38 protein-coding genes are annotated in these 43,321 nt (G+C 75.4%); 24 read left to right on the top strand and 14 right to left on the bottom strand.

All coding sequences use genetic code 11. The features are described from left to right. Positions 1-75 precede the first annotated feature (75 nt). From WCD58_RS32665 to groL, 8 genes are all read left to right on the top strand, one after another. A complete protein-coding gene (locus WCD58_RS32665; RefSeq protein WP_337707323.1) occupies positions 76-1,539 on the top strand; it encodes an NAD(P)H-hydrate dehydratase in 1,464 nt (487 codons plus the stop codon). Beyond that, entirely contained in the window at positions 1,536-2,696 is a 1,161-nt protein-coding gene (gene alr, locus WCD58_RS32660) for an alanine racemase (protein WP_337707322.1), read from the top strand. The genes WCD58_RS32665 and alr overlap by 4 nt, the downstream gene beginning before the upstream one ends. Continuing rightward, on the top strand, positions 2,689-3,879 hold the full coding sequence (locus WCD58_RS32655) for an alpha/beta fold hydrolase (RefSeq protein ID WP_337707321.1): 1,191 nt from the start codon (positions 2,689-2,691) through the stop codon (positions 3,877-3,879). Before alr ends, WCD58_RS32655 begins: the two co-directional genes overlap by 8 nt. Positions 3,880-3,883: 4 nt before the next feature. After that, entirely contained in the window at positions 3,884-4,390 is a 507-nt protein-coding gene (gene tsaE / locus WCD58_RS32650; protein WP_337707326.1) for a tRNA (adenosine(37)-N6)-threonylcarbamoyltransferase complex ATPase subunit type 1 TsaE, read from the top strand. Between the two features lie 11 nt (positions 4,391-4,401). Further along, a complete protein-coding gene (gene tsaB / locus WCD58_RS32645; protein WP_337707320.1) occupies positions 4,402-5,070 on the top strand; it encodes a tRNA (adenosine(37)-N6)-threonylcarbamoyltransferase complex dimerization subunit type 1 TsaB in 669 nt (222 codons plus the stop codon). Continuing rightward, positions 5,070-5,561, top strand: a complete 492-nt coding sequence (gene rimI, locus WCD58_RS32640) for a ribosomal protein S18-alanine N-acetyltransferase (RefSeq protein ID WP_337707325.1) — start codon at positions 5,070-5,072, stop codon at positions 5,559-5,561. The genes tsaB and rimI overlap by 1 nt, the downstream gene beginning before the upstream one ends. 143 nt (positions 5,562-5,704) lie before the next feature. Beyond that, positions 5,705-6,001, top strand: coding sequence for a co-chaperone GroES (gene groES / locus WCD58_RS32635; RefSeq protein ID WP_507237354.1), 297 nt, complete (start codon positions 5,705-5,707; stop codon positions 5,999-6,001). Between the two features lie 98 nt (positions 6,002-6,099). Further along, entirely contained in the window at positions 6,100-7,731 is a 1,632-nt protein-coding gene (gene groL / locus WCD58_RS32630; protein ID WP_337707319.1) for a chaperonin GroEL, read from the top strand. Between the two features lie 142 nt (positions 7,732-7,873). Here groL and WCD58_RS32625 read toward each other — a convergent pair whose 3' ends face one another. Further along, positions 7,874-8,164, bottom strand: coding sequence for a WhiB family transcriptional regulator (locus WCD58_RS32625; RefSeq protein ID WP_337707318.1), 291 nt, complete (start codon positions 8,162-8,164; stop codon positions 7,874-7,876). 583 nt (positions 8,165-8,747) lie between these two features. Between WCD58_RS32625 and WCD58_RS32620 the strand changes: the two genes are divergently transcribed. From WCD58_RS32620 to WCD58_RS32610, 3 genes are all read left to right on the top strand, one after another. Beyond that, positions 8,748-9,344 carry a response regulator transcription factor gene (locus WCD58_RS32620; protein ID WP_116709579.1) on the top strand — a complete coding sequence of 199 codons (597 nt, stop codon included), beginning with the start codon at positions 8,748-8,750 and terminating at the stop codon, positions 9,342-9,344. Between the two features lie 311 nt (positions 9,345-9,655). Beyond that, the gene (locus WCD58_RS32615) at positions 9,656-10,234 is read left to right on the top strand and encodes a sigma-70 family RNA polymerase sigma factor (protein WP_337707317.1); all 579 of its coding nucleotides are present in this window, start codon (positions 9,656-9,658) and stop codon (positions 10,232-10,234) included. Beyond that, positions 10,235-11,119, top strand: coding sequence for an anti-sigma-D factor RsdA (locus tag WCD58_RS32610; protein ID WP_337707316.1), 885 nt, complete (start codon positions 10,235-10,237; stop codon positions 11,117-11,119). A gap of 68 nt (positions 11,120-11,187) precedes the next feature. Here the strand turns inward: WCD58_RS32610 and WCD58_RS32605 are convergent, their stop codons facing one another. After that, positions 11,188-11,574 (bottom strand): DUF5319 domain-containing protein, encoded by a 387-nt coding sequence (locus WCD58_RS32605; protein WP_337707324.1) that lies wholly within the window; start codon positions 11,572-11,574, stop codon positions 11,188-11,190. Between the two features lie 87 nt (positions 11,575-11,661). Here WCD58_RS32605 and guaB point away from each other — a divergent pair, with 87 nt between their 5' ends. From guaB to WCD58_RS32575, 6 genes are all read left to right on the top strand, one after another. After that, the gene (guaB, locus tag WCD58_RS32600) at positions 11,662-13,167 is read left to right on the top strand and encodes an IMP dehydrogenase (RefSeq protein ID WP_337707315.1); all 1,506 of its coding nucleotides are present in this window, start codon (positions 11,662-11,664) and stop codon (positions 13,165-13,167) included. Between the two features lie 18 nt (positions 13,168-13,185). Then, a complete protein-coding gene (locus WCD58_RS32595) occupies positions 13,186-14,358 on the top strand; it encodes a GuaB3 family IMP dehydrogenase-related protein (RefSeq protein WP_337707313.1) in 1,173 nt (390 codons plus the stop codon). An 85-nt stretch (positions 14,359-14,443) separates the two neighbouring features. Continuing rightward, positions 14,444-17,200 carry an AAA family ATPase gene (locus WCD58_RS32590; protein ID WP_337707311.1) on the top strand — a complete coding sequence of 919 codons (2,757 nt, stop codon included), beginning with the start codon at positions 14,444-14,446 and terminating at the stop codon, positions 17,198-17,200. A 131-nt stretch (positions 17,201-17,331) separates the two neighbouring features. Beyond that, positions 17,332-17,496, top strand: a complete 165-nt coding sequence (locus tag WCD58_RS32585; RefSeq protein ID WP_337707310.1) for a hypothetical protein — start codon at positions 17,332-17,334, stop codon at positions 17,494-17,496. After that, the gene (locus tag WCD58_RS32580; RefSeq protein ID WP_337707309.1) at positions 17,493-18,215 is read left to right on the top strand and encodes a hypothetical protein; all 723 of its coding nucleotides are present in this window, start codon (positions 17,493-17,495) and stop codon (positions 18,213-18,215) included. The genes WCD58_RS32585 and WCD58_RS32580 overlap by 4 nt, the downstream gene beginning before the upstream one ends. Continuing rightward, positions 18,212-21,451: a bifunctional cytochrome P450/NADPH--P450 reductase gene (locus WCD58_RS32575; RefSeq protein WP_337707308.1), complete on the top strand. Its 3,240-nt coding sequence runs from the start codon at positions 18,212-18,214 to the stop codon at positions 21,449-21,451. The genes WCD58_RS32580 and WCD58_RS32575 overlap by 4 nt, the downstream gene beginning before the upstream one ends. A 140-nt stretch (positions 21,452-21,591) precedes the next feature. On the opposite strand, the gene WCD58_RS32570 is transcribed toward WCD58_RS32575, so the two are convergent. From WCD58_RS32570 to WCD58_RS32555, 4 genes are all read right to left on the bottom strand, one after another. Beyond that, on the bottom strand, positions 21,592-22,758 hold the full coding sequence (locus tag WCD58_RS32570; RefSeq protein ID WP_337707307.1) for an RtcB family protein: 1,167 nt from the start codon (positions 22,756-22,758) through the stop codon (positions 21,592-21,594). An 83-nt stretch (positions 22,759-22,841) separates the two neighbouring features. Then, a complete protein-coding gene (locus tag WCD58_RS32565; RefSeq protein ID WP_337707306.1) occupies positions 22,842-23,618 on the bottom strand; it encodes an IclR family transcriptional regulator in 777 nt (258 codons plus the stop codon). A gap of 10 nt (positions 23,619-23,628) precedes the next feature. Continuing rightward, positions 23,629-24,879, bottom strand: a complete 1,251-nt coding sequence (locus WCD58_RS32560) for an MFS transporter (protein ID WP_337707305.1) — start codon at positions 24,877-24,879, stop codon at positions 23,629-23,631. After that, positions 24,876-26,495, bottom strand: coding sequence for a bifunctional 3-(3-hydroxy-phenyl)propionate/3-hydroxycinnamic acid hydroxylase (locus WCD58_RS32555; protein ID WP_337707304.1), 1,620 nt, complete (start codon positions 26,493-26,495; stop codon positions 24,876-24,878). Before WCD58_RS32555 ends, WCD58_RS32560 begins: the two co-directional genes overlap by 4 nt. A 93-nt stretch (positions 26,496-26,588) precedes the next feature. Between WCD58_RS32555 and WCD58_RS32550 the strand changes: the two genes are divergently transcribed. Both WCD58_RS32550 and WCD58_RS32545 read left to right on the top strand, forming a co-directional pair. Next, complete coding sequence (locus WCD58_RS32550; protein WP_337707303.1) at positions 26,589-27,548, top strand: amidohydrolase family protein; 960 nt, start codon at positions 26,589-26,591, stop codon at positions 27,546-27,548. Positions 27,549-27,570: 22 nt separating this feature from the next. Beyond that, positions 27,571-28,620: a maleylacetate reductase gene (locus WCD58_RS32545; protein WP_337707302.1), complete on the top strand. Its 1,050-nt coding sequence runs from the start codon at positions 27,571-27,573 to the stop codon at positions 28,618-28,620. On the opposite strand, the gene WCD58_RS32540 is transcribed toward WCD58_RS32545, so the two are convergent. After that, complete coding sequence (locus WCD58_RS32540) at positions 28,577-29,188, bottom strand: TetR/AcrR family transcriptional regulator (protein ID WP_337707301.1); 612 nt, start codon at positions 29,186-29,188, stop codon at positions 28,577-28,579. The two genes, WCD58_RS32545 and WCD58_RS32540, sit on opposite strands and share 44 nt — an antisense overlap. 72 nt (positions 29,189-29,260) lie before the next feature. Between WCD58_RS32540 and WCD58_RS32535 the strand changes: the two genes are divergently transcribed. Then, on the top strand, positions 29,261-30,409 hold the full coding sequence (locus tag WCD58_RS32535; RefSeq protein ID WP_337707299.1) for a cytochrome P450: 1,149 nt from the start codon (positions 29,261-29,263) through the stop codon (positions 30,407-30,409). A 50-nt stretch (positions 30,410-30,459) separates the two neighbouring features. Here the strand turns inward: WCD58_RS32535 and WCD58_RS32530 are convergent, their stop codons facing one another. After that, positions 30,460-31,812: an FAD-dependent monooxygenase gene (locus tag WCD58_RS32530; RefSeq protein ID WP_337707297.1), complete on the bottom strand. Its 1,353-nt coding sequence runs from the start codon at positions 31,810-31,812 to the stop codon at positions 30,460-30,462. Next, positions 31,809-32,423, bottom strand: coding sequence for a PadR family transcriptional regulator (locus WCD58_RS32525; protein ID WP_337707296.1), 615 nt, complete (start codon positions 32,421-32,423; stop codon positions 31,809-31,811). The genes WCD58_RS32530 and WCD58_RS32525 overlap by 4 nt, the downstream gene beginning before the upstream one ends. A 77-nt stretch (positions 32,424-32,500) precedes the next feature. On the opposite strand from WCD58_RS32525, the gene guaA reads away from it, so the two are divergent. Continuing rightward, positions 32,501-34,057 (top strand): glutamine-hydrolyzing GMP synthase, encoded by a 1,557-nt coding sequence (guaA, locus tag WCD58_RS32520; RefSeq protein ID WP_337707295.1) that lies wholly within the window; start codon positions 32,501-32,503, stop codon positions 34,055-34,057. Positions 34,058-34,065: 8 nt separating this feature from the next. Continuing rightward, complete coding sequence (locus tag WCD58_RS32515) at positions 34,066-35,187, top strand: aminotransferase class I/II-fold pyridoxal phosphate-dependent enzyme (RefSeq protein WP_337707294.1); 1,122 nt, start codon at positions 34,066-34,068, stop codon at positions 35,185-35,187. Here the strand turns inward: WCD58_RS32515 and WCD58_RS32510 are convergent. After that, positions 35,184-35,339, bottom strand: a complete 156-nt coding sequence (locus WCD58_RS32510) for a hypothetical protein (protein WP_337707293.1) — start codon at positions 35,337-35,339, stop codon at positions 35,184-35,186. The genes WCD58_RS32515 and WCD58_RS32510 overlap by 4 nt on opposite strands. A gap of 131 nt (positions 35,340-35,470) precedes the next feature. Between WCD58_RS32510 and WCD58_RS32505 the strand changes: the two genes are divergently transcribed. Next, positions 35,471-36,694: an FAD-dependent monooxygenase gene (locus WCD58_RS32505; protein ID WP_337707292.1), complete on the top strand. Its 1,224-nt coding sequence runs from the start codon at positions 35,471-35,473 to the stop codon at positions 36,692-36,694. Positions 36,695-36,743: 49 nt separating this feature from the next. On the opposite strand, the gene WCD58_RS32500 is transcribed toward WCD58_RS32505, so the two are convergent. The 4 genes from WCD58_RS32500 to WCD58_RS32485 are packed head-to-tail and all read right to left on the bottom strand — an operon-like array spanning position 36,744 to position 42,015. Next, a complete protein-coding gene (locus WCD58_RS32500; RefSeq protein WP_337707291.1) occupies positions 36,744-38,072 on the bottom strand; it encodes an MFS transporter in 1,329 nt (442 codons plus the stop codon). After that, on the bottom strand, positions 38,069-39,742 hold the full coding sequence (locus tag WCD58_RS32495) for an amidohydrolase (RefSeq protein ID WP_337707290.1): 1,674 nt from the start codon (positions 39,740-39,742) through the stop codon (positions 38,069-38,071). The genes WCD58_RS32500 and WCD58_RS32495 overlap by 4 nt, the downstream gene beginning before the upstream one ends. A gap of 3 nt (positions 39,743-39,745) precedes the next feature. Continuing rightward, positions 39,746-41,434 (bottom strand): urease subunit alpha, encoded by a 1,689-nt coding sequence (locus tag WCD58_RS32490; RefSeq protein WP_337707289.1) that lies wholly within the window; start codon positions 41,432-41,434, stop codon positions 39,746-39,748. Then, positions 41,431-42,015 carry an urease subunit gamma gene (locus WCD58_RS32485; RefSeq protein ID WP_337707288.1) on the bottom strand — a complete coding sequence of 195 codons (585 nt, stop codon included), beginning with the start codon at positions 42,013-42,015 and terminating at the stop codon, positions 41,431-41,433. The genes WCD58_RS32490 and WCD58_RS32485 overlap by 4 nt, the downstream gene beginning before the upstream one ends. A 93-nt stretch (positions 42,016-42,108) precedes the next feature. Between WCD58_RS32485 and WCD58_RS32480 the strand changes: the two genes are divergently transcribed. Beyond that, on the top strand, positions 42,109-43,254 hold the full coding sequence (locus WCD58_RS32480) for a PucR family transcriptional regulator (protein WP_337707287.1): 1,146 nt from the start codon (positions 42,109-42,111) through the stop codon (positions 43,252-43,254). Positions 43,255-43,321 lie beyond the last annotated feature (67 nt).

Raw genomic sequence — 43,321 nt, 5'->3', positions numbered from 1 at the left:
TTCGCGGGCATTGTGTGGGTTTTCCCGCCATATCGGGCAGCAAACCACTCACATACGGCGGAGGAGGCAGCCGGGGTGTACGGCGTCTGGACGCCCGAGCAGGTGCGCGCGGCCGAGGAGCCGGTGCTGGCGCGGACCCCGGAGGGCGCGCTCATGCGCCGCGCGGCGCGGGGCGTCGCCCAGGTCGCGCTCGCCGAGCTCGAGCGGCGCACCGGCGGCATCAGCGGGCGCCGCGTCGTCGTGCTCGCCGGCGCGGGCAACAACGGCGGCGACGGGCTCTGGGCCGGCTACGAGCTGCGCCGGCGCGGGGTCGCCGTCACCGCCGTGCTGCTCAGCCCGGACCGCGCGCACCCCGAGGGCCTCGCCGCGCTGCGCAGGCAGAAGGGCCGCACCCTCACCCGAGTCGAGTCCGGCGTGCTCGCCGTCGAGCGGGCGGACCTCGTCCTCGACGCGATCGTCGGCACCGGCGCGCGGGGCGGCCTGCGGCCCGAGGCCGCCACGCTCGCGCGGGCCGCCGCCACCGCGGGGATCCCGGTCCTCGCCGTCGACACCCCCAGCGGCGTCGACCCGCTCACCGGGGTGCCCGGCGACCCCGACGGCACAGCCGTCACGGCCGCCGCCACCGTCACCTTCGGCGCCCGCAAGCCGGTCCACGTGCTCGCCGCGCCCCGCTGCGGCCCCGTCACGCTGATCGACATCGGCATCGGCCCGGAGCTGCCGCCCGCCCCGGTGCACGTGCTCGAGGCCGGCGACGTCGGCGCTCGTTGGCCCGTGCCCGGTCCCGGCGACGACAAGTACACCCAGGGCGTCGTCGGCATCGCCGCCGGCAGCGCCACCTACCCGGGCGCCGCGGTCCTCGCGAGCGGCGCGGCGGCGCTCGCGACCAGCGGGATGGTCCGCTACGCGGGCAGCGCCGCCGACGAGGTGCGCGCCGCCTGGCCCGAGATCGTCGCCACCGCCACCGTCGAGGACGCCGGGCGCGTGCAGGCCTGGGTGGTCGGACCCGGTCTGGGCACCGACGACGCCGGCGCGCGCACCCTCGCCCACGTCCTCGACGCCGGCCTGCCCGTGCTCGCCGACGCCGACGCGGTGACGCTGCTCGGGCAGCACGCCGAGCTGCGGGAGAAGGCCGCCGGCAACCCCGTGCTCATCACCCCGCACGCCGGCGAGTTCGCCCGCGTCGCGGAGCTCACCGACGACCGCGTCGACTCCGCCCGGCGCGCCGCCGCCGACCTCGGCGTCACCGTGCTGCTCAAGGGCAACGCCACGATCGTCGCCGCCCCCGACGGCCGCGTGCTGGTGCACCCCGCGGGCAGCGCCTGGCTCGCCACCGCGGGGTCGGGCGACGTGCTCTCCGGCGTCGCCGGCGCGCTGCTCGCCGCCGGCCTCGACCCCTGGTGGGCCGGCGGCTGCGCGGCGTTCGTGCACGCACGGGCGGCCGACATCGGCGCCGGCGCGGCGGACGGACCGGGCTCGCCCGTACCGGCGTCGTCCATCCAGCAGGCCCTGCCCCGCGCGATCCGGGAGGTCCGAGAGTGACGAGACCCCGCGTCGAGGCCCGCATCGACCACGACGCCCTCGCCCACAACGTCGGCCTGCTCGCCGGCCTCGCCCGCGCCTCGGGCGCCGCGACGATGGCCGTGGTCAAGGCCGACGGCTACGGGCACGGGGCGGTCGAGACCGCGCGCACCGCGCTCGCGTCGGGGGCGACCTGGCTCGGCGTCTGCACCCTCGAGGAGGCCGCGCAGCTGCGCGCCGCGGGCATCAGCGCTCCGGTGCTGTCGTGGCTGCACCTGCCCGACGACGACTTCGCGCCCGCCGTCGCCGACGAGGTCGACCTCGGCGTCTCCTCCCGCGCCGAGCTCGAGGGCGTCGTCGCCGGGGCCGGACGGGCGGGTCGCCCGGCGCGCGTGCACCTGAAGATCGACACCGGGCTCAGCCGCAACGGCTGCCCGCCCGAGGCCTGGGGCGACCTCCTCGACGCCGTCGAGGCCGCGCGCGCCGCGGGCGGGGTCGAGGTGGCCGCCGTGTGGTCGCACCTCGCGCACGCCGACGCGCCCGACCACCCCACGATCGACGTCCAGGCGAAACGGCTCGACGAGGCCTGGCGCGCCGCGGGGGAGCGTCTCGGCGGTCAGCGTCCGTGGCGGCACCTCGCGAACTCCGCCGCCACGCTCACCCGTCCGGACCTGCACCTCGACCTCGTCCGGCCCGGGATCGCCGTCTACGGCCTAGACCCCCTGGAGGCCCCCGACCGTCACGGTCTGCGTCCGGTCATGACGTTCCGCACGCGCGTGGCGCTGGTCAAACGCGTGGCCGCCGGGGAAGGTGTGTCCTACGGTCACGAGTGGGTGGCCCCCGACGACCGGGTGCTGGCGCTGGTGCCGACGGGGTACGCCGACGGGGTGCCGCGACGGCTCGGAGGGACGATGACGGTGCAGCTCGCCGGGCGACGCCGCCCGGTCGTGGGCCGCGTGTGCATGGACCAGGTCGTGGTCGACCTCGGCCCCGCCGACGCCTTCCCCGGCGACGTCACCCCCGGCGACGAGGTCCTGCTGTTCGGCCCCGGCGACGCCGGCGAGCCGACCGCCCCGGAGTGGGCGCAGTGGCTCGACACCATCCACTACGAGGTCGTCACCGGCGTCGGCTGTCGTCCGCGCGTGACGCGCACGCACGGGGCGTCCGCGGATGGCTGACAGCAGGGACCACCGGATCTCCCCCGGCGGTGTCGCCGGAGCGGTCGCCGGTGCGGTGATCGGCGGCGCGGCCGCCGCGGGCGCCGTCGGTGCCGGGCGCGCCCGCCACCGCATCCTGCGCCAGCGCGAGCGGCTCTCGGAGGAGGAGAAGGCCCACCCCTCGCAGCTGGGCCTGCTGCCGCCGGGGCGGGAGTCCTCGGTGGCCGCCGACGACGGCGTCCGGCTCTCGGTGGAGGAGGTCGACCCGGTCACCCCGGGCGCGAAGCCCGAGCTGACCGTCGTCCTCGTGCACGGCTTCGCCCTGGACCGCAAGTGCTGGCACTTCCAGCGCCGCATGCTCTCCGAGCTCACCGAGCCCGCCGTGCGCACGGTCCTCTACGACCAGCGCCGCCACGGCCGCTCCGGGCAGGCCGGCGCGCGCTCGTGCACCATCGCCCAGCTCGGCTCGGACCTCGATGCCATCCTGCGCGCCGTCGTGCCCGAGGGGCCGATCGTGCTCGTCGGCCACTCCATGGGCGGCATGACGATCATGGCGCTGGCCGAGCGCAACCCGAAGCTGTTCCGCGAGCGGGTCGCGGGCGTCGCGCTGGTGTGCACGTCGGCGGGCGATGTCATGGCCGGCGGGCTCAAGCAGGCCGTGCTGTCGCACCGCAACCCGACGGTGAACGTCCTCGGCCGCATCGCGCACTGGCAGCCCGCCTTCGCCGACCGGGTGCGCCGCGCCGCGGGCAACGTCATCTGGGCGTTCGTGCAGGGGCTCTCGTTCGGCGACCGCAGCACCGACCCCGCGCTGGTCGACCTCGTCGACCGCACGATCGCGGCCACCCCGCTCGACGCGCTGACGTCGTTCGCCAACACGCTCTCCACCCACAACCGGCGCGCGGCGCTGGCGGGCCTGTCGCAGTGCGAGGTGCTCGTCGCGGGCGGGACGCTGGACCGGATGATCCCCTACGAGCACTCCGAGCTCATCGCGGCGGAGATGCCGCACGCCGAGCTCCTGCCGCTCGAGGGCGCCGGGCACATGGCGATGCTCGAACAGCCCGGGGAGTTCGACGCGGCGCTGCTCGAGCTGCTGCGCCGCTGCACCCACCGCAGCCAGGTCCTGCGGCGCCTGCGCCCCGGCGGCCCCGGCTCCGCCGACCGCCCGCGCCGCGGCCTGCGCCGGCCCCGCCGCCGTGCCTGAGGTGATCACCGACCGCCGCGTCGAGCTCCCCACCGCGGCGGACACGGCGGCCCTGGGACGCGCGATCGGCGCGCGCCTGCGGCCCGGCGACCTCGTCGTGCTCGCGGGCCCGCTCGGTGCCGGCAAGACCTGCCTCGCCGCGGGCGTCGGCGAGGGCCTCGGCGTCGAGGGCCCGGTGACGTCGCCGACCTTCGTCATCGCCCGCGAGCACCCGCCGCTGCCCGCGGCCCTGGGCGGGCGCGGGGTCGTCCTCGTGCACGTCGACGCGTACCGGCTCGGGGTCGGCACCGCCGTCACCCCGGACCCGCGCGAGGTCGCCGCGCAGCTCGACGACCTCGACCTCGACACCGACCTCACCCGCGCCGCCGTCGTGATCGAGTGGGGCGAGGGGGTCGCCGAGCACCTGGTCGCCGAGCACCTGCTCGTGCGCCTCGACCGGACCGGCACCGTCGACGATCCGGAGGCCCGCGAGGCGCACCTCCGCGGACCCGCGCGACTGGTCGGTCCGTAGGGTTCTCCTCCGTGCTCGTCCTGGCCCTCGACACCGCCACCGCCCGCATCACCGCCGGGGTCGTCGAGCTGCCCGACCACGGCGCGCCCGTGACGCTCGCGGCCCGCGACGCCGAGGGCGCCCGCGCGCACGCCGAGCTCCTCGCGCCCGCCGTCGCGGACGCCCTCGCCGAGGCGGGGCGCACGCGCGCCGACCTCGACGCCGTCGTCGCCGGCCTGGGTCCCGGGCCGTTCACCGGCCTGCGCGTCGGGCTCGTGACGGCCGCCGCGATGGGCGACGGCCTCGGCGTCCCGGTGCACGGCGTCCCGACGCACGACGCGCTGGCCGTCGGGGTGCCCGGGCGCCTGCTGGTGGTCACCGACGCCCGCCGCCGCGAGGTCTACTGGAGCCTGTTCGCCGACGGCGTGCGGACCCACGGCCCCGAGGTCGTCGCGCCCGCCGAGCTCGCCGCGCGCCTCGGGCCCGACGGCGACCTCGGCCCCGTCGACCGGGTCGTGGGCGACGCCGCGGAGAAGGTGGGCGCGCCCGGCGACACCCCCGGCCCCCGGCCCGACGGGCTCGTCGCGGTCGCCGCGCCCGCCCTGCGCGCCGGCGCCGACCCCGGCCCCCTGGTGCCGCTGTACCTGCGCCGCCCGGACGCGGTGCCGCCGGGGGCACCGAAGGCGGTCACCCGCTCGTGATCGTCCTCGACGCGCTCGCCCCGGACGACGCCGACCGGTGCGCCGAGCTCGAGGCGATCCTCTTCCCGGGCGACGACCCGTGGAGCGCGCGGGCCTTCCGCGACGAGCTGCGCGCAGGCCACCGCTACCTCGCGGCCCGCGACGAGGGCCTGCTGATCGGCTACGGCGGGGTGGCCCTGCTGCCCGGCCGCCTCGGGCAGCAGGCCGAGGCCGAGATCCACACCATCGGGGTCGACCCCGCCCACCAGGGCCGGGGCATCGGGCGCGCCCTGCTCGACGGGCTGCTCGCCGCCGCCGACGGGATCGGCGCGACGACGTACCTCGAGGTCCGCGTCGACAACGAGGCCGCGCTGGGGCTCTACCGCGGCGTCGGTTTCACCGTGCTGGGTACCCGACGCCGGTACTACACCTCGGGTGCGGACGCCTACACGATGCGACGGCTCCCCGGCGGCGACCCGCCCCCGCCGACACACACGGCCGACCCTCGTTGATGACTTGGCACTCTCGGCGCTAGAGTGCCAATCAGCACGGCGTCGGAGCCGCCTCGGCACCCGCGACGACGGGGCGGACCCCCGGCGCCGTGAAGACAACAGGACGCATCCGCTCCGACCCCAGACAGGTGGAGGTCACCGACGTGGCCAGCGTGAACATCAAGCCGCTCGAGGACAAGCTCGTGGTGCAGGCCAGCGAGGCCGAGACCACGACGGCTTCCGGCATCGTCATCCCGGACACGGCGAAGGAGAAGCCCCAGGAGGGCAAGGTCCTCGCCGTCGGCCCGGGCCGCGTGGACGACAAGGGGAACCGCATCCCCCTCGACGTCGCCGTGGGTGACGTCGTCATCTTCTCGAAGTACGGCGGCACGGAGATCAAGTACAACGGTGAGGACTACCTGGTCCTCTCCTCGCGCGACGTGCTCGCGGTCGTCAACTAGGACCCGTGCGCTCCGCAGGATGACGAACGCCGCCCCGGTGGCCCCGACGGGGCGCCGGGGCGGCGTCGTTTCCGGCGAGCCCGCGAGGAAGGAAGTACGTGCCGAAACAGATCACCTTCGACGAGACCGCTCGCCGCGCGCTCGAGCGCGGTGTCGACCAGCTGGCGCACGCGGTCACCGTGACCCTCGGACCCCGGGGCCGTCACGTCGTCCTGGAGAAGAAGTTCGGTGGTCCGACGATCACCAACGACGGCGTCACCATCGCCCGTGAGATCGAGCTCGACGACCCGTTCGAGAACCTCGGTGCGCAGCTGGCGAAGAACGTCGCGACGAAGACCAACGACGTCGCGGGCGACGGCACGACCACGGCCACCGTCCTCGCGCAGGCGCTCGTCTCCGAGGGCCTGCGCAACCTGGCCGCCGGGGCCAACCCGACGGCGCTCGGTGCCGGCATGCTCGCCGCCACCGAGAAGGTCACCGAGGTCCTGCGCGCCAGGGCCACCCCGGTCGACGGCCGCCAGGGCATCGCCGCCGTCGGCGCGGTCGCCTCGCGCGACCAGACGATCGGCGACCTCATCGGCGAGGCCATGGAGAAGGTCGGCGAGGACGGCGTCATCACCGTCGAGGAGGCCTCGACGCTCGCCACCGAGCTGGAGATCACCGAGGGTCTGCAGTTCGACAAGGGCTACATCTCGCCCTACTTCGTCACCGACAACGACTCGATGGAGGCCGTGCTCGAGGACGCCCAGATCCTCCTGCACCGCGAGAAGATCAGCTCGATCCAGGACCTGCTCCCGCTGCTGGAGAAGGTCGTCGAGGGCGGCAAGCCGCTGCTGATCATCGCCGAGGACGTCGAGGCCGAGGCCCTGTCGACCCTCGTCGTCAACTCCATCCGCAAGACCGTCAAGGTCGCCGCGGTCAAGGCGCCGTTCTTCGGCGACCGACGCAAGGCGTTCCTGGACGACCTCGCGGCGGCCACGGGCGCCACGGTCGTCAACCCCGAGGTCGGCATCAAGCTGTCCGAGGTCGGCCCCGAGGTGCTCGGCACCGCGCGGCGCGCGGTCGTCACCAAGGACGCCACGACCCTCATCGAGGGCGGCGGCCGCCGCGAGACGGTCGACGCCCGCGTCGCCCTGATCCGGCGTGAGATCGAGGAGACCGACTCCGACTGGGACCGCGAGAAGCTGCAGGAGCGGCTGGCGAAGCTCGCCGGCGGCGTCGCCGTCATCAAGGTCGGCGCGGCCACCGAGACCGAGATGAAGGAGCGCAAGCACCGCATCGAGGACGCCATCGCCGCCACCCGCGCGGCCGTGGAGGAGGGCATCGTCCCCGGGGGCGGCAGCGCGCTGCTGCACGCCGCGGCCGAGCTCGCCGACGGCCTCGGCCGCACCGGCGACGAGGCCACCGGCGTGGCCCTCGTGCGCCGGGCGCTCTCGGCGCCGCTCAAGGCCATCGCCCGCAACGCGGGGCTCGAGGGTGCCGTCGTCACCGCCCGCGTCTCCGAGGCGGGCTGGGGCAGCGGCTACGACGCCGCGGCCGAGAAGTACGGCGACCTCATGGCCGCCGGCATCATCGACCCGGTGAAGGTGACGCGCTCCGCCCTGGAGAACGCCACCTCCATCGCCCGCATGGTGCTCACCACGGAGAGCGCCGTCGTGGACAAGCCCGAGGAGGAGGAGCCGGCCGCCGCCGCGGGCGGCCACGGCCACGGGCACGGCCACGGTCACTAGTCGGTCGCGCCAAGGAGATACGGCAGTCAGCCCTCCTTCGTCGCGCTGCCTACCGACCTCCGGCGCGCTCCGGCGCTCGCCGAGTGCGTGAACGAGCGACGGGCCCCCAGCCATCGGCTGGGGGCCCGTTCTCGTGCGTGCCTCAGCCCAGGCGGCGGGGGCGGCCGGTGGCGGCCGCGACGCGCTCGGACTCGGACATCCCGCCCCAGATGCCGTAGGGCTCGCCGGCGGCGATGGCGTGCCGGCGGCAGGGCTCGATGACCGGGCACCCGCGGCAGACCGCCTTGGCGCGCCGCTCACGGTGGGCCCGCGCGGGCCCGCGCTCGCCGTCCGGGTGGAAGAAGAACGTGCTGTCCATGCCCCGGCAGGCCCCGAGTCGCTGCCAGTCCCACACATCAGCGTTGGGTCCGGGCAGCCGGCGGACGTCGGCCATGCGCCACCTCCACGTCGCGTGGACCCGCGGGTCCTGCTGCTGATCGTCACGCTGAGTACGCGCATCGGCGCGGACCGCGACGACCATGACGGACCCTATGGCGGTTGTGCACGACCCGACAAGGGCATGCGACGTGCGCCATTCCCCGATGTATTCATCGCCGAGCGGTCCCCTACATGTCGGGGTGCTTGCCGAACCGGCTCCGATCCGTGATCATTCCCCGCACGCGGAGTACACGGGAGTGTCGCCGGACGGTCGTCACCGGCGGATCTCCGGTCGTCACCGTAGGGTCGCCCGCACGTTGAACAGGGGGAGGGTCGCCACACCGGCCGGTCGGTCCACCAACCGGCGCCGATCAGCCGTGGAGGACCCTCAGCCCCATCGAGGCGTGGCACGTCCTGCGCCCGTCGTATTAGGAGAGCGCATGGACCGGCACGCCGAGCGGGGAGCCGACCGCGGACGTGAACCGGCCGGACGGCGGACCGAATTCGCTCCGGGCGGCGGGTCAAGCTCGTCGCTGAGCGCGCCGATGGGGGAGAGTGCTCGCTCATCGGCTGCAGGGTCGCTGCAGAAAGGAGCTCCCGTGACCACGGTGCTGATCTGCGACGACCGTCGCAGCGTCCGTGAAGGCCTCACCAGGGTGATGTCCGCGGTCCCGGGTGTCCACCGCATCGACTGCGTCGCCCACGGCGACGAACTGCTCACCCGCTTCTCGCGGCAGACGGTCGACGTCGTCCTGGTCGGTACCCAACGCGCGGTGCCCACCGGGGTGGAGGCCACCCGACGCCTCGTCGCCGCCCACCCGCAGGCCAACGTCATCGTCTTCGGTGCCCCCGACGACTCGGGCAGCATCGCCGCGGCGATCGCCGGCGGCGCCCGGGGCTACCTGCGGTGGGACGCGTCCCGGCCCGAGCTGGTCGCGGCGCTCGCCCACACGCTGGCCAGTACCTCGGTGCCCGCGCCGCGCACCCCCGCCGACTCGGGCGTCCAGCTCACCGAGCGGGAGCTGCAGGTGCTGCGCGGGATGGCGCAGGGCAAGAGCAACGGCCAGATCGGCCGGGAGCTCTACCTGTCCGAGGACACGGTGAAGACCCACGCCCGCCGCCTGTTCCGCAAGCTGGGTGTCCGCGACCGTGCGCAGGCCGTCGCGCACGGCTTCCGACGGGGCCTGGTCTCCTGACCGCGTATCGGAACGACGGTCGTTCGGGAAGTCCGGTCGGCCCGCCCCGCGGGGTCCACGCCGACGACGTCCCGACGCCGGTGATCGGCATCCCGCGGGCGGTCCACCGTGCCGCGGACCGGTGGCGTGGCCCGGATCGGGCGAACGCCGCGCCGCGGCCTGGTTCGGGGCCGCAGACCGCCCGGTACGCTGAGTCGACCATGGCGCCCGGCCCTCTCACCTCGGCCGGTGTGCCGGACCGACCGGCGGTGGCACCGACCCCGATGCACACGGCGCCACCGCCCCGCGTAACACCGGGGCCACGTGCAGCGATGACTGACGCAGGGAACGACCTCGAGGGACTGGTCGCCGCCGCCAACGACGGCGACCGCTCGGCCCTCAACCGCGTTCTCGCGATCATCCGGCCGTTGGTCGTGCGGTACTGCCGCGCGCGCATCGGCCGGCAGGAACGGTCATCGGCCTCGGCCGACGACGTGGCCCAGGAGGTGTGCTTGGCCGTGCTCACCGCACTGCCGGGATACCGCGATCAGGGCCGCCCGTTCCTGGCCTTCGTCTACGGCATCGCGGCCCACAAGGTCGTCGACGCCCACCGTTCGGTGGCCCGCAGCCGGTCCGAACCCGTGGAGGAGCTCCCGGAGGAGCTCGATCCCCGGGACGGACCCGAGCAGCGAGCACTCAATGGAGCGTTGTCCGTCCAGATGGGTCAACTCCTCGACACGCTGCCGCCCAAACAGAGGGAAATCCTCGTGCTGCGTGTCGTCGTTGGACTGTCGGCGGAGGAAACCGCGGAAGCGGTCGAGTCCACCCCTGGGGCGGTACGGGTGGCCCAGCACCGGGCGTTGTCGAAACTGCGGACCGCGGTGTCCGCGATCTCGGAAGAGGTGAGTTGAGTGGGCGGCCACCGGGCGTCGGGCGGGTCCGAGGGTGACCTCGTCGACGGCCCCGTCGACCTCGCGGCGGTCCGGGCGGACGACGCCCTGATCGACGCGCTCGCCGGCGGTGCCGGCGCAGCGGGTGACACCGGCGCGTACGGCTTCGGCGGCACCGACGACGACCGCCTCGCGGCGATCCTCGCGGCGTGGCGGGCCGACATCGAGGCCGATCCGATGCCCGAGCTCGTGACGCTCGACGAGGCCGCCGAGGCCGTCGCCGCGGGTCACGAGAGTCGCGACCGGCTGCGTTCGCGGGGCCGGCGGCGGATGCCGTTCGCCATCGCCGCGGTCGCCGCCGCGGTCGCCTGCGCGGGCCTCACGGTCGCGGTGCACGGCGCCATGCCCGGCGACACCCTCTGGGGCGTCTCCAAGGTCTTCTTCTCCGAGCGCGCCCAGGGCGTCGAGCGGGTCGAGGAGGTCCGCAACCGCATCGAGGCCGCCAACGGCGCCCTCGCCCGCGGCGACACCCAGACCGCCCGCCGCGAGCTGGCCCAGGCCAACATCGCCATCCCGCAGGTCGCCCCCGAGCAGCGGGCCCCGCTGGTGGCCGAGCGCGACCGGGTGCAGACGTCGATCGAGAGCGACCCGTCGCCCTCGAGCCGCGAGCCCTCGTCCGGCTCGTCGCAGCGCACGTCCGAGCCCTCCGGCGCGGCGCAGTCGCCGGAGGAGACCCCCGCTCCGGAGCCGGCCGAGCCGGCGGCGCCGCCCGCGGAGGACTCCCCGAGCCCGGAGCCGCAGACGGTCGACCCGTCGACGCGCGGCACGGAGGACCCTCCCGGCACGACGCCGACCCCGAGCGGGATGTCGTCCAGCACCGGGCCGACCTCGCCCACCACGGGCTGACACCCCGCCGAACGCCGAAACGGCCCGGTCCCCCTCGGGGGGCCGGGCCGTTCCGTGTGTGAGGTCTGCTACTCCGCGAGCGTCGCGTCCGCGAAGCCCCGGCAGTACTCCCACGTGACGTAGGCGGCCGGGTCCGGGTCGAACGGGGGCTCGTGCGGGCGCATGTGGCCCTCGTCGAGCAGCTGCTGCAGGCTCGCCCGCAGCAGGTCCCAGTCGTGGTAGTGCTGCTCGGAGCAGTCCTCGCAGTCGACCACCACGCCGCGGATGCCCCGGGGCGCGAGCAGGGCCTCGAACACCGCGAGGTCGCCGAGGTCGGCCACCACCTCGTCGCGCTCGGCGTCGTCGAGGGGCGCGTCGTCGGGAGCGTCGGCGTCCTGTCCCCCGAGCGCGCGAGCGGGGTCCGCGGGGTCTCCCGCGAACGGATCGGGCGGCAGCGCTTCGTAGCCCACGACCAGCAATTTACCCAACCTGCGGCTCGCGTCACCCAGCGGCGGTGTGCGCGCCCGGGGGACCCCGTCGGAGTGCGGACTACGATCGGGGGCATGGTGCTGACGGAGCCCGGTCTGCCCGAGAAGTTCGCGTTGCTCGGACTCACCTTCGACGACGTCATGCTCCTGCCGGGCGAGTCGGACGTGGTGCCCTCCGAGGCGGACACGTCGGCGCGCCTGACGCGCCGGGTCACGCTGCGGGTCCCGCTCGTCAGCTCCGCGATGGACACCGTCACGGAGTCCCGCATGGCGATCGCGATGGCGCGCCAGGGCGGCATGGGCGTGCTGCACCGCAACCTCCCGGCCGAGGAGCAGGCGGCCCAGGTCGAGGTGGTCAAGCGGTCCGAGGCCGGCATGGTGACCGACCCCGTGACGTGCTCGCCGGACGACACCCTCGCCGACGTCGACGCGCTGTGCGCCAAGTTCCGGATCTCCGGGCTGCCCGTCGTCGACGAGGGCGGGCGCCTGGTCGGCATCATCACCAACCGGGACATGCGCTTCGAGGTCGACCACTCGCGCCGGGTGCGCGAGGTGATGACCGCCGAGGACCTCGTCACCGCGCAAGTCGGCGTCACCGCCGAGGCCGCCCTCGGGCTGCTGCGCCGCCGCAAGATCGAGAAGCTGCCCCTGGTCGACGGTGCGGGCATCCTGCGCGGCCTCATCACCGTCAAGGACTTCGTCAAGACCGAGCAGTACCCCCTCGCGACCAAGGACCCCGACGGCCGGCTGCTCTGCGGCGCCGCGGTGGGTGTCGGTGACGACGCGTGGTCGCGGGCCATGGCGCTGGTCGACGCCGGGGTGGACGTGCTCGTCGTCGACACCGCGCACGGCCACTCGCGGGCGGTCACCGCGATGGTGGCCAAGCTCAAGCAGGAGCTCGGCGAGCGGGTCGAGGTCGTCGGCGGCAACGTCGCCACGCGCGCCGGCGCCCAGGCGCTGGTGGACGCGGGCGCGGACGCGGTGAAGGTCGGCGTCGGCCCCGGCTCGATCTGCACCACGCGCGTCATCGCCGGCGTCGGCGTCCCGCAGATCACCGCGATCCACGAGGCCGCGGCCGCCGCCGCGCCGCACGGCGTCCCGATCATCGGGGACGGCGGCCTGCAGTCCTCCGGCGACATCGCGAAGGCCCTCGCGACCGGCGCCGGCACCGTCATGCTGGGCTCGCTGCTCGCGGGCACGGCCGAGACGCCCGGCGACCTGGTGCTGCTCGACGGCAAGCAGTTCAAGACCTACCGCGGCATGGGCTCGCTCGGCGCCATGCGCAGCCGCGGGCAGCAGGGCTCCTACTCCAAGGACCGCTACTTCCAGGACGACGTGCTCTCCGACGACAAGCTGGTGCCCGAGGGCGTCGAGGGCCGCGTACCCTTCCGGGGGCCGCTGGCCCAGGTGGCCCACCAGCTCGTCGGCGGACTGCGGGCGGCGATGGGCTACACGGGCTCGCGGACCATCGACGAGTTGCAGCGAGCGCACCTCGTCCGCATCACCGCGGCCGGGCTCGCCGAGTCGCACCCGCACCACGTCACGATGACCGCCGAGGCGCCGAACTACGGCGCGCGTTAGCAGGGAGAGGGCCGCCGCGTGCGCGAGCAGGTCGAGATCGGGCGGAACCGCAGCGCCCAGCGCAGCTACGTCTTCGACGACCTCGACATCGTCCCGTCGCGGCGCACCCGGTCGTCGTCGGCGGTCTCGACGGCCTGGCAGCTCGACGCCTACCGCTTCGAGCTCCCGCTGCTGACCCACCCGACCGACGCGGTCGTCAGCCCGGTCACCGCGGCGCGGGTCGGCGAGCTCGGCGGGCTCGGCGTGCTCAACGCCGAGGGGCTGTGGGCCCGGCACGCCGAGACGGAGAAGGTGCTCGGCGAGGTCATCACCCGCGCCGCCACCGACCCGGCCGAGGCCGTCGCGGAGCTGCAGCGCCTGCACGCCGCGCCCGTCCAGCCCGCCCTGCTCACCGAGGCGCTCGACCGCCTCCGTGCCGCGGGGGCCACGGTCGCCGCCCGCGTCAGCCCCCAGCACGCCCGCGAGCTCACGCCGACGCTGCTGGCGGCGGGCGTCGAGGTGCTGGTCGTGCAGGGCACGATCATCTCGGCGGAGCACGTACCGGGAGACGGAGCGCAGCGGAGCTCGACCTCGGAGGACGGCCCCGGCGCCGGTGGCGAGCCGCCGCTCGACCTCGAGGACTTCATCGAGGGCCTCGACATCCCCGTGGTCGCGGGCGGTGTCGGTGATTACCGCACGGCGATGCACGTCATGCGTACCGGCGCCGCCGGGGTGATCGTCGGCTACGGGCAGGCGGCGGCGACCACCACCGACGACGTGCTCGGGATCGGTGTCCCGATGGCGACGGCGCTCGTCGACGCGGCCGCCGCGCGCCGCGACTACCTCGACGAGACCGGCGGGCGCTACGTGCACGTCATCGCCGACGGCGCGATGAGCACGTCCGGCGACATCGCCAAGGCCATCGCCTGCGGCGCCGACGCCGTGATGCTCGGCGAGCAGCTCGCCGCGGCCGAGGAGGCCCCGGGCGGCGGCTGGTACTGGACGCCGTCGGCGGCGCACCCGTCGCTGCCCCGCAGCGGCATCACCCGCGTGCCCACCGTGGCGCCCGACCTCGCGACCGTGCTCACCGGCCCCGCCCGCTCGGGCGCCGGCACGATGAACCTCTTCGGCGCCCTGCGTCGCGCGATGGCCAAGACCGGCTACTCCGACCTCAAGGAGTTCCAGCGGGTGGGGCTGTCGGTCCGTCGCTGACCGGGGCGGGCACGCTCGGCAACCGGGCGGTTTCCCACGGAAGTGTTCCTGGACAGACCGCGAAGGGTGCGCTTCGTTCTGAATCATGACGACGCGCCGCGAGCCCGCGTGGTCGCGGCGCGCCGTCGCGACACCGGTCTTCGTGGGCCGGCGGGGTCCGCTCGCCGTGGTCGACCGCGCGTGGGAGGACGCGCGCGCGGGCCGTCCGGCCGTGGTGTGGGTCGAGGGCGAGGCGGGCGCGGGCAAGACCGCGTTCCTGGCGCGTGCGGCCGCCGGGCGGCGCGCGGCCGCCGGGCTCACCGCCACGGGTGACTCCGCCGAGTCCGCGCTCGCGCACGGCCTGCTCGACCAGCTCATCGCCGGCCTGCCGCCCGCGCTCCTCGACCGCTTCCCGCTCCTGCGCCCCGACCGCGCCCCGCGGGCCGACCCGCTGGCCGTCGGGGCGGACCTGCTCGGGGCGCTCGGCGCGCTGCCGGACGACGACCCGGTGCTCGTCGTGCTCGACGACGTGCAGTGGGCCGACCCGGCGTCGGTGCGGGCGCTGGTGTTCGCGCTGCGGCGCCTGCGCCACGACCGGGTCCTCGTCCTCGCGGGGTTCCGCAGCCCCGCGGGCGGGCTCGGGGACGACGCGGCGGACGGCGCGGACGCCTGGTGGGAGAGGCTGGCGGTGACCGGGGAGCGGGTCCGTCTCGAGGGCCTGGACCCCGGCGAGCTCTCGGAGCTGGCGGCGGCGCTGGGCCAGCCGCTGGGCTCGACGGGCGCGGCGGAGCGGCTCTGGCGGCACACGCGCGGCCACCCGCTGCACGCGCGCACGCTGCTCGAGGAGCTGCCGGCCGAGGTGCTCGCGGGGACCGCCGACGTGCTGCCCGCCCCGCGCAGCCTGCCCTCGGTGCTGCTGGTGCGCCTGTCCCGGGCCGCGGCCCCGACCGCCGCCCTCGTCTGCGCGGCGGCCGTGCTGGGCGAGAGCACCCCGCTCGCGCTCGCCGCGGCCGTCGCGGGCCTCGACGACCCCGGCGAGGCGCTCGACGAGGCCGTCGGGCTCGGTCTCGTGGAGGAGCGGCCCGGCGGGCCGCCGGTGCGGATCGGGTTCGTGCACCCGCTGGTGCGCGCGGCCGTGCGCGGCGACCTGCCCCCGGCGCGGCGCCGGGCCCTGCACGCCGCCGCGGCCTCCCGGATGGCCGGCCGGGCCGCGCTGGACCACCGGATCGCGGCCGCCGCCGGCCCCGATCCGCGCCTCGCCCTCGAGATCGAGGAGCTGGTCGCGGCCCCCGGCGCCGCCCTCGCCGGCGCCGAGGCCGCCGACCTGCTGCGCGCGGCGGCGGACCTGTCCACCGAGCCCGACGACCGCGAGCGCCGGCTCCTCGCGGCCACGTCGCGGCTCATCGGCGACGGCGAGATCGCGCGGGCGGTGGCCCTCGCCGACGCCGTCGAGGGCTGCCGGCCGGGACCCTGGCGCTCGGCGGTGCTCGGCCAGCTCGCGCTGTTCACCGGCCGCTTCGGCGTGGCGCGGCAGTGGTTCGAGGCGGCGCTCGCGACGGAGCCGTCGGACCCCGGCGAGGAACGCCCCGGCGACCGGGCGCGCGCCGGCGCCGCCGCCCACCTCGCGATCCTGCACCTGCTGCACGGCGACCCGGAGCGCGCCGTGGCCACCGCCGGGGTCGCCCTGTCCCAGGGTGCGCGGGGCGACGACGTGCGCCTGCCGGGCGGGCTGGCGCTGGTGCTCGGGCTCGCCGCGCTGGGCCGCCGCGACGACGCCCGCGCCGTGCTGGGAGGCGCCACCGGCGGCGAGGGCCGGCCGCCCCTGGTCGACGCGCTCATCGTGCGGGGCATGCTCGCGGCCCTCGCCGGCGACGACCCCGCCGCCGCCGCGGACCTCGACGAGGCCGTGCAGCGGGCCCGCGCGGGCGAACCGGTGCGCGGCCTGGCGCTCGCGCTGGCCTTCCGGCCCGCGGTCGCCGACCGCACCGGCGCGCCCGACGGCGTCGTCGAGGGCTTCGAGCTCGCCGTGACCCTCGCCCGCGACGGCGGCACCGCGCTGCCCGGCGCGCTCGCCCACGCCTTCGCCGCCGAGGCGCTGGCGGTGCGCGGGCGCGCCGACGAGGCCCGGACGCACCTCGCGGCCGCGGCGGCATCGGGGCCGCGCTGGTGGGGGGTCGACGTCTGCGCGGCGATCGCCGCGGCGCGCCTCGCCGAGGTGGCCGACGATCCCGCCGGCGTCCTCGAGGCGCTGGCGCCGACGCGCGACCCGGGCGTGCGGGCGCTCGCCGACGGGCTCGGGATGCTCGCGCCGCGGGTGCTCGAGACCGAGGCGCTGCTGGCCCTGGGGCGCACCGGCGAGGCGGCCGAGTCCCTCGCCGCGCTGGAGGAGCGGGCGGCCGGGCGGCACCGCGTGGACGCCGCCCGGCTGCGCCTGGGCGTGCACGGCGGCCGGCCGCGCTCGGTGGCCGAGGCGGGCGCCGACGGGATCGCCGCGCCGCACGCGGTCGCGCGCCTGGAGACCGAGATCGGGCGGCGCCTGCTCGCGGCCGGCGAGCGGCGCGCGGGCGTCGACCTGCTCCGCGGCGCCCGCGACACCCTCGGCCGGCTCGGCGCCGCGCCGTGGCGGGCGCGCTGCGAGGAGCTCCTGCACACCGCCGGGCTGACACCGGCGCCGGACGAGGCCCTCGGCCTCACCCCGCACGAGGAGGCCGTCGTCGCCCTCGTCGCGCGCGGCCTGACCAACCGCGAGATCGGCCGCGACCTCTACATCACCCCGCGCACCGTCGCGTACCACCTGTCGAACGTCTACGCGAAGCTCGGCGTCGCCTCCCGGCGCGAGCTGGTCCGCCTCCGCCCCACGTGAGCACTTTCCGGGCCCATGGGCCCGGAAAGTGCTCACATCGGCACCGGACTGGAAACCGGACTGGAAGGTCCGGACGGGGCGCACGACCCCTCCCGCGGCGCACGCTCGACGGCGTCGAGGAGGAGGTCCCCATGCACCTGTCGGTCGATCTCCTCCGCACGTCCGACGGGCGACTGGAGGGCATCGTGATCACCGAGACCGGCCGCGAGCAGGCCTTCTCGGGCACGCTCGACCTGCTGCGGATCCTCGAGGACCTGCAGCCCGAGCGGCCCGGTGACGACTGGCGGACGCCGTGAAGCCGGCGACACCGCGCCTCGCCGCGGTGCTGGGCGTCCTGTTCGCGGCGCTGTTCGTGGCGGCCATGCTGACCGTGAACAACGTGCCGCACCTCAGCGCCCCGGTCACCGACTACGGCGCGTTCTACGACGGTGCCGGCAACACCGTGGTCACCGCCGTCGCGATCTACCTCGTGCCGCTGGCCGGGATCGCGTTCCTCTGGTTCGCCGTGGCGCTGCGCTCGGTGCTCGACGGGCTGGAGACGCACCCGTCGGCGATGGCGCACGGCCTCAACCTGCTCTCCGGCGTGGTGTTCGTCGCGCTGCTCTTCGGCGGCACCGCGGCGATGGCGACGCCGGTGCTGCTGACCACCATCGGGGGCGGCGCGCCGCTCGACCCGGAGATCACGCGGGGGCTCTCGGCGCTCGGCTACGGCCTGGTCTTCCTGTTCTCGGTGCGCGGCGCGGGCATGTTCGCGCTGACCACGACCACGCTGCTGACCGGTGCGGGCGTCATGCCGCGCGCCGCCGCGGTCGTCTCGTACCTCCTCGCGACCTGGCTCCTGCTCACCGCGACCGACCACCCCGCGAGCCTGCTCGTCCTGCCGGCCTGGGTGCTGCTCATCGCCGTCGTGCTGCTGCGCCACGACCGCCGGCAGCGCCGCGCGGCCGCGCCGCCGTCCGAGGCGCCCACCCCCGTCCCGACCCCCGTCCCGACCCCGAGGAGCGAGCCGTCATGACCACCACCGCCCACCCGCTCTCGGACGTCCCCGGGCCGAAGCCGCTGCCGGTCATCGGCAACGCCCGGGACATCGACACGCACCGGCTGATCCAGAGCATCATGGAGCTGGCGGACGAGTACGGCCCGATCTTCCAGCTGCACACGCCCGGCGGCACCACGTACGTCGTCTCCGGCCTCGAGATGGTCCAGGACCTCTGCGACGACGGCCGCTTCGACAAGCTCGTCGGCACCGGTCAGCGGGAGATCCGCAAGACCCACACCAGCGCCGGGCTCTTCACGGCCGACACCGCCGACCCGCTGTGGAAGTCCGCGCACGACATCCTGCTGCCGAGCTTCTCGACCTGGGCGATGAAGGGCTACGTCGACCCGATGGTCGACATCGCGCAGCAGCTGATGCTCAAGTGGGAGCGGCTCAACCCCGACGAGCCGATCGACGTCGCCGGCGACATGACGCGGCTGACGCTCGACACCATCGCGCTGTGCGGCTTCGGCTACCGCTTCAACTCCTTCTACCGCGACACCCAGCACCCCTTCGTCGAGGCGATGATGGAGTCGCTCTCGGAGAGCCTCAAGCGCCAGCAGATGCTCCCGATCCAGGTCAAGCTCCGCCGCGGGGCACAGCGGCGCTTCCTCGCCAACGCGAAGTTCATGGACGACACGATCGACAAGATCGTCAAGGAGCGGCGCGCGTCGGGGGAGCCCGGGACCGACCTGCTCGGGCACATGCTCGTCGGCACCGACAAGCAGGGGAACACGCTGCCCGACCACAACATCGTGGCGCAGTGCGGCACCTTCCTCATCGCCGGCCACGAGACGACGAGCGGTCTCCTGTCGTTCGCGATCGCGTACCTGCTCAAGAACCCCGACGTCGTCGCCCGCGCCCAGGACGAGGTCGACCGCGTGCTGGGCACCGACCCGGGCGCGGCGCCGACCGTGGCCCAGATCGGCCGCCTCGGCTACGTCCGCCAGATCCTCGACGAGACACTGCGGCTCTGGCCGACGGCGCCCGCGTTCACGCGCCAGGCCCGGACGCCGGGGGAGTCGGTCGGCGGGTACGGCCCGTTCGACCCGGGCACGGGGATCGTCGCGCTGACCCCGATGCTGCACCGGCTGACCGAGGTGTGGGGCCCCGACGCGCGGGAGTTCAACCCCGACCACATGGCCCCGGAGCGCCTCGACGCGCTGCCGCCGAACGCCTACCGGCCCTTCGGGTCCGGACAGCGGGCCTGCATCGGGCGGCAGTTCGCGCTGCAGGAGGCGGTCCTGGTGCTCGGGATGGTCCTGCAGCGCTTCGACCTCGTCGACCACGCGAACTACGAGTTGAAGATCAAGGAGTCGCTGACGATCAAGCCCGAGGGGCTCACGATCACCGTGCGGCCCCGGGACGGGCGCACCTGGGGATCGGCCGCGCGCCCGGCGGCGGTGGCCGCGGCGGAACCCCGCCCCGCGACCCTGCCCGTCGCCCCCACCGACCGGCACGGCACGCCGCTCCTGGTGCTGTTCGGCTCCAACCTCGGCGCGGCCGAGGACCTCGCCACCCGCGTCGCCCGCGACGGCACCGACCGCGGCTACACCGCCCGGACCGCGGCGCTCGACGAGGCCGTCGGCGAGCTGCCGACCGAGGGCGCCGTGGTGGTCGTGACGTCGTCGTACAACGGCGAGCCGCCGGACAACGCGGGGAAGTTCTGCGCGTGGCTGGACTCCGACGCCGCGTCGGCGACGGGCGTGAGGTACACCGTGTTCGGGTGCGGCAACCGCGACTGGGCCGCGACCTACCAGGCCGTGCCGACGCGTGTCGACGCCGGCCTCGAGGCGAAGGGCGGCACCCGCGTCTACCCGCGCGGCGAGGGCGACGCCCGCGGCGACTTCGACTCGCAGTTCGAGGACTGGTACCGCGGCCTGTGGGACGGCCTGGGGTCGGCGCTGGGGCTCGACGCGTCGACGACCGCGACCGGCGGGGGCGGCCCGCGGCTGACCGTGGCGCTCGAGCAGCGCCGGACCGCGAGCCCGGTGCTGCAGTCCTACCGGGGGCAGGCGGCGACGGTGCGCGTCAACCGGGAGCTCACCGCCCGGGCGGGCACGCCGGGCGGGCGCTCGGTGCGCCACCTCGAGATCGCCATGCCCACGGGCGCCACCTACGGCACCGGCGACCACCTCGGCGTGCTGCCCCGCAACCCGATCGGGCTGGTCAACCGGGTCATCGCGCGCTTCGGGCTCGACGGCGGCCAGTTCGTCACGCTGACCGCGAACGGCGCCGCGCCGACCCACCTGCCCGTCGGCGAGGCCTACCCGCTGCTCGCGATCCTCGCCGGCTGCGTCGAGCTGCAGGACGTGGCGCCCCGCGCCGGCCTCGCGGCGATGGCGGCGGCGATGCCCCCCGGCGCGCCGCGCGACGAGCTCGCGGGGCTCGCGGGCACCGACGACGAATCCAAGGCCCGGTACCGGGAGCAGATCGCGAAGCCGCGCCGGACGCTGCTCGAGCTGCTCGAGGCGCACCCGGACTGCGCGCTCACGTTCGCGGACTTCCTCGACCTGCTGCCGCCCCTGCGCCCGCGCTTCTACTCGATCTCCTCGTCGCCGCAGGTGTCCTCGGACGTCGCGCTGACGGTCGGGGTGCTCGAGGGCCCGGCGCGGGCGGGGGACGGGTCGACGTTCCGGGGCGTGTGCTCCGGGCACCTCGACCAGGTCCCCGAGGGCGGCACGGTGTTCACGTTCGTGCGCAGCCCCAGCATCGCGTTCCGCCCGCCGGAGAACCCGCACGTCCCGATGATCATGGTCGGGGCGGGGACGGGGATGGCGCCGTTCCGCGGGTTCCTGCAGGAGCGCGAGTCGCTGCGGGCCAAGGGTGTGCCGATCGCGCGGTCGCTGCTGTTCCTCGGCTGCCGCGACCCCGAGGACGACCTGCTCTACGCCGACGAGCTCGCGGCGTTCGAGAAGGCGGGCGTGGCGACGCTGTACCCGGCGTACTCGCGGGTGTCGGGCTACCCGTACCGCTACGTCCAGCACGCGCTCGAGGGCGCCGCCGACGACGTGTGGGCCGCGATGCAGCAGGACGCCGTCGTCTACGTGTGCGGCAACGCCTCCACCATGGCGCCGGGCGTGCGCGCGGCCCTGGTCTCGGTGTTCCGCGCGAAGACCGGCACCGGCGAGGCCGACGGCGAGGCCTGGCTCGCGGGGCTGCGGGCGTCCAACCGCTACCTCGAGGACATCTGGGGCGAGACCGCGGTGGTGTAGGCGCGGAGCACCCCCGGCGCCGCGCCCGCCGGTTCCGACCGAAGGGCCCCTTCGCTCAGCGACGGCGGCGGGTCAGTGGGCTGAGCACCGGGGGACGCCGCCGACCCAGGGGCGTCCCCCGGCTCCCGGCCGGGTCCTGCTCAGGTGCCCTTCACGTTCACGATCTGGCGCAAGGTGTGCCGGACCTCGACGAGGTCGGCGGCGTCGGCCATGACCACGTCGACGTCCTTGTAGGCCGCCGGGATCTCGTCGAGGAACGCGTCGGTGTCCCGGAACTCGATGCCCGCCATGGCCTCCCGCAGCTGCTCGTGGGTGAAGGTCTTCCGGGCCTTGGTCCGCGAGTACGCCCGGCCCGCCCCGTGGGGCGAGCTGTGCAGCGAGGTCGGCTCGCCCTTGCCGGTCACGACGTAGGACGCCGTGCCCATCGACCCGGGGATGAGGCCGTCCCGGCCCGCGGCGGCGTCGATGGCGCCCTTCCGCGAGACCCAGACCTGCTCGCCGAAGTGCTCCTCGGACTCCGTGTAGTTGTGGTGGCAGGAGATCCGCTCCTGCTCCACGACGTCGGTGCCGACGAACTCCGCGGTCTGCCGCACGACCCGGTCCATCATCTCCTCGCGGTTGAGCAGCGCGTAGTGCTGCGCCCACCGCAGCTCGCGGATGTAGGTCCAGAACTCGTCGGTGTCCTCGGTGAGGTAGGCGAGGTCGTGGTCGGGCAGGTCGACCCCGGCGCAGGCCTCGCGGGCCACGGCGGTGTGCCGCTGCGCGATCTTGTTGCCGACGCCCCGCGAGCCGGAGTGCAGGAACAGCCACACCCGGTCGGCCTCGTCGACGGTGACCTCGATGAAGTGGTTGCCGCTGCCCAGCGTGCCGAGCTGCGCCTCCCACCCCTTCTTGTCGTGCGACGGGTCGAACCCGGCCTCCTCGGCGAGCTTCGTCAGCTCCTCGACCCGCGGCACGGCGGTCGCCACCACCTTGCGGTTGTGGTGCCCCGCGCCGAGCGGGATCGCCCGCTCGATCGCCTCCCGCAGCGGGGCGAGCGAGCCCCTCGCGCGGATCTCGGACACGTCGAACTGCGTCCGCACCGCCGCCATGCCGCAGCCGATGTCGACGCCCACCGCCGCCGGCATGATCGCCCGCAGGGTCGGGATCACCGACCCGACGGTCGCGCCCCGGCCGAGGTGCGCGTCGGGCATCAGCGCGAGGTGCGGGTGGATGAACGGCATCGTCGCGGTGCGCTCGGCCTGCTCGCGGGTGCCGTCGTCGAGGATCGAGGCCCAGTTCAGCAGGCGCTCGTTGATCTTCTCCATGGCCGGTCGTCTCCCCTCCGCGGCTCGGGTGCCTGCGGTCCGGGAGGTGACGGTAGCCACGAGGCCCGCGGTTCACCCGCGAATTACGCGGCCCCGAGCTCGGCCGACATCGCCGCCGTGGTCTCGAGCAGCGCCGCGGTGACGGACTCCAGGACGTCCGGTGGCGCGGCGCGCTCGGGCAGGGCCAGGGCGACGACCAGCGGCAGCGAGTCGCCCGTGGTGAACACCGGCGCGGCCACCGACGCGATGCCGGGGATGACGCCGCCCGAGGTCAGGGCGCTGCCCCGGCGGCGGACGTCCTCGGTGATGCGCTCGACCTCGGACTCCGCCGGCTCCGCGCCCTGCGCGCGCAGCACCGGCTCGGTGAGCGACCGGGGGAGGTGCGCGAGGTACACCCGCCCCACCGACGACGTCAGCAGCGGCATCGTCGCCCCGACCCGCACGGTGATCGGCAGGGCGTACGCGCCGTAGTCCCAGCGCACGATCACCGGGCCGTGGTCGCCCCACACCGCGAGGTTGACGGCGTGCCCGGTGCGGTCGCGCAGCCCGGGGATGTACTCCGAGACCAGGCCGACCTCGTCCATGCGCCGCAGCGACTCCGCGCCGAGCCGGCGCAGCGCCGGGCCCATGTCGTAGAGCCCGGAGCTGCGCGACTGCGCGACCATCCCCGCCCGGCCGAGGCTCACCAGGTAGCGGTGCGCCTTGCTCGCCCCCATGCCGCTGGCCTGCGCGATCTGGGTGAGGCTCATGGGTCCGCCGCCGCGTTCGAGGGCGTCGAGGACGGTCATCGCGATCTCGACCGACTGGATGCCCTGGCGGGGGTTGCCCGACGAGGTGTCGTCGTCCGCGCCGGAGGCCACGCGCACGACCCTAGCGAGCACCGACCGGCGGGGCGTCCGGGTCGGCGGCACGGGCCCGGATCGCCGGGACGGCCGCGGCGAGCAGCGCGCCGAGGACGCCCGGGATCGCGAACAGGTAGAAGTTCCACTCCACGCCGAGCCCGGAGGACAGGATCGCCGCGCCCAGCAGCGGCCCGGCGATCGCCCCGAGACGGCCGACCGACAGCGCCCAGCCGATCGCGCGGCCGCGCAGCTCGGGCGGGTGGTGCCCGACGATGAAGGCGTTGGTGAGCACCTGCGAGCCGATCAGCCCGAGGCCGCTGACGAACATCAGCAGGAAGAGGAACCCGAGGGCCGGGCGGGCGCTCATGACCAGCAGGCTCGCGGCGCCGGCCAGGAACGCGACGGCGACGACGGGCTTGATGCCGACGCGGTCGGCGACCTTCCCGCCGAGCACCATGCCGACGCCGGCGCCGACCCACATCGCCGCGGTCTGCAGCAGCGAGGAGCCGAGCGAGTAGCCGGCGGTCTGCATGATCGTCGGGAGCCAGGTGCTGATGCCGAACACGAGCAGCAGCCCGCAGAACGACATCGCCCAGAACAGCAGCGTCGCGCCGCGCACCCCGCGGGCGAGCAGCGGGCGCAGGCCGAGCAGCTCACCGCGCGCCGCGGCGCCGCCGGACTCCTCGTGCACCGGGCTCTCCGGGAGCATCCGCAGCGCGAGCGGCAGCAGCACGACGGCCGGGGCCGCGCCGATGACGTAGATCCAGCGCCAGCTCCCGCCGGTGAGCAGGGCCGCCCCGAGCAGCGGCGCGAGCAGGGCGCCCGCCGCGTAGCCGGACATCATGATGCCGACGTTGCGCGCCCGGCGTTCCGGGGCGGAGAGGTCGGCGACGTAGGCGGTCACCGTCGGGAGCACGATCCCCAGCCCGACGCCGACGGCGAACCGGGCGGCGCCGAACAGCGCGAAGCCCGGCGCGACGGCGCAGACGACCATGCCCGCCGAGAACAGGGCGGCGCCGCCGAGGAGCAGCCGGCGGCTGCCGGCACGCCGGATCGTGGCCGCGCAGATCGCGGCGCCGACCAGCATCCCGATCGCCACCAGCGAGCCCACGGTGCCGGCGGAGCCCCTGTCCGCGCCGATGCCGGGGTCGGCGAGCAGGGACGGGACGGTCACGCCGTAGCAGGCGAGGTCGTAGCCCTCGAGCGCGGCGAACCCCGCCGAGAGGGTCAGGACGAGGCGCTCGGTGGCACGGGAAGGTGGGCTCGGGGGTGCGGTCACGAGGGGCTCCAGGCGGCGGCGACGGGAGGGGTCTGGCGAGGGAGGAGTGCGCGGGCGGGCGCGCCGAGGGCGGCGGCCAGCGCGCGGGCGAGGGTGTCGACGGCGTCCGCGTCGGGCGTGGTGCCGTAGACGTAGAAGTCGGGACGGACGGCAACGGCGACGGCGTCGTGGTCGGCGAGCCAGGCCAGGTGCGTGCCCTCGGCGTCGACGACGTGGTCGGGTGCCGCCCCGGACCCGTGCAGCGGCACCACGCGCACCCCGGCGTCGGCGAGCGCGGCGACGAGGTCGTCGTCGAGGGTCACGCGCCGGGCGTCGAGCAGCAGGTGGGCGGGGTGGCCGACGACCTGGTCGAGACGGTCGCGCCGCGTCCCGTCGTCGACGACGCCCTGCACCATCAGCTCCCCGGCTCCGGGCGACGGGCGGAGCAGGCCGTCGACCAGCCCCGGGAACCGGATCTTCTCCGGGTGCTGGTCCGCGGCCCGGCGCCCGAGCAGGACGCGGTCGCGCTCGGCGGCGCGGGCGGGGTCGCGCACCGTCTGCTGGCGGCCCAGCTCGATGCCCTTCTCGATCACCGCGCGGACGTGCGGCTCGCGCTCCTGCTGGTAGGTGTCGAGGACCTCGTCGCCGAGGCGCCCGCGCAGGACGGCGTCGAGCTTGAAGGCGATGTTCTGGGCGTCGCGGACCCCGGAGCACATGCCCTGGCCGAGGAACGGCGGCATCTGGTGCGCGGCGTCGCCCGCGAGCAGCACGCGCCCGACCCGCCAGCGGTCGGTGACCAGCGAGCGGAACGTGTAGGTGGCCACGCGGATCAGCTCGGCGTCGTCGGGGGAGAGCCAGCGCCGCGTGCGCGCCCAGACCTTCTCCGGGGCCCGTTCGACGGCGAAGTCCTCGACCGAGTCGAGCATGTAGCTGAACCGGTGGTGCCGGGGCCCGAGCGAGATGATCGAGGTGGGGCCGGCGGGGTCGCCGACCTGGCGCGCGGTGGGCACGGCGGGCGGGGCGGACGGGTCGCGGAACCGGAAGTCGCAGACCATCCACGGCTCGGAGAACCCGTAGTCGTCCATGGTCCGCCCGAGCGCCTCGCGGACGAAACTGTTGCCGCCGTCGCAGGCGATCACCCAGCGCACCCGGACGGTCTGCTCACCGCCGACCTGCAGTTCGACGTGGTCGGCGTGCTGGACCAGACCCGTCACGGGGCTCGAGAGCCGGACCTCGACCTCGGCCGCGCGGACGCGCTCGTCGAGCGCCGACTCGAGCTCGGGCTGGTACATCATGTACCACTCGGCCCAGCCGCTGCGGCCGCGCTCGGCGAAGTGGTGCTCGATGAGCAGCTCGCCCGCGGCGTTGCGCCACTCGTAGTTGCGCTGCACGTGGATCTTCGGCAGCAGCTCCTCGGCGATCCCGACGCGCGCGAACGTCCGCATCGTCTCGTCGTCGAAGATCGCCGCGCGGGGGAGGTTGTAGAGCCCGGCGTAGCGCTCCAGCACGACGACGCGGTGCCCGGCGGCGCCGAGCAGCGCGGCCGTGACCATCCCGACCGGCCCGTAGCCGACGACGGCCACGTCGAACTCGATGGTCGAGCTCCGCTCCGCTGCGTCTCCGGCGGCCTCATCCATGCGCGCTCCCCCTGTGAGGTTTGACACCGCCGAACCGTAGGTTTCATCATTAGGCAAGTCAATGCACGATGGTGAAACGGGATCGAGGGCAGGATGCGGACGATCGGCCTGGAAGAGCACTTCGTGACCCCGGAGCTCGCGCCGTACGGCAAGGGGACGGCGACGATCGCGGAGCCGCACGTCTGGGAGGAGATGTCGCGCCGCCTGCTCGACCTCACCGGCGCCCGGCTCGAGCGCATGGACGCCGCCGGGCTCGACGTGCAGGTGCTGTCGCTCAACTCCCCGGGCCTGCAGGCCGAGCCGGACGCCGCGCTCGCCGTCTCCCGCGCGACCGCGGTCAACGACCTGCTGGCGTCGACGATCCAGGCGCACCCGACGCGCTTCGCCGGGTTCGCCGCGCTGCCGCTGCAGGACCCGCAGGCCGCGGCGAAGGAGCTCGAGCGCTCGGTGACCCAGCTGGGGCTGCGCGGCGCGCTCGTCAACGCCCACACCCACGGCCGCTACCTCGACGACCCCGAGCTGCGCGTGGTCTGGGAGTACGCGCAGGGCCTCGATGTGCCGCTCTACCTGCACCCGGCCAACGGCGTCGACGCCGCCCACGTGCTGTCCGGGCACCCCGAGCTCATCGGGCCGATGTGGAGCTGGGGCACCGACACCGCGTCGCACGCCCTGCGCCTGATCTTCTCGGGCGTCTTCGACGACTTCCCCGAGGCGAAGCTCCTGCTCGGGCACATGGGCGAGGCGCTGCCGTTCACCCTGTGGCGGCTGGACTCGCGGTGGGACTTCCACGCCCACCACGGCATCGAGCTCGCCCGCGGCCGCCCGTCGGAGTACCTGCGGCACAACCTCTACATCACGACCAGCGGCGTCTGCTCCGCCGCGCCGCTGCTGTGCTCGCTGCTCGCGCTGGGGTCCGACCACATCCTCTTCGGCACCGACTACCCCTTCGAGGAGATGGACGTCGCCACCGAGTTCCTGCGCACCGCCCCGATCAGCGAGGCCGACCGCGCGAAGATCGCGCACGGGAACGCCGAGCGGCTGCTGCGGCTCTGAGCTCGGTCGTACCGTCGGCGCCATGACCCTCTCCTTCGTCCACGACGCGCTGCCGATGCGCGTGGTCTTCGGCCCCGGCCGTCTCGCCGAGCTGGGCGACGAGGTCGAGCGGCTGGGCCTGCGCCGCGTGCTCGTGCTCGGGACGCCCGAGCAGGAGGCGACGCTGCGGGCCACCGCCGACGGGCTGGGCGGGCGCGCCGCCGGCGTGTTCGCGCAGGCGCGCCAGCACGTGCCGGCGGCGATCGCGGCCGCGGCGGCCGACCGGGCGCGCGAGCTGGGCGCCGACGGGTGCGTGGCGGTCGGCGGCGGGTCGTCGGTCGGGCTGGGCAAGGCCGTCGCGCTGCGCCACGGGCTGCCCGTGGTCGCCGTGCCCACGACCTACGCCGGCTCGGAGATGACGCCCATCTGGGGCCTGACCGAGGACGGCGAGAAGCGCACCGGGCGCGACCGCGCGGTGCTGCCGCGCACCGTCGTCTACGACCCGGAGCTGACCCTGACGCTCCCCGCGGGCCTGTCGGTGACCAGCGGGCTGAACGCGGTCGCGCACGCCGTCGAGGGCCTGTGGGCGCCGGACGGGACGCCGATCACCGCGCTGATGGCCGAGGAGGGCGTGCGCTCGCTGCTGGCGGCGCTGCCGACGATCGTCGATCGCCCCGGCGACCTCGACGCGAGGGCCGGGGCGCTGCAGGGCGCGTGGCTGTGCGGCGCGGTGCTCGGGGCCACGACGATGTCGCTGCACCACAAGCTCTGCCACGTGCTCGGCGGCTCGTTCGACCTGCCGCACGCCGAGACCCACGCGGTCGTGCTCCCGCACGTCGTCGCCCACAACGGGCCGTCGGCGCCCGCGGCGGTCGCGGCGCTGGGGCGGGCGCTGGGGGTCGGACCCGACACGGCGGCGAAGGCCCTCGCCGACCGGGCGCGTGACCTCGGTGCGCCCACCTCGCTGGCCGCGCTGGGGATGCCGCGCGACGGGTTGCCGCGGGTGGTCGACGCGGTGCTCGCCCAGCCCTACGCCAACCCCGCCCCGGTCACGCGCGAGAGCCTGACGGCGCTGCTGGAGGCGGCGTACTAGCGGGGGTACCGAACGCGACGTCGAGGTGGCCGTCGAGCGTCGCGAGCGCGGTGTCCCCGTCGAGGTGGCCGCCCAGGACGTGCACGGCGAGGCCCTCGACCAGGGCGAGCAGGCCGGTGGCGGCGATGTCGGGCTCGAGCGGGCCGGCGTGCCCGACGGCGCGGATGCGGTCGGCCACCGCGGCGCGCATGCCGCGCGTGTCCTGCTCCAGGCGCGCCGCGACGTCGGGGCGGGTGGCCGCGTAGGCGTGATAGGCGACGGCGACGCGGCCCTCGAGCTCGCGGTCGGCGTCGAGCGGCAGGAGCTGCACGAGCAGGGACCGGACGAGGCGACGGGGGTCGGGGTCGTCCGCGAGCCGGGCCTGGACGCGCGCCGCGACCACGTCCAGCGCAAAGATCATCATCTCGTCCTTGGTGCGGAAGTAGTGCTGCACCATCCCCGCGGTGACGCCGGCCTCGGTCGCGACGTGGCGCAGGCTCACGTCCATCAGCCCGTCGCGCGCGGCCACGCGCAGCAGCGCGTCGGCGAGGAGCGTCCGGCGCTCGTGGTGGTCGACCTGCTTCGGCACGGGAACACCCTGTCACATTGCGCTCGTATTGCCACCTCCGTTACATTGCGACTGCAACGTGAAGGAGGCCCCGTGGAGACAACGCTGCCGCTCGAGCGGCCCGACCCGACGACGCCGCCGTCCGAGTACCGGCGGCTGCAGGAGCACGAGCCCGTCGCCCGCGTCGTCGGCGCCGACGGGACTCCGGCCTGGCTCGTCACGTCCTACGAGCTGGTCGCGGCCGGTCTCGCCGACCCGCGCCTGGGCCTGACCCCGCCCGGCGTCCCCGCCGACGAGCGCGCGTCGCTGTTCCAGGACGGCCCGGCGCACGCCCGCCTGCGCCGCCTGGTGGCGCGGGCGTTCACGCCGCGGCGGATCGCGGAGCTCGCACCCCGCATCGAGGCGCTCGCCGACGAGCACGCGGCCGCGCTGGCCGACGCGGCCGCCGACGGGCCGGCGGACCTCGTCGACCTCCTGGGTGCGCCGCTCGCGATCGGATCGCTGGGCCTGCTGCTCGGCGTCGCGCTGGAGGACCACCCGCGCTTCCGGGTCCTCGTCGACGACGCGTTGCGAGCCGACCCGAGCGACCCCGCGCTGCTGGCCGAGGCGGAGCGGGCGTGGGGCGCGCTGATGGGGTTCACCGCCGAGCTGCTCGCGGCGGCCCGCGAGCGCCCGGGCGACGACCTGCTCTCCGCGCTCGTCGGGGTCCGCGACGCCGACGACGGGCGTCTCGGCGACGGCGAGCTGATCGCGCTGGTCACGGCCCTGCTGGCCGCGGGCGTGATCACCGTGCGGGGCGCGCTCGCGGTCGGGGCGGTGCACCTCCTGCGGGCCGGCTCGTGGGAGGACCCCGGGGATGTCCCCGGCCTCGTCGACGAGATCGTCCGGCGCGCGGGCGTCGAGGTGTTCCCGCGGTGGGCGGGCGAGGACCTCGTGCTGGGCGGCGTGGCGATCGCGGCCGGCGAGAAGGTGCTCCTGCGCCTCGAGGCCGCCAACCACGACCCGGCGCGCTTCCCCGATCCCTCGGCACTCGTCCCGGGCCGCCCCGGTCCGCACCTCGGCTTCGGCCGCGGCCCGCACCACTGCCTCGGCGCGGCGCTGGCCCGCGTCGAGCTGACCGCGGCGCTGACCGCGCTGTCCCGCCGCGCCCCGACGCTGCGCCTGGCCGGGTCCGTCGAGGACATCCCCTGGCACCACGGCGAGGTCGACTCCGGCCCGACGATGCTCATGCTCCGCACGTGAGTGGAATGGGTCGCCAGGGCGACCCATTCCACTCACGTGGGCTCCGCCCCTCACACCAGCTCGGAGTCGCGCACCTTCTGCATCCCGCGGGCCATGCGGCGCTTGGCCGGCGGGATGCGGTCGATCAGCCGCATGCCCGTGCGCTGCGCCATCACCGACAGCGGCCCGATCACCGGGCGGCGTGCCGTGCCGTTGTCGTTCATGAACTCCAGCGACTCGCGGACGGCGAGCGAGGAGTAGCGGCGCATGAGGTCCTCGTACTCGCCGACCGCCTCCAGGAGACCGAGCTCCCCGTCGCGGACCCGCACCAGCCGGTCGCGCAGCTCGCGGGCGTCGCGCAGCGCGGTGTTGGCGCCCGCGCCGCGGCCCGGGGTCATGGTGTGGATGGCGTCGCCGACCATCGTCACCGTGCTCGGCGCCCACGCCGGCACGGGATCGGCGGTCCGGATGCCCAGGGCCACCGTGGAGCCGGGGTCGGCGGTCGCGATGAGGTCGAGCCAGCGCGGGTCCCAGCCCTCGCTGAGCTCGCCGGCCAGGGCGAGGGCGTCGGCGCCGGTGCGCTCGAGGAGGTCGGGCGGCGCGATCGAGCGCGATGTCGTGATCGCCCAGGAGATGTAGTCGGTGGTGTTGTCGAAGCGCAGGCCGGGCCAACGGGCGAGCAGCTCCTCGTCGCTTCTCGAAGGGTCCGGCTCCGCTGCGCTCCGTGTTCCGCCGGCTCCCCACGGCATCCGCACCATGTGCGTGATGCCGAACTGGCCGCGGCGGTCGAAGTACATGCCGAAGCCGTGGCGCACGCCCTCGGGCACGAGCTGCTCGGAGCGCTCGGTGAGCAGCGTCTTGCCGCCGATCGCGACGAGCCCGGTCTCGGTGTGCGTGGCGTGCGGGAGGTGCTGGCGCCGCACCCGCGAGCTCGCGCCGTCGGCGCCGACCAGCAGGTCGCCGGTGTCGTCGCTGCCGTCGTCGAAGTGTGCGGTGACCTGCCCGTCGGCGTGCTGCTCGTAGTGCGTGAACCGGTGGTCGAACGTGATGACGTCCTCCATGCCCGTGAACAGCACCTGGCGCAGCGTCATGCGGCTGACGTTGTGCTCGCCGTCCTCGGGGTCGCCGGAGGTGTGCGGGAGGTCGGCGAAGTCGAGGCTGATCAGCGTGCGGTACCGCTCGGTGAGCATCGCGAGCGTCGTGTACGGCGCCGCGGTGGTGGCCACGAACGTCGCGAAGAGCTCCGGGTCGAGGCAGGCCTTGAGCGCGCGGGCGCCGTTGGGCGAGATGCCCACGCGGTAGCCGTGCAGCCCGCTCGTGCGGGTGCGGTCGCGCTCGTGGACGGCGACGTCGATGCCCGCGCGGCGCAGGCCGTGCGCGAGGCACATGCCGCCCGTCCCGGCGCCGATGATGATCACCTTCATGACGGTTCCCCTCCGCCGGGGTCGGCCCGGCGTGCGATGTCGGTCAGGGCGGCGCGGTCCCAGGCCAGCGCGCCGGAGCGCAGGTCGTCGAGCAGGGCGGCGATCCAGGCGACGTCGGTCTCGAGGTGCGCGACGGCGTACTCGGCCTCGATCACGACGATGCGCGGCAGGAAGTCCGGCGCCAGCGCGAGGTCGCGGCGGACCCGTTCGAGCTCGCCGCGCCGGTCGGACAGGCGCAGGGCCAGCGCGTCGGCGGCGACCTCGGGGTCGAGGAGCGGCAGGTAGGCGAGCCCCGCGGTGAACTCCGCGAACTCGTGGCGGGGGGCGGTGAGCATGTCGAGGGTCCAGGTGACGGCCAGGTCCACGCCGCTGGCGGAGGCCGCGTAGACGGTGCGCTCGGGGCGCGCGAACTCCCGCTCGGTGGCCTGGGCGACGAGCAGCCCGTCGCGCACGAGGCGGTCGATCGTCTTGTAGAGCTGCGAGCGCTGACCGACGTTGACGACCTGGTCCTTGCCGCGCTCCCGCAGGAGCCGCTGCATCCGGTACGGGTGCATGGGCTCCTCCGCGGCGAGGGCGAGGACGGCGAGGGCGAGTCCGGAGCGCTGAGTCATGGTTCCCTGGACACTAGTGTCGTCGACACTAAGAGGCAAGGGCGTGCTGTCCTGTGCGTCCTCGGCACAATGGGGGCGTGACCGCCAGTGGTGAGCGCCCCGTCCTCGTCGTCGACTACGGCGCGCAGTACGCGCAGCTCATCGCCCGCCGGGTGCGCGAGGCGCAGGTCTACTCGGAGGTCGTGCCGCACACGACGCCGGTGGACGACATGCTCGCCAAGGACCCGGCGGCGATCGTGCTGTCGGGCGGGCCGGCGAGCGTGTACGCCGAGGGCGCGCCGAGCGTCGACCCCGCACTGTTCGACGCCGGGGTGCCGGTGTTCGGCATCTGCTACGGCTTCCAGCTCATGGCGGGCGCGCTCGGCGGGGTCGTCGAGCACACCGGCGCGCGGGAGTACGGGCGCACCGAGCTGGCCGTGACCACGCCCGGCCGGCTCCACGACGACCTGCCCGACGCGCACCCCGTGTGGATGAGCCACGGCGACGGCGTGACCAAGGCGCCCGAGGGCTTCACGGTCACCGCGTCCTCGCCCGGCGCGCCGGTGGCCGCGTTCGAGGACGTCGGGCGGCGCTTCGCTGGCGTGCAGTACCACCCGGAGGTCGGGCACTCGCCGCACGGCCAGGAGGTGCTGCGCCGCTTCCTGCGCGACGTCGCCGGCGTGCCCGCCGACTGGAACACCGCCAACATCATCGACGAGACGGTCACGAAGATCCGTGAGCAGGTCGGTGACGGCCGAGCCATCTGCGGGCTGTCCGGCGGCGTCGACTCCGCGGTGGCCGCCGCGCTCGTCCAGCGCGCGATCGGCGACCGCCTGACCTGCGTCTTCGTCGACCACGGCCTGCTGCGCGAGGGCGAGCGGGCGCAGGTCGAGCGCGACTTCGTCGCCGCCACCGGGGTCGACCTCGTCACCGTCGACGCCGCCGAGACGTTCCTGCGCGAGCTCGACGGCGTCGTCGACCCGGAGGAGAAGCGCAAGATCATCGGGCGCGAGTTCATCCGCTCCTTCGAGGGGGCGGCGCGGGGCGTCGCCGAGGGCAAGGGCGCCGACTTCCTCGTGCAGGGCACGCTCTACCCCGACGTCGTCGAGTCCGGCGGCGGCTCGGGCGCCGCGACGATCAAGTCGCACCACAACGTCGGCGGGCTCCCCGACGACCTGCAGTTCTCGCTGGTCGAGCCGCTGCGCGCGCTGTTCAAGGACGAGGTGCGCCGCGTCGGCGCCGAGCTCGGACTGCCCGAGACCATCGTGCGCCGCCAGCCGTTCCCCGGCCCGGGGCTCGCGATCCGGATCATCGGCGCCGTCGACGCCGACCGTCTCGCGACCCTGCGCCGCGCCGACGCGATCGCCCGCGAGGAGCTGACCTCGGGCGGGCTCGACGACGTGATCTGGCAGTGCCCGGTGGTGCTGCTCGCCGACGTGCGGTCGGTCGGCGTGCAGGGCGACGGGCGCACCTACGGGCACCCGGTGGTGCTGCGGCCGGTCTCCAGCGAGGATGCGATGACCGCGGACTGGACGCGCCTGCCCTACGACGTGCTCGAACGCATCTCCACCCGGATCACCAACGAGTGCGCCGAGATCAACCGCGTCGTCCTGGACGTGACGAGCAAACCGCCGGGGACGATCGAGTGGGAGTGAAGTCCTGAATGGCTGAGACGATCTTCAGCGAGATGTCCCGGCTGGCGGCCGAGAACGACGCGATCAACCTCGGTCAGGGGTTCCCGGACACCCCGGGGCCGCGCGAGGTCGTCGACGCCGCCGTCGCCGCGATGCACAAGGGCTGGAACCAGTACCCGCCCGCGGTCGGCATCCCGTCGCTGCGGCACGCGATCGCCGACCACCAGCGCCGCTGGTACGGCCTCGACGTCGCCGCCGACGGCGGGGTCGTCGTGTGCTCCGGCGCGTCCGAGGCGCTCTCGTCGGCGATGATTGGGCTGCTCTCGCCGGGCGACGAGGTGATCGCGCTCGAGCCGTACTACGACCTCTACGGCGCGACCGCCGCGCTGCTGGGCGCGACGCTCGTGCCGGTGCGCATCCACGCGCCCGACTACGCGCTGGACGCGTCCGCCCTGCGAGCGGCCGTGACCGAGCGGACGAAGATGATCGTCCTGAACACCCCGCACAACCCGACCGGCGCGGTGCTCTCGCGCGACGAGCTGCAGTCGATCGCCGACATCGCGATCGAGCACGACCTGATCGTGCTGTCCGACGAGGTCTACGAGCACCTCGTGTTCGACGACAACGTGCACGTCCCCATCGCGACGCTGCCCGGCATGTTCGAGCGCACGATCACCGTGGGCTCCGGTGGCAAGACGTTCTCGGTCACCGGGTGGAAGATCGGCTGGGCGACGGGGCCGGCGGATCTCGTCGCGACGGTGCTCGGCGTCAAGCAGTGGTTCTCGTTCGCCGCCGGCACCCCGCTGCAGCACGGCATCGCGACCGGTCTCGAGCTCCCCGACGACCGCCTCGCGCACCTCGCCGACGACCTCGCCCGCAAGCGCGACCTGCTCACCGACGGCCTCCGCGAGCTGGGCCTCGAGGTGTTCCACTCCAAGGCGACCTACTTCGTCACCGCGGACGTGGCGCCGCTCGGGGTCACCGACTCGCTGGAGTTCTGCCGCTCGCTGCCCGAACGCGTCGGCGTCGCGGCCGTCCCGAACCAGGTCTTCCACGCCTCCCCGGTGGGCGTGGAGACCCAGGTCCGCTTCGCCTGCTGCAAACGCGACGAGATCCTCGCCGACGCCCTCCTGCGCCTCCGCAAGCTCTAAGCGTCTGCAGGGTTGTCAGCGTGGCGGCCACGCTCGCGTTGAACGTCAGGAAAGGCCCCACGATCACTGGCCCGCAGGGCCTCCTGGATCTCGGCGCGCAGGCGCCGGAGGCGATCGATGACGGCGGCGATCTCCGCGTCGATGGTGTTCATGGGCGTCCTCCTGCCGGGAGCCGATCGGTGCGCTGCCGTCCCCGTGCCGGCCGACCCATTCCGCACCGTGCCGTCGGGGCATGGTCAAGCGACGGCGGTATCTCTCCATCATCGAGAGGTACGGTGATGGAATGAGTGACGTGGTGATCGTCGGCGGCGGCCCCGGCGGGGTGCTCCTGACCTACCTGCTCGCGCGCGGCGGGGCGTCGGTGACGCTGCTGGAGTCGCGCCACGACTTCGCCCGCCGCTTCCGGGGCGACACGCTCGCGCCGGGCGTCCTCGAGTACCTCGACACGCTCGGGCTCGCGCGACCGCTGCTCGACGAGGTGCCGCACACCCGGTCCGACGCCTTCCGCTGGCACACCGCCGAGCGCACCTGGACCCTCGTCGACTACCGCGGCGCGAGCTCGCGGTTCCCCTTCTACGCGCTGATCCCGCAGGCGGCGTTCCTGCCGTGGCTCGCCGACCGGGCCCGTGCGCACGGCGCTCGCGTCCTCATGGGGGCGCGGTTCTCGGCGCTGCGGCACGACGACGCCGGCCGCGTGTGCGGCGTCGAGTACACCGTCGACGCCGAGAAGCACCACCTCGACGCCGCGCTCGTCGTCGGCGCGGACGGGCGGAACTCCAAGGTCCGGGCCGCGTCCGGGCTCGCGGCGACCGAGCTCGGCGCGAGCCTCGACATCCTCTGGCACGCCTTCCCGCGCCGCGCCGACGACCCGTCGTACTCCGGGCTGGACCTGTTCGGCACCCCGACCGGCAGCGTCGCCCTGCTCGACCAGCGCGGCGACTGGCAGCTCGGGTGGACGATCCGGGCCGGTTCGCTCGCCGAGGTCAGGGCCCGCGGAATCGACGCGCTGCGCGACGCGGCGATCGGCGCGCTGCCGTGGCTCGCGGGGCGGCTCGACGACCTGCGCGACGTCGCCGACCTGACCCTGCTGCCGGTGCGGATCACGACGGTCGAGCGCTGGACGCGCCCCGGGCTCGTGCTGCTGGGCGACGCCGCGCACGTCGTCTCGCCGGTGGGCGGCAACGGGATCAACCTCGCGCTCGCCGACGCCGCCGACCTCGCCAACCGGCTCGTCGGACCCCTGCGCCGCACGCCGCCCGACCCGGCGCAGCTGGACGACGCCGCCGCGGGCCTCGAAGCCGCGCGGCGGCCGGGTGTCGAGCGCGAGCAGCGGGCGCAGGTGCGCACGGAGCGTCTGGCGGCGGAGCGGATCGCGTCCGGGGACGCGGGACCGCCCACGGCGCTGGCGACGCTCGCGCGCATCCCCGGGTTCCCGCGCTACGCGGGCCGCCGCAACCGCGTCGAGGTGCCGGCGCCGGTGCCGGTCATCGCCGCCGGGTCCCCGTGATCGTGGGGGCTTTCCTGACGTCTAACGCGAGCGTGGCCGCCACGCTGACTCACCCCGTGCGTCCGACGACGCCCTCGGTGGTCAGTTCCGCGTCCGGGACGTAGAGCCGCGGCGCCAGGAGCCCGCTGACCACGGTGATCAGGGCGATCCCGACCAGCAGGAGCCCCGGCGCCCAGGACGCCCCGCCGGCCGCGGCGAGCACCGCGGTCGCGGCCAGGGGCACGAAGCCGGAGGCGATCCCGGCGAGGTTGGCGGCGAGCGCGATGCCGCTGTAGCGCACGCGGGCCGGGAAGAGGCGAGCGAGCAGGTCCCCGGAGACCGCGTAGGGGATCGACAGCGCCGCCACGCCGAGCGTCACCCCGAACACGACCGCGGCGGCGTTGCGGGTGTCGAGCAGCCAGAACATCGGCAGCGCGACCACCGCGGACGCGAGACCGCCGACCACCGTCACCCGCGCGGACCCGAAGCGTTCCGCGAGCCGGCCGCCGAGGACGAGCACGCCGATCTCCACGACCGCGGCGACGAGCGTCGCGCCCAGGGCCAGCGGGCGCGGGAGGTCGAGGTCGCCGGTGGCGTAGCTGATGACGAAGGTGGTGGCGAGGTAGAAGCCGCCCACCCCGAGGAACGCCGAGCCGGCGCCGACGAGCAGCGCGGGCCACGCGCGGGCGACGACGTCGCGGACCGGGGCGGACGCGCGCGCGTCCTCGGCGAGCAGCCGGTCGAACAGCGGCGACTCCTCGACGCGCCGGCGCAGCCACAGCGCCACGGCGAGCAGCGGGAACGCCGCGAGGAACGGCAGCCGCCAGCCCCAGGCGTCGAAGTCCTCGGGCGGCAGGAGCGCGACCAGCAGGAATGCCCCGGACGACAGCAGCGTGCCCACCGGCGAGCCGATCTGCGGCATGGCCGCGTAGCGCCCGCGCTTGCCCGGCGGTGCGTGCTCGACGGCGAGGGTGATCGCGCCGCCCCACTCGCCGCCCACCGCGACGCCCTGCAGCAGCCGCAGCAGGGTCAGCAGCACCGGCGCCGCGACGCCGATGTCGGCGAAGGCGGGCAGCACGCCGATGAGCCCGGTGACCGCGCCGATCATCACCACCGTGATCAGCAGGCACGCGCGCCGGCCGATGCGGTCGCCGAGGTGGCCGAACACGATGCCGCCCAGCGGGCGGGCGGCGAAGCCGACGGCGAACGACGCGAACGCGGCGAGGGTCGCGACGACGGGGTCGCCGGTCGTGAAGAACAGGCGGTTGAACACCAGGGACGCGGCGGTGCCGTAGAGGAAGAAGTCGTACCACTCGAGGGCGGTGCCGACGAACGCCCCGACGGCGACGCGGCGGGCGTCGGCCTCGGTGGGCTGCGGTGCTGGTGCTGGGGTGCTCATGGTGTGTCTCCGTCGGGCGGCAGGCCCAGGACGACCGCGCCGTGGGTGGCGCGCCCGCCCCGGAGGGTGGCGACGACCTCGATGTCGCCGAGTCGGTCGGGGTCGATGCGGATCGGGTCGTCGCCGAGGACGACGAGGTCGGCGACGTAGCCCGGGGTCAGGCGCCCGCGGACGTCCTCGGCGCCGGCGACCCAGGCGGCGTCGAGGGTGTACGAGCGCAGCGCGGTCTGGGCGTCCACGGCCTCGTCGGCGCCGAGGACCCGTCCGGCCGCCGAGCGGCGCTGGATCATCGAGGCCATCCCGCGCAGCGGGTGCCCGTCGGCGACGCAGGGCCGGTCCGAGCTCGCCGGGACGCGCAGCCCGGCGCGCAGGAACGACGCGTGGCGGTAGAGCAGGTCGGCGCGGTCGTCGCCGACGGCCGCGGCCATCGAGTCGCCGATCTCGTGCAGGAACCGGGCCTGCGGGACCGGGGTGACGCCGAGGGCCGCCATGCGCGCGAGCGCGTCGTCGTCGACGACCCCGGCGTGCTCGAGGCGGTGGCGCGGCGGGCGGACGCGGGGCCAGGGCTGCTCGGCCGCCGCCGCGAAGGCGTCGAGCGCCGCGTCCACCGCGCGGTCGCCGATGGCGTGCGCGGCGACCGTCCAGCCGCCCCGGACGGCGTCGACGACGGCTGCGTGCAGCACCTCGGGCTCGTCGCCGAGGTAACCGGCGTGGTCGCGGTCCGCGTAGGGCTCGCGCATCGCCGCGGTGCGCGCGCTCAGCGCGCCGTCGAAGAAGATCTTCATGGGGCCGATGCGCAGGTCGAGGTCGCCGAGTCCCGGGCGCAGGCCCAGGTCGAGGCCGCGCCCCGGGCCGCCGTCGGTGTCGCGCAGGACGGAGGCCTCGGGCATGAGGTCGACGCGGACGGCGAGGTCCCCGCGCTCGCGGGCGAGCTGGTAGGCGGCGAGCTCGCGGGGGGAGCGGCCGATCCACCCGCCGCCGATCCCGGCCTCGGTGACGTGCGTGATGCCCTGGCGGGCGAACACCGCGGTCGCGTCCCGGATCGCGTCGGCGAGGTCCTCGACGGCGTACGGGCGCAGCAGGTCGCCGGCCAGCGCCTGCGCGGCCTCGAGGAGGACACCGGTGGGGTCGCCGGCAGGGTCGCCGGCGGGGTCGCGGACGACGACGCCGCCGGAGGGCACGTCCGCGGTGCCGTCGAGGACCCCGGCGCGCTCGAGCACCGCGGTCGACACCGCGCAGACGTGGGCGGAGCGGTGCTTGAGCCACACCGGGCGTCCGCCGCCGGCGCGGTCGAGCGCGCGCCGGTCGGGGGAGCCGCCGAGGGCGACGTCGTCGTAGCCGCTGCCCACGACGAAGGCGCCGTCCGGCAGCTGCGCGGCGCGGGTCGCGACGGCGTCGTAGACCGCGTCGAGGTCGGTCAGCCCGCCCAGCGGGATCTCGGCGAGCGACTGCCCGAACCACGCGGTGTGCTGGTGGGCGTCGTCGAACCCGGGGACCACCGTCGCGCCGCCGGCGTCCACGACCCGGCGCGCGCGGACCCCGGCCGGGAGCTCGTCGCCGTCGAGCACGGCCAGGATGCGGCCGTGGTGCACGGCCACGGCCCGGCCCCTCGGTCGCGCGTCGTCGAGGGTCCGGACGTTGGCGTCGCGCAGGAGCAGGTCGATGTCCACTTCTCACCCCAGGTGGTGCAGGCGGGTCAGGGGCAGGCGGTCGGCGTGGTGCAGCGGCACCTCGCGGCCGTCGATCCGCACGGGCGACGGCTCGCCGGGGATCTCGACCCGCGGCGTCGCGGTGTTGAACAGCATGTCCGCCGAGCGCAGGCCGCGGCTGCCGGCGATGGCGGTGTAGCGCGGCCCGGGCGGGAGCTCGGCGCGGGCGGTGGGGTCGTCCAGGCACGCGGCCGCGACGAACTGGTGGGCCAGCCGCGCGGGCGCGCCGCCGCGGGCGCCGTGGAAGCCGCGCATCCGGCGGGGCTGCGTGAGCCGCGTCGACCCCGATCCCGACCCGGCCGCGCCCCACGCGACGAAGCCGGACTTGATCACGAGGTCGGGCACCGCACCGAACCAGGCCGGCGACCACAGCACGATGTCGGCGATCCGCCCGGCGCGCAGCGACCCCACGTGCCCGGCGAGGCCGTGGGCGAGGGCCGGGTTGTGCGTGAGCTTCGCCAGGTACCGCAGCACCCGCGCGTTGTTGGTGACGTCGGGGCCGGTCTCGCCGGCGAGGTGGGCCTGCACGTGGGCGAGCTGCCAGGTGCGGCGCACCGTCTCGCCGATGCGCCCCATGCCGAGCGCGTCGGAGTTGACGATGGCGATGGCGCCGTCGTCGTGCAGCCGGTTCTCCGCGGCGATGGCGTGCTCGCGGATGCGGCTCGCCGCGATGCTGCGGTCGCTGGGCAGGTCGGGGTGCCCGCGGTGCACGGTCATCGTCATGGGCCCCAGCTCGCGCACGGTTGCCGCCGTCAGCGGGAGGGTGGGCGTCGTGGAGGACGTCAGCACGGAGTCGAGGCCGACGATCCGCAGCAGGTCGGGATGCCCGCCGCCGCCCTCGACGTGGTACGCGTGCACGGTGCGCCCGCCGACCGCGTCGAGCGTGTCGTCCAGGTAGCCCGACTCGTTCAGCGTGTCGGTGTGCAGGGCGACGGGGAGGTCGGCCTGCTCGGCGACGCCCAGGCAGGTGTCGATGGCGTCGGGGCCGGCGCCCCAGTCCTCGTGCACCTTGAACCCGCCCGCCCCGGCGAGCACCGCGCGCTCCAGCAGCTCGGCCGAGCCGGAGGACCCGCGCGCGAGGAACGCCGCGTTCACCGGCGCGCCGGTCCAGGAGGCCATGAGGGTGTGCAGGTTGGGCGCGGGGTTGGCGCCGACGTCCCACACCCCGCCGATGCCCATGCCGACCAGCGTCGTCACCCCGGCGGACAGCGCGGCCGGCGCGAGGTCGGCGTTCGACAGGTGCACGTGGGAGTCGACGGCGCCGGGCGTCGCGACGAGGCCCTCGCCCGGGATCATCGCCGTGTGGGCGTCGACGACGAGCTCGACGCCGTCCTGCACGTCGGGGTTGCCGGCGCGACCCACGCCGACGACGCGCCCGTCCTTGACCCCGATCGACGTCTTGCGGACCCCGAGGACGGGGTCGAGCAGCAGGACCCCGAGGACGACGAGGTCGAGGGCGCTGTCGCGCGGCGCGCGGTCGGTGACGAGCGCGCCCTGGCGGGCGGTCTTGCCGCATCCGCCGAGCATCTCCTCGCCGGGCTCGGTGTCGTCGGCGTCCACCTGCACCCAGAGGTCGGTGTCGCCGAGGCGGACGCGGTCACCCGTGGTCGGGCCGTAGACGCGGGCGTAGTCGGAACGGTTCACGGTCGTCATCGGGCGGCACCTCCGAGGCGGACGGCGGTGACGTCCCGCGTGCCCCGGGCGTCGACGCGCAGCGCCGTGCCGGCGGCGAGGTCGAGGCGCAGGTGCGCGGGGTCGGTGCCGTCGTCGACGTCGACCCGGACGCGCCGGTTGAGCCGGTCGAGCGGGACGTGCGAGGTCACCCAGACCGGCTGGTCGCCGTCGTTGCGCAGGACGACGTCGTGGCGGGCGCGGCCGGGGGCGAGGTCGATGGTCCCCGTCGCGGGCCGCACCTCGCCCGGGCCGTCGGGCGTACCGAACGGGCGGTCCACGTGCACCAGCGTCGTGCCGTGCGGGAACAGCGCCTCGACCTGCAGCGACGGCACGGCCGCGGCGACGCCCGCGACGAGCCGGTCGGGCGGGACGAGCTCGCGGGCCCGGGCCACCACGTCGTCGAGGTCGTGGCCGTCCCAGGCGAGCTCGCAGATCTCGTCGCAGACCAGCGCGGTCGCCTCCGTCGCCCCGAGCGCCGCGCCGCGGGCGAGGCGGCGGCGGGCGAGCTCGGCCGCACTGTGCAGCAGCACTCTCTCCTGCTCGCGGGGGGTGAGGTGCACGGTGTCCTCCCGGGTGAGTCCTTCACCGTGCCTCGTGCGATGCGGTCGGCGTAAGGCGTGTTCGTCGCGTCCTGCTCGCTCTAGCTTGGGCAGATGCACAACCGTCGGTGGCGGGACCTGGTGGAGCTCGTCCGCGACGACGCCGACGCGCTGCGCACGGCGTTCCTGCACCGCCTGCGCCTCGTGCCCGCCTACGCGCGGGGGCTCGTGCCCGCCGAGCGCCTCGAGGCCGACGCCGACGACACGTTCGCCTACCTGCTGGGGCGTCTCGCCGGACGCTCCGTGCCGGAGCGGCCGGCCGAGATCGGGCCGGCGATCGGCCGGGACCGGGCCCGGCGCGGCGTGCCGCTCGACGACCTGCTCACCGCGGTCCGCCAGGACTTCCAGGTGCTGTGGGAGGCCTTCCGCGCCCGCGCGGCACCGGGCGAGGCGGCGCTGCTCGTGGAGCACGTCCAGACCGTGTGGTCCGTCGTCGAGGAGTACTCCACGCAGATCCGCGTCGCCTACGAGGAGGAGCAGGCGATCCTGGCGCGGGAACGCCACGGCGAGCGCACGGCCCTCGTCGCCGCCCTCCTCGCAGCCGACGACCCGGCGCCGGAGGACGTGACGCGGGCGGCGATCGCGCTCCAGATGGCGGAGGACGACGACGTCCTCGTGGTCGCCGCGGCGGGCGAGGACGCCGCGGTGCTGCGGCGGGCGGCGGACCAGCTCGCCGCCGACGGGCGCCCGGTCCACGTGCAGCCCGCCGGGCGGCACAGCGTGCTGCTCGCGCGCTGGGAGGGGGCCGACGGCGCGCCGGTGCGGGCGGCGCTCCAGGGGGTGCGGTGCGGGGTGGGCCCGACGGCGCGCGGGCTCGCCGACGTCCCGCGCAGCGCCCGGCTCGCCGCCGAGCTCGCCGACGTCACCGCGGGCGGGCCGGTCGCACCGCGGACGCTGGCGTCGGTCTGGCTCCCGCTGGCCGCGGCGCGGCTCGGGGACGTGCGGGCGGACCTCGTGGCCGCGGAGCTCGGCGGCCTCGACGCGGTGGCGCCGCCGGAGCGCGAGCGCCTGGTCGCGACCGTGCGCCGCTTCGCCGCGGACGGATCGGTGCGCGACACCGCTGCGGCGCTGTTCTGTCACCGCAACACGGTGCTCAACCGGCTGCGGCGCGTCGCGGAGCTCACCGGTCGCGACGTCACGGTGCCGGCCGACGCGGCGGTGCTGCTGCTAGCGCTGGAGTCGACGTGGGGGATTTCCTGACGTTCAACGCGAGCGTGGCCGCCACGCTGACATACCCCGCGACACGCCCACCCCGGCGTGTCGCGGA

Origin of the sequence: Actinomycetospora flava, from assembly GCF_037400335.1 — a bacterium.
Taxonomy (GTDB): domain Bacteria; phylum Actinomycetota; class Actinomycetes; order Mycobacteriales; family Pseudonocardiaceae; genus Actinomycetospora; species Actinomycetospora flava.
Note: the sequence above shows the minus strand (reverse complement) of the source record. Positions and strands in the feature narration are given on the sequence as shown.

Bases quoted from the DNA above. Each gene is read 5' to 3' on its own strand.
- WCD58_RS32655 (WP_337707321.1), top strand. From the start codon at position 2,689: ATGGCTGACAGCAGGGACCACCGGATCTCCCCCGGCGGTGTCGCCGGA.
- WCD58_RS32625 (WP_337707318.1), bottom strand. From the start codon at position 8,164: ATGGCCGACGTCCGCCGGCTGCCCGGACCCAACGCTGATGTGTGGGAC.
- WCD58_RS32615 (WP_337707317.1), top strand. From the start codon at position 9,656: ATGACTGACGCAGGGAACGACCTCGAGGGACTGGTCGCCGCCGCCAAC.
- guaB (WP_337707315.1), top strand. From the start codon at position 11,662: ATGGTGCTGACGGAGCCCGGTCTGCCCGAGAAGTTCGCGTTGCTCGGA.
- WCD58_RS32590 (WP_337707311.1), top strand. From the start codon at position 14,444: ATGACGACGCGCCGCGAGCCCGCGTGGTCGCGGCGCGCCGTCGCGACA.
- WCD58_RS32585 (WP_337707310.1), top strand. From the start codon at position 17,332: ATGCACCTGTCGGTCGATCTCCTCCGCACGTCCGACGGGCGACTGGAG.
- WCD58_RS32575 (WP_337707308.1), top strand. From the start codon at position 18,212: ATGACCACCACCGCCCACCCGCTCTCGGACGTCCCCGGGCCGAAGCCG.
- WCD58_RS32570 (WP_337707307.1), bottom strand. From the start codon at position 22,758: ATGGAGAAGATCAACGAGCGCCTGCTGAACTGGGCCTCGATCCTCGAC.
- WCD58_RS32555 (WP_337707304.1), bottom strand. From the start codon at position 26,495: ATGGATGAGGCCGCCGGAGACGCAGCGGAGCGGAGCTCGACCATCGAG.
- WCD58_RS32550 (WP_337707303.1), top strand. From the start codon at position 26,589: ATGCGGACGATCGGCCTGGAAGAGCACTTCGTGACCCCGGAGCTCGCG.
- WCD58_RS32545 (WP_337707302.1), top strand. From the start codon at position 27,571: ATGACCCTCTCCTTCGTCCACGACGCGCTGCCGATGCGCGTGGTCTTC.
- WCD58_RS32530 (WP_337707297.1), bottom strand. From the start codon at position 31,812: ATGAAGGTGATCATCATCGGCGCCGGGACGGGCGGCATGTGCCTCGCG.
- WCD58_RS32525 (WP_337707296.1), bottom strand. From the start codon at position 32,423: ATGACTCAGCGCTCCGGACTCGCCCTCGCCGTCCTCGCCCTCGCCGCG.
- WCD58_RS32515 (WP_337707294.1), top strand. From the start codon at position 34,066: ATGGCTGAGACGATCTTCAGCGAGATGTCCCGGCTGGCGGCCGAGAAC.
- WCD58_RS32510 (WP_337707293.1), bottom strand. From the start codon at position 35,339: ATGAACACCATCGACGCGGAGATCGCCGCCGTCATCGATCGCCTCCGG.
- WCD58_RS32505 (WP_337707292.1), top strand. From the start codon at position 35,471: ATGAGTGACGTGGTGATCGTCGGCGGCGGCCCCGGCGGGGTGCTCCTG.
- WCD58_RS32500 (WP_337707291.1), bottom strand. From the start codon at position 38,072: ATGAGCACCCCAGCACCAGCACCGCAGCCCACCGAGGCCGACGCCCGC.
- WCD58_RS32490 (WP_337707289.1), bottom strand. From the start codon at position 41,434: ATGACGACCGTGAACCGTTCCGACTACGCCCGCGTCTACGGCCCGACC.
- WCD58_RS32480 (WP_337707287.1), top strand. From the start codon at position 42,109: ATGCACAACCGTCGGTGGCGGGACCTGGTGGAGCTCGTCCGCGACGAC.